Below are 57671 nucleotides of genomic sequence, written 5' to 3'. Positions count from 1 at the left end.
CTCGTAGCCCAGGCCCCGGCGGGGCACGGCGCGCAGCCGCTCCTTGACCCGCTTGAGGGTGGCGGCCCAGTCCGTCCCTTCCGGCAGGTCCAGGGTGACGGGGTACTGGGTGGTGAACCAGCCGACGGTGCGGGAGAGGTCGAGGCCGTCGAAGAGGTCCTCGCGGCCGTGGCCCTCCAGGGCGACGGCGACCCGCCCGGTGCCGGTCCAGTCGGCGAGGGCCCGGCCCAGCGCGCTGAGCAGCACGTCGTTGACCTGGGTCCGGTAGGCCTCGGGGACCTTCCGCAGCAGCGCCTCGGTGGTGGCCCGGTCGAGCCGGTGGCGCAGGGTGCGCACCGAGCCGGCGGTGGGGGTGCCGGGCAGGTCGACGGGCAGCGGCCCGGCGGGGGCGGCGGTCTCGGCGGTCCAGTACGGCAGGTCCGCGTCCAGGCCGCCGGTCCGGACGAGTTCGGCGAGCCGGTGGGCCCAGTCGGTGAAGGCGGTGGGCTCGGGCGCCGGGTCGGGGGTGCGGCCCTCGGCGGCCTGCCGGTAGGCCTGTGCCAGGTCGGCGAGCAGGACCCGCCAGGACACGCTGTCGACGGCCAGGTGGTGGGCGGTCAGGAGGAGTTGGGGCCGGGCGCCGTCGGCGGGCCGGAACAGCACGGCGCGCAGCAGCGCCCCGGTGGCCGGGTCCAGCTCGGCGCGGGCGGCCTCGGCGGCCGCCTCCCGCTCCGCCTCCCGCTCGTCGGCGGGGTCGGTGGCCGGGTCGAGGGCGGTCAGCAGCGCTCCGGCGTCCGCAACCGGCTCCTGGCACCAGCCGTCCCCGGTGCGGGTGAAGCGGGTGCGCAGCGCCGGGTGGGCGGCCACCAGCGCGCCCAGCGCCCGGTCCAGCGCGGCTTCGTCCAGCCCGTACGGCAGGTCGAGCAGCATCGACATGGTGAAGTGCCGCAGCGGGCCGTGGGCGGCGAAGAACCACTCCTGGACGGGGGTCAGCGGGGCGGGCCCGTCCTGGTGGTGGTGCGGCGCGGGGGCGGCCGGCGGCTCGGCGGTGCGGGCCGCGGCGGCCAGGTCGGCGACGGTCTGGTGGCGGAAGACGTCCTGGGAGCCGATCCGCAGGCCCGCCGCACGGGCCCGGGAGACGGCCTGGATGCTCAGGATCGAGTCGCCGCCGAGTTCGAAGAAGTTGTCGGTGACGCCGACCCTGGGCACGCCCAGCACCTCGGCCCAGATGGCGGCGAGGGTCTCCTCCTCGGGGGTGCGCGGGGCGGTGAACTCCCCTTCCCGGGCGTCGGTTTCGGGGGCGGGCAGGGCGCGGCGGTCGAGCTTGCCGCTGGTGCCGAGCGGCAGGGCGTCGAGCACGGTGAAGGAGGACGGCACCAGGTGGTCGGGCAGCACCCGGCGCAGGGCGGCGCGCAGGTCGGCGGCGGGGCGGGCGGCGCCGTCGGCGAAGACCAGGTAGGCGGCCAGCCGGTGGTGTCCGTGGGCGTCGGGGACGGCGGCCACGGCGGCGGCGCGGACCTCGGGCAGCTCCAGCAGGGCCGCCTCGATCTCGCCGGGTTCGATCCGGTGACCGCGCACCTTGACCTGGTCGTCGGCGCGGCCGAGGTACTCCAGGCGCCCGTCGGCCGTCCAGCGGGCCAGGTCGCCGGTGCGGTACATCCGGGTGCCGGGCGGGCCGTACGGGTCGGCGGTGAAGCGGGCGGCGGTCAGGCCGGGGCGGCCGTCGTAGCCGCGGGCGACCTGCTCGCCGGCCAGGTGGAGCTCGCCGCTGACCCCGGGCGGCACGGGCTGGAGCCGGCCGTCCAGGACGTAGGCGCGGATGTTGGGCAGCGGGCGGCCGATCAGCGGCCGGTCCCCGCCGTCGATCCGGCAGGCGATGGCGTCGACGGTGCACTCGGTGGGGCCGTAGTAGTTGTAGGCGGCCGTCTCCGGGCGGGCGGCGAGTTCGCGCCAGAGCCGGGGGGCGACCGCCTCGCCGCCGAGCATCAGCACCCGGGGGCGGTGGCGGGGGTCGTCGAGCAGCCCGGCGGGCAGCAGTTGGCGCAGGTAGGAGGGGGTGAGGTCGAGGAAGTCGATCCGGTGGCGGACGACGTACTCGACCAGGGCGGCCGGGTCCATCCGGGTGGTCTCGTCGACGAGGTGCAGCGGGTGGCCGTCCGCGAGCAGCAGCAGGCCCTCCAGCGAGGTGTCGAAGGAGAAGGAGGCGGTCAGGGCGACGTTCAGCGGGCCGCCGCCCGCGTCGGCGACGAAGCCGGCCCGGTGGGCGGCGAGCAGGTGGGCCAGGGCGCGGTGCGGGACGCTGACGCCCTTGGGGCGGCCGGTGGAGCCGGAGGTGTAGAGCACGTACGCGGGGGTCGCGAGGTCCGGCGTGGGAAGGACGACGTCGACCGGGTCGTCGTTGCCCAACAGGTCGCGCAGGGTGTCCTCGTCCAGGAACAGGGCCGGCCCGGCGTCCTCGAGCACGTAGACGACCCGCTCCCAGGGCAGCGCCGGGTCGAGCGGCAGGTAGCCGGCGCCGACCTTCCAGACCGCGAGGACGGCCACCACCAGGTCGGCGGTGCGCGGCAGTCGCAGCGCGACCAGCCGTTCGGGGCCGGCGCCGGTGGTGGCCAGTCGGCGGGCGAGCCGTTCGGCGCGGGCGTCCAGTTCGGCGTAGTCGAGCCGCTCCTCCCCCGCGACCAGGGCCAGGGCGTGCGGGGTCCGTTCGGCCCGGCGCCGGAGCAGCTCCGGCAGGCTGACGGCCTCGACGGGCAGCTCGGTGGCGTTCCAGCCCCGGGTGACCTGCTCGGTCTCCCGCGCGGAGAGCAGCGGCAGGGTGGCGAGCGGGCGGTCCGGTTCGGCGGCGGCGCCCTCCAGCAGGCGCAGCAGCTGCTCGGCCATCCGGCCCGCGGTGGGGGCGTCGAAGAGGTCGGCGCGGTACTCCAGGACGCCGGTGAGCGCCTCGCCGTCGGGGACGAACTCCACGCTGAGGTCGAAGGTGGCGGCCTGCCGGGGCACGGTGACCGGGGCGGTGGCGAGTCCGGGCCGGTCCCCGGCGGTGGGCGGGGCGGGGTGCAGCAGCACCAGGACGTCGAACAGCGGGTTGCGGCCGGCCTCGCGGGGCGCGCCGACCGCCTCGACGATCCGTTCGAAGGGCGTGTCGCCGTGTGCGAGGGCGTCGTTGCCGGTCTCGGTGGCGGCGGCGAGCAGTTCGCGGAAGGAGGCGTCGGGCGCCACCCGGGTGCGCAGCACCACCGTGTTGACGAAGCAGCCGACGGCCCGTTCCAGTTCGGTGCGGGTGCGCCCGGCCATCAGCGAGCCGACGGTGACGTCCTGCTGGCCGGACCAGCGGGCGAGCAGCGCCTGGGTGCCGGCCACCAGCGCGGTGTTGAGGGTGCCCTGCTGCTCGGTCGCGAGGGCGCGCAGCCGGGCGGTGAGCGGCGCGGGGACGGTGAACGTGTGCAGGCCGCCCGGGCCGGCCTCCTCGCCGCGCCGCGGGTGGTCCAGCGGCAGGTCGGACGGCACGGCGCCGGCCAGCTTCTCCCGCCAGTGGGCGAGCTGCCGCTCCAGCCGGTCGCCGGCGAGCTGCTCACGCTGCCAGGCCGCGAAGTCCGGGTACTGGGCGGCGACTTCGGGCAGTGCGGGGTCGGCGCCGCGGGCCAGGGCCTCGTAGGCGGTGCACAGCTCGTCCAGGACGACGCCCATCGACCAGCCGTCGGTGACGATGTGGTGGGCGGTCAGCTGCAGGACGTGGGCGTGCGGCGACTCGGCGACCAGCAGGGCGCGCAGCAGCGGCCCCCGTTCGAGGTCGAAGGGCCGGGAGTACTCCCGGAGCAGGACGGCGTCCAGGCTCTCGCCCTCGGCCGGTTCGCGGACCGGCAGCTCCACCGGCCCGGGCTCCCGGACGGTCGGCACCGGCCGGCCGTCGCTCTCCGCGAAGGTGGTGCGCAGCGCCTCGTGGCGCGCCACCACGGCGGTCAGCGCCGCGGCGAGCGCGGCGCGGTCCAGCTCGCCGGTGAAGCGCAGGGCGACGGCGCTGTTGTAGCGCGGGTCCCCGGGGCGCAGCCGGTCGAGGAACCAGAGCCGCTGCTGGACGAAGGACGGCGGCAGCGGACGGCCGCGGTCGCCGCGCGGGATGGCCCGCTCGGCGGCGGCCCCGTCGCCGCCGGACCGGCCGGCCAGCCGCCGGCGCAGGGCTTCGCGCAGGTCGGCGGGCAGGGCCGCGGCGCGGTCCCGCTTCGAGGGCGTCGGAGGCGTCGAAGGCGTCATGGTCGTCGGGTCCTCACCGTTCGTCATCGTCGGGGCTGCCGGGGGCGGCGGGTTCGTCGGGGCCGTCCAGCGCGGCGGCTTCGAGTTCGCTGAGCACCAGGTCCTCCACCAGGTCGGCCAGGGCGGCCACGGTGCGGGAGACCAGCACGTCGCGGGGGGTGAGCGTGACGCCGAAGGCGTCGTTGGCCCGGGAGGCGATCAGCAGGGCGCGCATGGAGTCGCCGCCCAGCTGGAAGAAGTCGTCGGTGGCGCCGACGGCGGTGCGCAGGGCCTCGGCCCAGATCTCCGCCACCGCCTCCTCGGTGGGGGTGCGCGGGGCCACCCGTCCGGCCGGCTCGGCCTCGGCCGGGTCGGGGGCGGGCAGGGCCGCGCGGTCGGTCTTGCCGCTCGCGGTGAGCGGGAAGCGCTCCAGTACCGCGAAGGCCGTGGGGACCATCGGGCCGGGCAGGGCGCGGGCGGCCAGGGCGCGCAGTTCGGCGGCGGTCGGCGGTTCGGCGCCGGGGGCGGCCAGCAGGTGGGCGACCAGCCTGGGCAGTCCGGGCTCGTCCTCCCGGATGCTCACCACCGCGTCCAGGACGGCCGGGTGGCGCGCCAGCACGGCCTCCACCTCGCCCGCCTCGATCCGGTGGCCGCGCAGCTTGAGCTGGTGGTCGGTGCGGCCCAGGTAGTGCAGTTCGCCGTGGCGGTCGCGGCGCACCAGGTCGCCGGTGCGGTACATCCGGCCGCCGGGCGGCCCGTACGGGTCGGCGGTGAAGCGGGCGGCGGTCAGCCCGGGGCGGCCGAGGTAGCCGCGGGCCAGGGCAGGGCCGCTCAGCCACAGTTCGCCGGGGACGCCGTCGGGCACCGGCCGCAGCCGGGCGTCCAGGACGTACGCGCCGGTGCCGGGCAGCGGGCGGCCGATCGGCGGGGCGGCGCCGTCGGCGGTGAGCGGCGCGGACCAGGTGGCGACGACGGTGGCCTCGGTGGGGCCGTAGGAGTTGACCATCCGGTGGTGCGGGGCCCAGCGGGCGACCAGGTCGGGGCCGCAGGCCTCCGCGCCGACGATCAGGGTCTTCAGCGCGGGCAGGCTGCCGGGAGTGTCGGCCGGCAGGGTGGCGAGGGCGGCGGGCGGCAGCAGGGTGTGGGTGATCCGCTCCGCCCGGAGCAGTTCGGCCAGGTGGGCGCCGAGCAGCGGTCCGGGCTCGGGCACCACCAGCCGGGCGCCGTGCGGCAGGGCCAGGCACAGTTCGAGCACGGAGGCGTCGAAACTGGGGGTGGCGAAGGCCAGCACCCGGTCCCCCGGGGCCACCTGGTAGTGGGCGGCCTCGGCGGCGGCGAAGGCGGCGAGGCCCCGGTGGGTGACCACGACGCCCTTCGGGGTGCCGGTGGAGCCGGAGGTGAAGATGACGTAGGCGGGGTCGTCCGGGTCGAGCGGGCGGGTGCGGTCGGCGTCGGTGGGGCGGTGGCCGCGGGCGCCGTCGGGGTCGGCGGCGAGCAGCTCGGCGACCTCCTTGGCGTCCAGGGTCAGCGCGGGCGCCGCGTCGCGCAGCATCGCCCCGATCCGCTCCTCGGGGTAGTGCGGGTCGACGGGCAGGAAGGCGGCGCCGGTCTTCGCCACCGCCAGTTCGGCGAGCACGGTGTCCGCCGAGCGGGGCAGCAGCAGGGCGACGATCTCCCCGGGGCCGGCGCCGCGCGCGATCAACCGGTGGGCGAGGCGGTTCGCGTGCGCCTCGGCCTCGGCGTAGGTCAGCTCCAGGCCGTCCGCGCTCAGCGCGACGGCCTCCGGCCACCGGTCCGCGGCGGCCTCGACCAGGGCGGGCAGGGTCGCCGGGGGCACCGGGGCGAGCGCCGGGCGGGCGGGGCCGTGCAGCAGCCGCTCCCGTTCGCCGGGCGGCAGCAGGTCGAGCCCGTCCAGCGGGGTGGCGCCGTCCGAGGCGGCCAGCGCGTTCAGGGTGTGCAGCAGCTGGTCGGCGAGCCGCCCGGCGGTCCGCCGGTCGAGGAAGCGCGGGTCGTGGCCGAGTTCCACGGCGAGCCGCTCGCCGGGCGAGACGACCACGGTGAGCGGGTAGTTGGTGGCCTCCCGGGCGTCCAGGTCGCGCACCAGCAGGCCGTACGCGCCGGCCGTGGCGTCGCCGACCGGGTAGTTCTCGAAGACCACCAGGCTGTCGAACAGCTCGGTGCCCGGCGGGACCTGACTCAGCCCGTGCATCCGGGCCAGCGGCAGGTGGTCGAAGCGGCGGTCCTCGGCCTGCTCCTCCTGGAGGGTGCGCAGCCAGTCGGCGCAGGGCTGCCGGCCGTCGACGGCGACCCGGGCGGGCAGGGTGGTGATGAACAGGCCGACGATGCCGTCGGAGCCGGCCAGGTCGGCGGGCCGGCCGGAGACGGTGGTGCCGAAGCAGACCCGCCGCTCCCCGCTCCAGCGCGACAGCAGCAGCGCCCAGGCGCCCTGCACCACGGTGTTGAGGGTGAGGCGGTGGCGGCGGGCGAACTCCTGGAGCCGCGCGGTCGCGGCCTCGTCCAGCCGGTGCGAGAGCCAGTCGCCGGAGCGGGCGGTGTCGCCCTGGGCGGGCCGGCGGTCGTAGGGCAGCGGGGTGGGGGCGGCGAGGTCGCCCAGCACGCCGCGCCAGTGCTCGACGGCGGCACCGGTGTCGCGGGCGGCGAGCCAGCGGACGTACTCGGCGAAGGGGCGGCGCTCGGGCAGCTCGGGGCGCTCGCCCCGGGCCAGGGCGGCGTGCGCGGCCAGCACGTCGGCGAGGACGTGGAAGACGCTCCAGCCGTCCAGCAGCACGTGGTGGAAGGCCCAGACCACCCGGACCTGGTCCGGCCCGAGCCGGACCAGGTCCAGCCGCAGCAGCGGGGGCCGGTCCAGCACCAGCGGGCGGGCCCGCTGCTCGGCGAGCAGTTCCTCCAGCCGGGCGGCGCGCTCGGCCTCGCCCAGCTCGCTCCAGTCGTGCTCGGCGACCGGCAGCACAGCCTGCCGGTGGACCACCTGGAGCGGCACCGGCACGTCGCGCAGCACCACCGAGGTGCGCAGCACCGGGGTGCGGTCGACGACGTGCTGCCAGGCGGCGGCCAGCAGGCCCGGGTCGCGGGCGCCGTCCAGGACGAAGGTGATCTGCTCGACGTAGAGGCCGTGTTCGGCCTCGTCCAGGCCGTGCACCACCATGCCGGTCTGGGTGGGGGTGAGCGGCTGGATCTCCGTCACCTCCCGTCCGGTGCCGGCCAGCCGGTCGACGCCGGCCTGGTCGAGGCCGGCCAGCGGGAAGTCGGAGGGGGTGCGGCCGCCGGCGCCGGGTTCGGCGCAGTGGCGGACGAGCTCCCGCAGCTCGTCCAGCAGTTCGGCGGCCAGCCGGGCGACCGTCCCGCTGTGGTGCACCGCGCGGGAGTAGGACCAGGTGAAGGAGAGCCGGCCCTCGGCGACCAGGCCGAGCACGTCCAGCAGGTGGGGGCGGCGGGCGGTGCGGTCCATGCCGCCGGTGAGCGGGCCGGCCGGGGCGTGCAGCAGGCCGCCGGGGGTGGCGGTCCAGTCCTGCCGGCCCAGGTAGTTGAAGCCGATCCGCGGCAGCGCCAGGCCCGGCACCGGCTTGAGGTGGCGCAGGGCGCCGTGGCCGAGGCCGCCGCCGGGGACGGCGCGCAGGCTCTCCTTGACGGCCTTCAGGGCGGTGCCGGGGTCGGCGTCCGGGGGCACGTCCAGGGCGACGGGGTACATCGTGGTGAACCAGCCGACGGTGCGGGAGAGGTCGACGCCGTCGAAGGGCTCCTCGCGGCCGTGGCCCTCCAGGGCGACCAGCACCCGGCCGCGTCCGGTCCAGCGGGCCAGCACCCGGCCGAGGGCGCAGAGCAGGACGTCGTTGACCCGGGTGCGGTAGGCCTCCGGGACGTCCTGGAGCAGCCGGCGGGTGGACTCGGCGTCCAGGGCGAAGGTCAGCGACTCCTCGCTCTCCGCCGTATTGGCGCCGTCCAGGTCCACCGGCAGGTCGTCGTCCACCAGGCCCTGCCAGTACGGGAGTTCCGCGTCGAAGCCGCCGGCCGCGGTGTGCGCGGCGAGCCGTTCGGCCCAGGCCCGGAAGGAGGTGCTCTTGGCGCCGAGGTCGGGCCGCTCGCCCGCGCTCAGCGCGTTGTGGGCGCGCTCCAGGTCCTCCAGCAGGATCCGCCAGGACACCGCGTCCACCACCAGGTGGTGCGCGGCCAGCAGCAGCACCGGGCGGGGGTCTTCGGCGAAGCGGCAGAGCGCGGCCCGCAGCAGCGGTCCGGCGGCCAGGTCGAAGCCCTCGGCCAGCCGCTCGCCGAGGTCCCGCAGGACGGTCGCGCGCTGCTCACCCTCGGCGGCGGGCAGCTCGTGCGGACGCAGTTCGGGGGCCTGGCCGGGGGCGGTGCCGTGCTGGCGCCACCGGCCGTCGGCGAACGGTTCGTAGCGCAGCCGCAGCGCGTCGTGGTGGTCCAGGACGGCGGCCAGCGCGGCCCGCAGGGTTTCCTCGTCGGTGTCCGGGGCGAGGGTGAAGGAGACGGACTGGGTGAGCCGGGCCGGGTCGCCGTCCAGGGTGTCCAGCAGCCAGTGCTGGACGGGGGTGAGCGGGGCCTCGCCGACCACCGCGCCCTGGTCGGCGGCGGGCTCGGGGCGCGGTGAGCCCTCGGCGGCGCGGGCGAGCTCGGCCAGGGTCTGGTGGGCGAACAGGTACCGGGGGGTCAGCGCCAGGCCGTCCCGGCGGGCCGCCGAGACGATCTGGATGCCGAGGATGGAGTCCCCGCCGAGGGCGAAGTAGTTGTCGTCCGCGCTCACGTCGGGCACCCCGAGCACCTCGCGCCAGATGGCGGCGAGGGCGCGCTCGGTGTCGGTGCGCGGGGGCCGGCCGGCCTCCGTCGCGGGCGCGGCCCACACCGGCTCGGGCAGGGCGCGCCGGTCCAGCTTGCCGGTGGCGCCGAGCGGCAGCCGCTCCAGCGGCACCACCAGGGCGGGCACCAGGTGGCCGGGGAGGGTGTCGCCGAGGAAGGCCCGCCACTCGGCCTGGTCGGGCAGGGCGCCGTCGCGCGGCACCGCGTAGCCCACCAGCCGCTTGTGGCCGTCCTGGTCGACCACCCGGGCGGCGGCCGCCGTCACCCGGGGGTGGCGGGCCAGGGCGGCCTCGACCTCGCCGAGTTCGATCCGGAAGCCGCGCACCTTGACCTGGTCGTCGGCACGGCCGAGGTAGTCGAGGCCGCCGTCGGCGCTCCAGCGCACCCGGTCGCCGGTGCGGTACATCCGGGCGCCGGGCGGGCCGTACGGGTCGGGCAGGAAGCGGGCGGCGGTCAGGCCGGGGCGGTGCAGGTAGCCGCGGGCCACGCCGGTGCCGGCGAGGTACAGCTCCCCGGGCGCGCCGACGGGCACCGGGCGCAGCCGCTCGTCCAGGACGTAGGCCCGGGCGCCGCCGACCGGGCGGCCGATCGGCGGGTCGCGGTCCGGGTCGGCGGGGTCGCAGGTGTGGGCGGTGGCGTAGACGGTGGCCTCGGTGGGGCCGTAGACGTTCAGCACCCGGCAGCCGGGGACGGCCTCGCGGACCTGGCGCACGGTGCGGGCGGGCAGTGCCTCGCCGGCCAGCACCACGGTGTCCGCCGCGAGGTGCACGGCGCCGTCAGCGAGCAGTCCGCCGAGGGCCGAGGGCACCGCGCTGAGCAGGCCGGCCCGCCAGGGGCCGGGGCGCTCGGCCAGCGCCAGCAGGTCGCGCAGGAGTTCCACGCGGCCGCCGGAGAGCAGCGGCGCGAAGATCTCGAACACCGACACGTCGAAGTTGAGCGAGGTGGCGGCGAGCACGTGGGCCAGGCCGCCGTCGGCGAACTCGGCGGCGGCCCAGTCGGTCAGGGCGAGCACCGAGCTGTGGGCGACCACGACGCCCTTGGGGCGGCCGGTCGAGCCGGAGGTGTGGATGACGTACGCGGGGTGCTCCGGCCGCAGGGCGCCGTGCCGCTCCTCGTCGCGGACAGCGTCGGCGCGGGCGGCGGCCAGGCGCTCGCGGCAGGCGGGGTCGTCCAGCACGATCCGGGTGGACGGGCCGTCGGGCAGCCGGTCGGCGGTCGCCGTGCCGGTGACGACGGCGTCGGGCCGGACGTCCTCGAAGAGGTAGGCGATCCGCTCGGCCGGGTAGCCGGGGTCGACGGGCAGGTAGGCTGCGCCGCTCTTGAGCACCGCGAGCAGTGCCACGGCGAGTTCGACGGTGCGGGGCAGCGCGAGCGCGACGAAGCGCTCGGGGCCGGCCCCGGCCGCGATCAGCAGCCGGGCCAGCCGGTTGGAGCGCTCGTCGAGCTCCCGGTAGGTCAGCTGCTCGTCGCCGGAGCGGACCGCCGGGGCGTCGGGGGTGCGGGCTGCCTGTCGGGCGAAGGCCTCGGGCAGGGTGCCGTCCGGTGCCTCGGTGACCGCCCCGCCGAGGCGTGCCACCAGTGCGCGCCCCTCGGCCGGCTCCAGCAGCGGCAGTTCGCCCACCGGCCGGTCGAGGCCGGCCGCCATCCCGGCGAGCAGGGTGCGCAGGCCCGCGCCGAGCCCCTCGACGGTGGCGGTGTCGAAGAGGGCCGGGTCGTGGTCCAGGCCGACCTCGATGGACTCGCCGGGGGCGACCACCACGCTGAGCGGGTAGCTGGTCGGCTCCAGCACCTGCTCGGTCTCCACGCCGAGGCCGTGCCGGGTCAGCGACTGGGCGTCGAAGGGGTAGTTCTCGAAGACCACCAGGCTGTCGAACAGGGCGGTGCCGCCGGGCAGTTCGCTCCAGCCCTGGAGCTGGGCCAGCGAGACGGCGTCGTGCCGGCGGGCCTCGGACTGGTGGTCCTGGACCTCCCGCAGCAGCTCCCGCAGCGGGCGCCGGGGGTCGATCCGCACCCGGGTGGGCAGGGCGTTGATGAACAGCCCCACCATCGAGGTGACGCCGGGGAGTTCGGCGGGCCGGCCGGAGACGATGGTGCCGAACACCACGTCGTCCCCGCCGCCGTAGCGGGAGAGCAGCAGCGCCCAGGCGCCCTGGAGCACGGTGTTGACGGTCAGCCCGGCCTGCCGGGCGGTGTCGCGCAGCCGCTCGGACAGCTCGGCGCCGAGGGCGACCCGCACCGAGGCCGAGGAGGAGGCGCGGTGGGCGCCGGCCGGGCGGCGGTCCCGGGGCAGTTCGGTGGGGGCGGGGAAGCCGGCCAGGGTGTCGCGCCAGTACCGCTCGGCCTCCGCCCCGTCCTGGCCGGCCAGCCAGCGCAGGTAGTCGGCGTAGGGCGCCCGTTCGGCCGGAGCGGGGGCGCGTCCGGCGGTCAGGGCGGCGTAGCGCTCGCACACCTCGTCGAAGACCTGGGCGGCGCTCCAGCCGTCGAGCAGCACGTGGTGGAAGGTCCACACCACCCGGACCCGGGTCGGTGTCAGCCGGATCAGGGCGAGGCGCAGCAGCGGCGCGCCGCCGAGGTCGATGCCGGCCGCCCGGTCCTCGGCGAGCAGCCGGGCGGTGTCCCGCTCGACCTGCTCGGCGGGGCGGCCGGTCCAGTCGTGGTGGGCGACCGGGACGGCGGCCCGGTGCTGGACGACCTGGAGCGGTTCGGCGCCGTCCTGCCAGCTGAGCCGGGTGCGCAGGATCGCGTTGGCGTCGGCGGTCCGCTGCCAGGCCTCGGCCAGCGCGTGCGGGTCGGTGACCCCGTCCAGCACCAGCTGGACCTGGTTGACGTAGGTGTCGCCGTCCGGGTCGAGCAGGCTGTGGAAGAGCATCCCGGCCTGCATCGGGGTCAGCGGGTAGACGTCGGCGACCGCTCGGCCGTCCCCGGCGATCCGGTCCACGGCCGCCTGGTCGAGCCGGGCGAGCGGGAAGTCGGCGGGGGTGCGGCCGCCCGCGCCGGGCTCGGCGCAGTGGGCGACGATCTCCTCCAGGGCGCCCAGCATTGCGTGGGCGAGCCCGGTGACGGTGTCGGCGCGGTGCCGGCCGGCGCTGTAGTACCAGCCGATCTCCAGCTCGCCGTCCTCGACCCGGGCGACCACGTCCAGCAGGTGGGGGCGCTCGGTGCCGGGCGCCTCCGCGCCGCCGAGGCCGCCGGGGACGGCGCGGACCAGGGCGGCGCCGTCGGCGGACCAGTCGAAGCGGCCCAGGTAGTTGAAGGCGACGCCGGGGGCGGGCGCGTCGGCGAGCGCCGCGTCCCCGGCGAGGTGGCGCAGCGCACCGTACCCGAGGCCGCGGTCGGGCACCGCCCGCAGCTGCTCCTTGACGGCCTTCAGGGCGGTGCCCCAGTCCCCCGCCGGGACGTCGAGGGCGACGGGGAAGAGCGAGGTGAACCAGCCGACCGTGCGGGACAGGTCGAGGCCGTCGAACAGCCGGTCCTCGCGGCCGTGGCCCTCCAGGCCGACGGCGACGGTGCCGCGCCCGGTCCAGTCGGCGAGCACCCGGCCGAGCGCGGTGAGCAGCACGTCGTCGATCCGGGTGCGGTAGACCGCGGGGACCTGCCGCAGCAGGGCGTCGGTGCGGTCGCGGTCCAGCCGGACGGTCACCTCGCGCAGGTCGGCGGCGGTGTTGGTACCGTCGCCGTCCACCGGCAGCGGGGTGGCGCAGGCCCGGGCGGCGGCCGCCCAGTGGTCGCGCTGCCCGTCGAAACCGCCGGCCGCGGTGTGCGCGGCCAGGCGGCGGGCCCACTCCCGGACGGAGCTGGTGCGGGCGGGCAGCCGCAGCGGGCGGCCCTCGACGGCCTGCCGGTAGGCGGTCTCCAGGTCCTCCAGCAGCACCCGCCAGGAGACGCCGTCGACCACCAGGTGGTGGACGGCCAGCAGCAGCCGGTCGGGCCGGGCGCCGTCGCCCTGGAACAGCCGGACGGTGAGCAGCGGGCCGTCGGCCGGCCGGAAGGAGGCGTGGGCGGCCGCGGTCACCGCCTCCTCGGCGCCGTGGCCGTGGACCTCCAGCAGTTCGGGCGCGGCCTCCTCGGCGGGGGCGCAGTGCTGCCGCCAGGTGCCGTCCTCGGCGCGGGTGAAGCGGGAGCGCAGCGCGTCGTGGTGGGCCCAGAGGGCGGCCAGGGCGCGGCGCAGGGCCCGGGGGTCGACGGCGCCGGGGGCCTCCACCACCAGGGACTGGTCGAAGTGGTGGGCGTACGGCGGGTTCGGGTCGAGGAACCAGTGCTGGATCGGTGTCAGGCCGACCTCGCCGCCGACCGGTTCGGTGCCCGCGACGGTGACGGCGCTGCCGGCGGCCGCGGTCAGGGCGGCGACGGTGGGGTGCCGGAACAGGTCGCGCGGGGAGAGCGCGAGACCGGCGGCGCGGGCCCGGGAGACCACCTGGATGCTCAGGATGGAGTCGCCGCCGAGCAGGAAGAAGTCGTCGTCCAGCCCCACCCGTTCGACCCCGAGCAGCTCGGCCCAGATCGCGGCGAGCAGGCGCTCGCGGTCGGTGCCGGGGGCGCGGTGGGGGCGGTCGCCGCCCGTCGACCAGTCGGGGGCGGGCAGCCGGCGGCGGTCCACCTTGCCGTTGGCGGTGAGCGGGAGTTCGGGCAGCGTGACGAAGGCCGCGGGCAGCATGTAGTCGGGCAGGTCGGCGGCCAGGTGGGCGCGCAGTTCGGCGGCGCCGGGCGGCTCGGCGCCCTCGGCCGGCACCAGGTGGGCGGCGAGGCGCTTGCGTCCGGCGTCCTGGTGGAGCGAGACCACGGCCTCGGCGACGGCCGGGTGGGCGGTGAGCCGGGCCTCGATCTCGGCGGGTTCGATCCGGAAGCCGCGGATCTTGATCTGGTCGTCGGCGCGGCCGACGAAGTGCAGTTCGCCGTCCGCGCTCCACCGGACGGTGTCGCCGGTGCGGTACATCCGGGCGCCGGGCGGGCCGAAGGGGTCGGCGAGGTAGCGGGCGGCGGTCTCGCCGGGGCGGCCCGCGTAGCCGCGTGCGAGCCCGGCCCCGGCGATGTACAGCTCACCGGTGATGCCCGGCGGTTGGGGCTGGAGCGCAGCGTCCAGGACGTACGCCCGGGTGTTGTCCAGCGGGCGGCCGATCGGCAGCGTGGCGGGCAGCTCGTCGCCCTCGCGGAAGGCCCGGCGGGTGGCGAAGGTGGTGGTCTCGGTCGGCCCGTAGCCGTCGACCACGGTGAGGCCGGGGCAGGCCGCCAGGACCTTGCGGACGGCGGCGCCGGGCACCGCCTCGCCGCCGGTCCACACCTCGCGGGCGCCGCTCAGGCAGCCCGGGTCCTCCTGGGCGAGCAGCCGGAACAGCCCGGCCGTCAGCCACAGGCAGGTCACCCCCTGCTCGGTGACGGCGTGCCGGACGGCGGCGGCGTCCAGGTCCTCCGGCGGGGCGAGGACGGCGGTGCCGCCGCGCAGCAGCGGCACCCAGAGCTCGTAGGTGGCGGCGTCGAAGGCGTGCGGGGAGTGCACCAGCACCCGGTCGTGGCCGGTGAAGGCGCGGTCCAGGGCGAGCGCGGCGACGTCCCGGCGGCGCACCGCGACGCCCTTGGGGGTGCCGGTGGAGCCCGAGGTGAACATCAGGTACTGGACGTTGTCGGGGTGGACGGCCGCCGGCGGCGCGGCCGGCGCGCCGGTGCGGTCCGGCCGGTCGACGCGCAGCACCCGCTCGGCGGGGCGCAGCTCGGCGGCGGTGTCCGCCCAGCGGGCGTCGGTGAGCAGCAGCTCGGCGCCCGCCTCGGCCAGCATCCGGTGCAGCCGCTCGCGCGGCGCCCGGCCGTCCAGCGGCACGAAGACCCCGCCGGTGCGGACCAGCGCCAGCTGGGCGACGACCAGCTCGACGGAGCGCTCCATCAGCACCCCGACCGGCTGCTCCACCCGGACCGCCTGCGCGGCCAGGTGCCCGGCCAACTCGGCGGCCCGGGCGTCCAGTTCGCGGTAGGTGAGGCGCTGCTCGCCAGCCTCCAGGGCGACCGCCCCGGGGGTTCGGAGCACCTGCTCGGCGAACAGCTCGGCGATGTCGGCCGCGGGCTGCTCGGCGGCGGTGGCGTTCCAGTCGACCAGGACGCGGTGCCGCTCCTCGGCGGTCAGCAGCGGCAGCCGCGCGGGCGGGCGGTGGGCGCCGGCGGGCAGGCCGGTCAGCGCGGCGGTGAGCTGACCGGCCAGCCGCCGCACGGTGGACTCGTCGAACAGCCGCGGGTCGTAGCAGAGCCGCAGGGACAGCTCCGGGCCGGGGTAGGCGAGCAGGGCGAGCGGGTAGTTGGTGGTCTCGATGCCGTCCAGGTCGCGCAGCCGCAGGCCGTGGGCGTCGGCCGCGTCCTCGTCGACCGGGTAGTTCTCGAAGACCACCAGGCTGTCGAACAGGCCGGTCTGCTCGGGCAGTCCGGTGCCGGCCCGCATCCGGGTGAGCGGGACGAAGCCGTACCGCCGGTCCTCGCTCTGCTCCCGCTGGAGGGCCTGGAGCCAGTCCAGCAGGGTGCCGTCGGCGGGCACCGTGGTACGGGTCGGCAGGGTGGTGATGAACAGGCCGGTCATCGACTCGACGCCGGGCAGCTCGGGCGGGCGCCCGGAGGAGGTGGTGCCGTACACCACCTCGGCCCGCCCGGCCTGGCGGCCCAGCAGCACCGCCCAGGCGCCCTGGACCAGGGTGTTGAGGGTCAGCCCGGAGCCGCGCGCCAGGTCCTCCAGCGCCCTGGTCGCGGCGGCGGGCAGGGTGAACGGCACCGCCCGGGTGGACTCCGCGCGGTGGCTCTGCACCGGCTCGCGGTCGTACGGCAGCGGCGTCGCCTCCACCAGCCCGGCGAGGCGGGTGCGCCAGTGCCGTTCGGCCTCGGCGTGGTCGCGCCCGCCCAGCCAGGCCAGGTAGTCGCGGTAGGGCCGGCGCTCCGGCACGGTGCCGTACGGGACCTCAGGCCCCGAGGCCAGGGCGGCGTGCACCGCGAAGACGTCCGAGAGCACCTGGAACAGGCTCCAGCCGTCCAGCACCAGGTGGTGGAACGACCAGAGCACCCGCACCCGGCTCTCCGAGAGGCGGATCAGCAGCAGCCGCTGGAGCGGGGCCCGCGCGAGGTCGAGGCCGCGGGCCCGGTCGCGGTCCAGCAGTTCGGCCAGCCGGGTGCGGCGCTCCTCCTCGGGCAGCGCGCGCCAGTCCAGGTGGCCGACCGGCACGGCCACCCGGCGGTGCACCACCAGCAGCGGCTCGGGCACCTCCTGCCAGCGGACGTGGGCGCGCAGCACCGCGGTGCGGTCGGTGACCCACTGCCAGGCCTCGGCGAGGCGGGCCGGGTCGGGCACCCCGTCGAGGACGAAGTCCAGCTGCTGGAAGTAGGCGCCGCTGTCCTCCTCGGCGAGGCCGTGGAAGAGCATGCCGGACTGGGTCGGGGTGAGCGGCAGGACGTCCTCCACCGCGCCCGGGTCGGCGCCGGTGATCAGGTCCACCGCCGGCTGGTCGAGCCGGGCGAGCGGGAAGTCGGACGGGGTGCGCCCGGCGGCGCCGGGGGTGGTCGCGTGGCGGGCGAGGTCGGCCAGCTCCTCGGCGAAGCGCCGGGCCAGCGCCTCGACGGTGGCGGAGCCGTGGACGGCGGCGGAGTGGAACCAGGTGAACTCCAGCGCGTCACCGTCCAGCCGGCCGACCACCTCCAGCGGGTGGGGGCGCTCGACCGCCGGGTCGGCGTCCAGCTCCAGCGGCCGGAAGGTGCCGCGGAACAGCCCGTCCGGGTCGTCCGGCAGGGCGATGCGGCCCAGGTAGTTGAAGCTGATCCGGGCGGCCGGAACCTCGGGCGCGGTGCCGGGGCGGCCGAGGTGGCGCAGCGCCTCGAAGCCGAGGCCGCGCCGGGGGACGGCGCGCAGCTGCTCCTTGACCTGCTTGAGGACGGTGTCCCAGCCGGCCCCGGCGGGGACGGCCAGGGCGACGGGGTGGCGGGTGGTGAACCAGCCGACCGTACGGCCGAGGTCGAGGTCGGCGAACAGCTCCTCGCGCCCGTGGCCCTCGACGTCCACCACGACCCGCTCCAGCCCGCTCGCCCCGCACAGCGCCCGGCCCAGCGCGCTCAGCAGCACGTCGTTGGCCTGGGTGCGGTAGGTGTCGGGCAGGGTGCGCAGCAGGGCGGCGGTGTCGGCGGGGCTCAGCCGGACGGTGACGGAGCGTTCGGTGGCGTAGCTGTCGGGGCCGTCCAGCTCGGCGGGGAAGGGCTCGGCGGGGAAGGGCTCGTCGGCGGACGGCCCGGGCACGGCCCCGGCCCAGTACGCGGACTCGTCCTCGAAGCCGCCCGCGGCGGCGAAGGCGCTCAGCCGCTCGGCCCACTGCCGCAGCGGCGAGGACTTCGCCGGGAGGGCGGCCGCGCCGTCCCGGCCCTCGCGGCGGGCCCGGTACGCGGTGTCGAGGTCCTCCAGCAGGACCCGCCAGGAGACCCCGTCGACCACCAGGTGGTGGACGGCCAGGTGGAGGACCGGGGGCCGGCCGTCGGCGCGCTCGTGCAGGACGGCGCGCAGCAGCGGGGCGCCGCCGGCCAGGTCGTACGGCCCGAAGTGCGGGGTGTCCTGGTCGGGGCCGGTGTGCCGGGCCAGGGTGGTGCGGGCCGTCGGCTCCTGGATCCGCCAGCGCACCGCGCCGGCGCCGTCCGGGGCCGTGAAGGCGGAGCGCAGCGCGTCGTGGTGGGCGACCAGGTCGTTCAGGGCCTCTTCCAGGGCCGCCCGGTCGAGGTCGCCGGGCAGCAGCAGGGAGACGGCCTGGGCGAAGTGGCCGGCCCGACCGGCGGCCCGCTCGAACCACCAGCGCTGGATCGGGGTCAACGCGGCCTCCCCGGTGGCGGCCACCGGCGCGGGCGCGGCGGGCGCCTCGGCGTCCTCCGCGGCCAGGGCGAGCGCGGCGACCGTCTGGTGGCGGTAGAGGTCCCGGGAGGTCACCGCCAGCCCGGCCTGCCGGGAGCGGGCCACCACCTGGATGCCGAGGATGGAGTCGCCGCCGAGGTCGAAGAAGTTGTCGTCGGCGCCGACCCGCTCCAGCCGCAGCACCTCGGCCCAGATGCCGGCCAGCGCGCGTTCGGCGGGGGTCCGGGGGGCGACGTGGCGGGGGGCGGCCGCGGCGGGGGCGGGGGCCGGGTCGGTCTCCCCGCCGCGGGGCTTCGCCCGCTCCTCGACCCGGCCGAGGTGCTCCAGTCCGCCGTCGGCGGTCCACCGCACCAGCTCCCCGGTGCCGTACATCGCCTCCCCCGGCGCGCCGTACGGGTCGGGGACGAGCCGCTCGTCCGGCTGGTCCGGGAGGTAGCCCGCGAGGTACAACTCGCCGGGCACCCCGACGGGTTGGGGGCGCCGCGCGCGGTCGAGCACGTGGACCCGGCTCCATCCGGACGGCCGGGCCGGGTCGGTGCCCGGGAGCTCCCGCGGCGGCTTCCGGGAGGCGAGCAGCGCGCGCTGCTCCTCCTCGGGGATCATCGGCAGTTCGGCGAGGGTGCGCCGCGGCCCGTCCGCCATCCCGGCCAGCAGCCGGTGCAGGTGGGCGGCCAGCGCGGTCACCGTCCGCCGGTCGAACAGGTCGGTGTCGTACTCGACCGTCAGCGTGCAGCCGCCGTCGGCCTCGTCGGGGGTGAACTCCAGCACCAGGTCGAAGCGGGCTGCCGGGCGGGGCAGCGGGTGGTCGGTGAAGCGCAGCCCGCCGGCGGGCGCCGGGGCGGCGGGGGTCTGCTGGACGACGGCGACCTGGACCAGCGGGGTGCGGCTGGGGTCGCGGGGCGGGGCCAGTTCCTCGACCACCCGGTCGAAGGGCACCTCGGCGTGGGCGAAGGCGTCCAGCAGGGTGGTGCGCATGGACTCCACGAAGCGGTCGACGGTGGCCTCCTCGTCCACGTCGCCGCGCAGCACCACGGTGTTGACGAAGAAGCCGGTCACCTCCTCCAGCTCGCGCCGCTCCCGCCCGTTGACGACGGTGCCGAAGGCCACGTCCCGCTGGCCGGAGTGGCGCGAGAGCAGCAGCGCGGACGCCCCGGCGAACAGGGTGAACACGGTGGTGCCGCGGCCCGCGGCGAGGTGGCGCAGCCGGTCGACCAGCTCGGCCGGGAGGTGGTGGCGGTGCGCCGCGCCGCGGCCGGCGCGCTCGGCGGGCCGGGGGCGGTCGGTGGGCAGCCGCAGGGTGGGCAGGCCGGCCAGGGCGCGCTTCCAGTAGGCGAGGTCGGACGCGTGGTCGGCCGGGCGGTGCTGCTCCCAGTGGGCGTAGTCGGGGTACTGGAGGGCGGGGGCGGGCAGGCCGTCGGGTTCGCCGGTGGCCTCCGCCCGCAGGAGGGCGGCCAGTTCGCGGGTGAGGACGCCGACCGACCAGCCGTCGGTGACGATGTGGTGCTGCGCCAGCAGCAGCAGGTGCTCGTCGGCGGCGAGCCGGACCAGCAGCGCCCGGCTGAGCGGGCCCCGCGCCAGGTCGTAGGGCCGCTCCAGCTCCTCGGCGAGCAGGCGGTCGGCCGCTTCGGCGCGCTCGCCGGCCGGCAGGGCGCCGAGGTCCTCGGTGCGCAGCGGCAGGTCGGCCCGCTCGGCGACGTGCTGCTCGAGCCGCCCGTCGACGGCGGTGACGGTGGTGCGCAGCGCGTCGTGCCGGGCGGTGAGCCGCCGCAGGGCCCGGCCGAGGGCCTCCCGGTCGAGGTCGCCGTGCAGCCGCAGGGCGACGCCGGTGTGGTTGCCGGTGCCGCCGGTGGCGAGGTCCTCCAGGAACCAGAGCCGGCGCTGGGCGCTGGAGAGCGGCAGCGGCTCCCCGCGCGGCGCGGGCGGGACGGGCCCGGTGGGCGCGGCGGCCGGCCGGTCGAGCAGCGGGGCGAGGGCGGCGACGGTGCGGGCGGTGAAGACGTCGCGCAGGGTGAGCCGGACGCCGAGGCGCTCGGTGATCCGGGCCAGGGTGCGGGCGGCGAGGACGGAGTCGCCGCCGAGGTCGAAGAAGTCGTCCTCGGCCCCCACCGCGTCGAGGCCGAGGACCTCGGCCCAGACGGCGGCCAGGGCGCGCTCCCGTTCGGTGCGCGGGGCGAGCCCGCCGGCGGCGCTCTGCCGGGCGGGCGCGGGCAGCGCCCGCTGGTCGATCTTGAGCTGCGGGGTGAGCGGGAGGGCGGGCAGCACGACGACGGCGGCGGGCACCAGGTGGGCGGGCAGCGCGGCGGCCAGGGCGGTGCGCAGCGCGGCCGGGTCCGGGGGCAGTTCCGGGTCGGCGGGCGTGGCGTAGCCGACCAGCCGGGTGTGGCCCGGTTCGTCCTCGCGGACCACGACGACGGCCTGGTCGACGGCGGAGTGGGCGCGCAGCGCGGCCTCGATCTCGCCCGGCTCGATCCGGAAGCCGCGGACCTTGACCTGCCGGTCGAGCCGGCCGAGGAACTCCAGCTCCCCGTCGGCGGTGAACCGGGCCCGGTCGCCGGTGCGGTAGAGCCGGGCGCCGGGCAGGCCGAAGGGGTCGGCGACGAAGCGGGCGGCGGTCAGGCCGGGGCGGCCGAGGTAGCCGCGGGCGACGCCCTCGCCGCCGAGGTACAGCTCGCCGTCGGTGCCGGGCGGTTGGGGCCGCATGGCCTCGTCGAGCACGTACACCCGGGCGTGCGGCAGGGCGCCGCCGATGGTGGGCGCGCCGGTGCCGGCGGTGAGCGGGCCGGTCCAGGTGGCGACGATGGTGGCCTCGGTGGGGCCGTAGGAGTTGACCATGCGCCGGCCGGGCGCCCAGCGGTCGACCAGCTCGGCGGAGCAGGCCTCGGCCCCGACGATCAGGGTGCGCAGGTGGCGGCCCGCGCCGGCCGGGACAGTGGCCAGGGCCGCGGGCGGGATCAGGGTGTGGGTGATGCGCTGCCCGTCCAGGACGGCGGCGAGCTCCTCGCCGAGCCAGGGGCCGTCCGGGGGGATCACCAGGGTGGCGCCGGTGAGGACGGAGACGAACAGTTCCAGGACGGAGGCGTCGAAGCTGGGCGAGGAGAACTGGAGCACCCGGTCGCCCGGCCCGACCGCGTAGTTGTCGATCGCCGCCGCCGTGAAGCCCGCGATCCCCCGGTGGGTGACGACCACGCCCTTGGGCGTCCCGGTGGAGCCCGAGGTGTAGATCACGTACGCCGGGTGGTCGGTGCCGTCGGCGGCCGGGAGGTCCGTGTGGTCCCGGTCCTCGGGGCGCTCCGTCTCCAGGGCCGCGCGGACGGCGGCCGGGTCGTCCAGGACGAGCGCGGGGGCGGCGTCGGCGAGCATCAGCGCCCGCCGCTCGGCGGGGTAGCCCGGGTCGACGGGCAGGAAGGCGGCGCCCGCCCGGACGACGGCCAGCTCGGCGGCGACCAGCTCCATGGAGCGCGGCAGGACCAGGGCCACCGTCCGCTCCGGCCCGGCGCCGCGCCGGCCCAGATCGCGGGCCAGCCGCTCGACGCGGTCGGCCAGGTCGCGGTACGTCCAGCTGCGCTGCCCGTCGGTCAGCGCGGGCGCGTGCGGCGTGCGGGCCGCCTGGGCGGCGAACAGGGCGTCCAGGGTCCGGGGCGCCGCCGACGGTGCGGTGGTGCCACCGGCCGGCGCCTGCGGCGGGGCGGTCGGGCGCACGGGCTGGGCAGGCCGGTCGGCCATGGCGGAAGGTCCTTCCGAGGGGGGCGACGACGAGGGCGGCGGGGCAGGCGGTGGCCGGCCCTCGGACCCGGGGAACGGTGCGGGGTGTCGGTGCGGGGTGTCGGTGCAGGGGTGGGCGTACGGCGGCCGGGCCGGTCGGCTCAGTCGGCGGCGGCCCGGCGGGCGGTGCGCCCGGAGACCTGCACCCGGTCGATCCGGCCGGTGGTCGGGTCCCGGTGGAAGCGCCCGCCGGGTTCGGGGCGCCCGGTGTCGGGGGCGATCAGGTCGTAGGAGAGGTCGGCGTAGCAGCGCAGCGGGATCGGGAGGTCGCCGTCGACCGAGAGGGTGGCCGGTCCGGCGCCGGCCGGCTCGACCCGGTAGCGGATGGCGCCGTTGCGGTAGTCGCCCGCGCACTCGGCCAGGGTCGCCGGGGCGGCGAGCAGCACGGGTCCGCCCGCGCCGACCGGTTCGATCCCCGCGGGCACCCGTACTCCGGCCAACTCCTCCAGGTCGGCCGCGAGTTCGCGCCAGAGGGCGGTGGCGGCGCCGGCGTTGCCGGTGAAGGCGACCACGAGGCCGCTGTCCGGGTCGGCCCGCAGATGGCAGGAGGTGCCCATGGCGTTGCCGTCGTGGCCGCACCACAGCCGCCCGTCCTGCCGGTAGAGCGCCGCGCCGGCGCCCCAGCCGTCGGCGAGCGCTCCCGGCCGGGCACCGGGCTCCGGGCGGCGCATCAGCTCGGCGGTGTCCGGGGGCAGCACCTTGGCGCGGCCGACCAGGGCGGCGCCGAGCGCGGCGAGGTCCGCGGCGCTGGCCAGCAGGGCGCCGGCCGGGGCCTCCAGCGGGGCCAGGTTCTGCCGGACGGCCCGGGGCAGGCCGGTCGCGGCGTTGAGCGCGTGCCCGGCGGCGACCGGTCGCCCGGGGGCGGCGGTGTCGACGAACACCGGCCCGGTGCCGAAGGGTTCGAGCAGCAGGGCGCGCACCGCCTCGTGCCAGGGCATCCCGGTCACCGTCTCGACCAGGCGCCCGGCGGCGACGTAGCCGGCGTTGGAGTAGGAGAAGTCCGTCCCGGGCGGGAACAGCGCGTCCGGGGCGGTGCAGACGGCGGACAGGTAGCGGGTCGCGGTGGTGCGGGCGGCGGCGTCGGAGTCCGGTCCGGTGGGCAGTCCGCCGGTGTGGCTCAGCAGGTGACGAATCGTTACTTCAGGCAGCTGCCGGAACTCCGGAAGGTGCTCGGCGACCGGCTCGTCGAGGTCGAGGTCGCCGTCGTCGGCGAGCAGCATCACCAGGGCGGCCGTGTAGGGCTTGGTGAGCGATCCGACCGGAACGGCGGTGTCCTCGGTGAACGGTGCCCCGGTGCCGGTGTCGGCCACCCCGGTGTGCAGGACGACGGCCTCCGGGCCGGTGTCCAGCACCAGTTGGGCGCCGGGCACCCGGTGGGCGCGCGCGAGCGTGTCGAGCCGGTGCTGCAGCTCGCCGCGCAGGAGGAGCGGCGACCGCTCGCGGGCGGGCGCCGGACTGGCGTACGGCATGGCGGAACTCCCGTTGACTGGTTCTCGGGTGCGGGCGCGCCGGGCGCCCGCGGTGGAATCGCGGATTGGGAGGCGGCACAGCGGGAATTCCCGGCCGTCGTCGCCTGCTTCAGGACGCGCGGGAACGGGGGGAATCGGCGTCGGCCCGGCCGGCGGAGGCCGTCCGGCCCCGGGAACGGGAATCCCCGGACGCCCGCGGCCGGGCACCGCACCCGCCCTCGCGGAGCCGTTCCGCGGTCGCGTCGGCGCGCCCGGACCGGGCGGTGCGAATACGATCCGGATTTCCCTCCGCGCGATGAACGGCGGACCGGATCGCGGTGAACCGCGAGCCTCCGAATACTCTTACCCCGCCGGCACGTTCGAACAGAAAACCGTCCCCCGGCGGCCGGCCGCTCTCCCGGCCCCCACCTGCGCAACGGCCGTACCCGGCATGCCCATTCCCCCTTTTGGCGATCCACCCCCGCAACCGCCGCGCGGAACGCGCCGACACGGTCGGGGAGTCGCACAATCCCTGTCGTCCCGAACGTCCGGACGACGAACGCGCAACAGTCTTCACGGCGGGTCAGCCGCTCGCAACCCCTTCCGATTGAACGGAGAGCGACCGCCGTCGGTAATCGGAACGCCAAAATCCCAGGTGCGACTCCCGGCCGCGCCCGGAACGCCCGAGAACGGGCGCGAATTCTTTGGCCGAAAATATAAGGTTCAGATCCCACCAGCCACTCGAACAGTCATTCGTCGAAATAGCCGAGTGATTTACCGGGCGCCTGTGACGAATGTGGCGACTGTGATGCCTGGGATTGCTGTGCCGGAATGCGACGGAATTCACCGGGCGGGCCGCGAGTGGCACTGCCCGGGGCCCGAGCGCCCGGGCTCCGGCCGACCGGCCCCCCACCGGCCGGTCACCCGGGCACCGGCGCGGCTACCACCAGTGCGGCGGCGGCCCCTGCGAGCCCGCCGGGTACTCGTCCAGCGGGACCAGCCCCCGCTCCCAGGCGGACAGCACCGGTTCGAGCACCCGCCAGGCCTCCTCGGCCTCGTCGCCGCGGATGGACAGCGCCGGATCGCCGTTCAGGACGTCCAGCAGCAGCCGCCCGTACGCGGGCAGGTCCTGCGGCTCCATCCGCGCGGTCAGCGAGAGCGGGACGAGCTCGTGGGCGTGGGCGCCGATGCCGGTCAGGTCCAGGGCCAGCCCCTCCGGCTCCAGCTCGAACCGCAGCACGTTGGGCCGGGCCTCCCCGCCGTGGCCCTCCCCGCCGGAGCCCTTCCCGCCGTGGCTCTTCCCGCCGTGGCTCTTCCCGCCGGGGCCGAACGGCAGGTGGGGCACCGGGCGGAAGTGCACCGCGACCTCCTTGCGGTCCGCGCCCAGGGCCTTGCCGCTGCGCAGCCGGAACCGCGTCCCGGCCCACCGCCAGCTGTCCAGCTCCAGTTCCACCTCGGCGAAGGTCTCGGTGCCGCGCGCCGGGTCCACGCCCTCCTCCTCGGCGTACGCGGGGACGTCGCGGTCCCCGATCCGGCCCGGCAGGTAGCGGGCCCGCCGGGTGCGGTGCACCACGTCGTGCTCGGTCAGCGGCCGTACGGAGCGCAGCACGTCCACCTTCCGGTCGCGCAGGTCCCGTTCGCCGAGCGTGAGCGGCGGTTCCATGGCCACCAGGCAGAGCAGTTGCAGCAGGTGGTTCTGGACCATGTCCTTGAGCGCCCCGACCCGGTCGTAGTACCCGGCCCGGCCCTCCAGCGCCAGCGTCTCGTCCCAGGTGATGTCCACCTCGGCGATGTGGGTGCTGTTCCAGAGGGGTTCGAGCACCCGGTTGGCCAGCCGGCTGCCGAGGACGTTCTGGACGGTCGTCATGGCCAGGAAGTGGTCGACCCGGAACACCGCCCGCTCCGGCAGGAGTTCGGCGAGCAGCCGGTTCAGCTCCCGCGCGCCGGCCAGGTCCTCGCCGAACGGCTTCTCCAGGACGATCCGGCTGCCCTCCGGCAGGCCCGCCGCGTGCAGGGCGGTGACCGCGGCGGGGAAGAGCGCCGGTGGGAGGGCCAGGTAGACGGCCACCGGCCCCTCCCCGGCGACGACCGCGGCCACGTCGGCCGGGTCGGTGACGTCGGCCCGCCGGTAGTCGAGGGCGGAGACCACCGCCTCCCCGGCCCCGGCCGGGAGGGCGCCGCCGTGCCGGTCGAGCCGCTCCGCGGCCCACGCCCGGTACCGCCCGGTGTCCCATTCCTCCCGGCTCGCCCCGGTCACCCGGAGCGCGTCGCCGGTGTGCCCCGCCGCCCGCAGCGCGGCCAGCGCCGGCAGCAGGAAGCGGGCGCTGAGGTCCCCGGTCGCGCCGAGGATCGCGAGCCGGTCGATCATGCCCGTCCCCCCGCCCTCGCCCGGGCCAGGTTCACGCCGCTGGAGATGATCCCGATGTGGCTGAACGCCTGGGGGAAGTTGCCCATGAACTCTCCTGTGGAGGGGTCGATCTGCTCGGACACCAGCCCCAGCGGGCTCGCCCGGGAGCACAGCGAGGCGTACAGCTCCCCGGCCTCGTCGGTCCGGCCCTGGCCGACCAGGTTGTCGACCAGCCAGAAGCTGCACAGCACGAAGGCGCCCTCGTCGCCCGGCAGCCCGTCCGGGGACTCCTCGTGCAGGTAGCGGTAGAGCAGCCCGCCGCCCGCCGACAGGCGCTCGGCGACAGCCGCGGCGGTCGCCACCATCCGCGGGTGGTCGGCCGGCACCACCCGGCGCAGCGGGAGCGCGAGCAGGCTCGCGTCCAGCGTGCCGCCGCCGTCCAGGTGGGCGCTGAGGGTCTTGGCGTCCTCGTCCCAGGACTGCTCCAGGACGAGCCGGCGCAGCTCCTCGGCCGAGGCGCGCCAGCGGTCCGGCCCGTCGGACCGGCCGAGCCGCTCGCCGATCCGGGCGGCCCGGTCCAGGGCCACCTGGCACAGGCCCGCCGAGTACGTGAACACCCGGCCCTCGCTGCGCACTTCCCAGATGCCCTGGTCCGGCTCCCGCCAGGCCTGCCGGGCGGCGTCGGCCAGCTCGGCCAGGCCGGCCCAGAGCGCGGGCTGGATCTCGCCGCCGGAGCGCAGCCACTGGTGGGCGCAGTCCAGGATCTCGCCGTAGACGTCGTGCTGGCGCTGGTCGGTCGCGCCGTTGCCCCAGCGCACCGGGGCCGAGCCCTGGTAGCCCTCCAGTTCGCCGTCCACGACCTCGTCCGGCACCGGGCCGCCGCGCAGGTCGTACATGATCCGGGGCCGCCGGCTGGTCTCGAAGGCGTCCAGGACCCAGCCGAGGAAGGCGTCGGCCTCGCCACCGAAGCCGATCCGGCGCAGGGCGAACACGGCGAACGCCGCGTCGCGGATCCAGCTGTAGCGGTAGTCCCAGTTGCGGATCCCGCCGATCGGCGCGGGCAGCGAGGAGGTGGGGGCGGCGACCAGCGAGCCGTTGGCCCAGTCGTCGCAGAGCTTCAGCGTGATCGCGGCCCGCCGGACCAGGGGCTCCTGGGGGCCGTCGTACGCGAAGTGCCCCATCCAGCGGCGCCAGGCCTCGGCGGTGGCCTTCAGCGTCGCGTCGGTGTCGAAGCGGTGGTGGCGGTGGAAGCGGCCCCAGGACAGCACGAGGTCCAGGCGTTCGCCCTGCCGCAGCTCGTGGGTGCCGCACAGGCCGGTCAGCGGGCGGTTGGAGCGCAGGTGCAGCCGCAGGTCCGGGCGCCGGTGCGGGCGCACCTCCAGTCCGCTGAACAGGGCGCGGGCCTGCGCGCCGCCGCGCGGCTCCAGCTCCGCCCGCAGCCGGACCGTCCCGTCCAGCACCACGGCCGAGCGCACGAGTTCGCCCCGGTCGGCCGGCGCGTCGTCGGTGAGGTCGGCGCCGGAGCGCAGGGTCAGCGCGTCGGTGACGCGCACCAGGCCGGTGGGGCCGCGCAGTTCGGTGACCAGCACGCCGGTGTCCGGTTCGTAGCGCTGCCTGGCCTCCACCAGGCCCTCCGGGGCGAGGGTGAAGTGCCCGCCCCGGGCGTGGTCCAGCAGGCCGCAGAACAGCGGCTCGGAGTCGAACCGGGGCAGGCACAGCCACGGGACGGCGCCGTCCAGGCCGACCAGCGCGGCCGTCGCGCCGTTGCCGATCAGGCCGAGGTCCTCCAGCGGCGGGTAGCCGTTCCGGCGGCGGACCGGCCGGAACGGTGGGTCGGGGTCGTACATGCCGCCTCGCTTCCGCAGCGCCAAGGGGGGTGGTCGAAGGGGCGTCGTCCCGGTGCGGACCGCCGGGCCGACGGCGACCCGGCCGCGCGGCCAACGGCTCCCACGTTCCCGGGGATCGGGCCGGTCCGCGATCCGGCCGCTCCGGCAGCGGTGCTTTCCAGTGAAAAAGCGCTCTCCGGCGAAAGAGCCCGGACCCCGCACCTGCTAGCGTTCGAGCCCGGACGGCGGATGGTGGACCACGGAGGTTTGCGGTGGCGGACAGCGGCGCGGAGCGGGCCTTCATCGGGTCGTTCACCTCGGAGGGCGGGCGCGGGATCGTCCTGGCATCGCTGGATCCGGACTCGGGGGCGCTGACCGCCACCGGTGTCGTCGAGGCCGTCGACCCGTCCTACCTCGCCCTCGGGCTCGCCGCCGGCGGACCGGTGCTCTACGCCGTCTCCGAGACGGAGCCGGGCGCCGTCACCGCCCACGACCTCGCCGGTCCGGCGCCCCGCCCGCTCGGCGCCCCCGTCCCGGTGGACGGGGACCACCCCACCCACCTGAGCCTCAGCCGGGGCCACCTGCTGACGGCCAACTACGGCTCCGGCAGCGTCAGCGTGCTGCCGCTCGCCGACGACGGCACCCCGCGGCCCCCGGCCACCGTGCTGCGCCACCGGGGCAGCGGGCCGCACCCGGACCGCCAACGGGCCCCGCACGCCCACCAGGTGCTCCCCGACCCGTCGGGGCGCTGGGTGCTCGCCGTCGACCTCGGCACCGACGCGGTGCGGGTCCTCGCCCTGGACCCGGCGACGGGGGCGCTCACCGTGCACGCGGAGACCGCGCTGCCGCCCGGCACCGGGCCGCGGCACCTCGCCTTCCACCCCTCCGGCCGGCACGCGTACGTGCTCGGCGAGCTGCGCCCCGTCGTGACGGTCTGCCGCTGGGACGCGGCGGCCGGGGCGCTCGAACCGGTCGCGGAGGTCCCGCTGTTCCCGGACGGCGTCGAGGGCCCGGTCTCGCCGTCGGCCCCGGTGGTCTCCCCCGACGGCCGGTTCCTGTGGGCGGCCGAGCGCGGCACCGACACCATCGTGGTGCTCGCCCTCGACGCGACGGGCGAGCGGGCGCACGTGGTCACCTCGGTGCCCTGCGGGGGCCGCTGGCCGCGCGACCTGGTGCTGGGCCCCACCGGCACCCGGCTGTACGCGGCGAACCAGCACTCCGGCGACGTCACCTGGTTCGACCTGGACGCCGCCACGGGCGTCCCCCGCCGGGCGGGCTCGCTGGCCGTCCCGGCGGCGTCCACCGTCCTGTTCGCCTGACGCGCGGGCCCCGGGCCGGGGAAGCGGCCCGGGGCCCGGTGCGGGCGCGGCGGGATCAGCCGTCGCTCTCCGGCGAGGGCAGGTAGGCGCCGGGCACGTCGTCCGGCGCGAGGATCGTGCTCTCCCCCGGGTACGGCGCGGTCCAGTTGTGCGTCTGGTACCAGACCAGGTGCTCCATCTGCGCCGGGTTGGCGTGGTCGGCCACGGCGTTCGGGCCGGTCAGCCGCTGGTGCGACTTCCAGGCCTCCCACCGGTCCACGACCGGCTGCTGCGCGGCCGGCGGCGCGGTCGTGACCGGCGCCGCCGCCCGGAGGTCCTGCTCCCCGGGGACGTCGAGGCCGCAGGAGGGCGGCGTCTTCAGGCCGTCGGTCAGCGAGGTCCGGTTCGGCACCGCGGTGAACGGCGTGTAGTCCGGCCGGTCGGTGAAGGCCCCGGTCATCGGGCTGGCCGCGCTGTCCTTCTGGTTCATCGGGTGGATGCCGAGGATCTGCTCGATGGTGCGGACCATCGTGATCTGCGAGTAGTAGCGGCTGTCCACGGCCCCGTGCTGCGCCCAGGGGCTGATGATCTGGATCGGGGCGCGGTGGCCGTCCACGTGGTCGAGGCCCGCCTGGGAGTCGTCCTCGACGACGAAGATCGCCGAGTCCTTCCAGTACGGGCTGTGGGTGATCTCGTCGACGATCCGCCCGGTCGCCAGGTCGTTGTCGGCGACCTGCGCGGCCGGGCTGGCCGGGCCGCCGGTGTGGTCGCTGGACAGCCAGAGCATGTTGAGGTTCGCCGGGCCGTTCCGCTCGAAGTCCTGCTTCCAGACCTGGTAGCGGTACAGGTCCGGCACGTCGGTGTCGAACCTCGGGAAGCCGGGCACCGAGACGCTGTTGAGCGAGGGGATCGGCGAGGAGGACTTGAGGGCGTAGGCGCTGCCCTGCCCGGTCGCGTCCATGGTCCTGGCGTCGCAGTACAGGTTCTGCCAGGTGGCGTCGGCGGGCTTGTCCAGGAACTGGTGGAACTCGCCGAAGTCGCGCACGGTCTTCCCCGCCGCCTGCGCGCCCGTCCACAGGAAGCCGGAGCGCTGGTGGCCCAGGGCGTCGTCCTCGGTGTCGTAGCTGCGCTCGTACTCGCCGGCCGAGGACTCGGTGTACTCCGGGTTGTCCGCCTGCATCAGCCAGTTGTGGCCCTCGGCGGAGTTGGTGCCGATGTCGTAGGTGTTGTCGTAGAGCCCGAACTGCTCGGCCAGGGCGTGCTGGTTGGGCGTCACGGCGGCGCCGAACTGGGCCAGCTTCGGGTCGCCGTCACCCTCGGCGACGTCGCCGAAGACCTGGTCGTAGGTCCGGTTCTCCTTGACGATCAGGAAGACGTGCTTGATCGGCGACGGGTCGCCGATCCGCTTCGGCACCACCTCCTCCTTCGCCTTGTGGCCGTTCGCGAGCTTGACCGCGTTGTTCGTCCAGCCGTTCTGCTGGAACACCTTGGCGGTCTGCGCGCGGATCACCTTGTCGCTCGGCAGCGTGAACCGGGTGAGGCTGGAGGTGGTGTCGTGGGTCTTGTGGGCGCCGGTGCTGTTGGGCCGCCGGGCGTCGATGCCACGGGTGTTGGAGACGATCACCTCCGAGCCGACGGTGGCGACCTCCGCCGGGAAGTAGTCCGTGGGTAGCAGGCCGACGTAGCTCACCGGCTCCTGCGCGCCGGCGAAGCGGTAGACGGCCACCGCGTTGGCCCGGCCGAGGGTGACCAGCAGCCGGCCGTCCTCGGTGAGGGTCACCGCGGTGGGCTCGTAGCCGACGGAGGCCTCCGGCCAGGGCTTGGTGGAGACGGTCTGGACGACCTTGTCGTGCGCGGTGTCGATCACCGACACCTCGTCGCTCGCGGTGTCGGCGACGAACAGCACCCCGTTCTTCGCGTACAGCGCGGTCGGGTGCAGGCCGACGGCGATGGAGCCGACGGCGGCGGCCGGGTCGGCGAGGTCGATCACGCTGACCGTGCCGGTGGTGGTGGCGGCGGTCGCCGGGTCGGCCGGGACCTGGGTGCCGTAGGAGTTGATCGTGGTGTCCCCGGCGGTGGCCGTGCGCCCGCCCTCGTTCGAGACGTACAGCTTCCCGCCGACCCGGACGACGCCGCGCGGCGCGTTGCCGACCGTCCAGCTCCGCTGGACCGCGCCGGTCGCCGCGTCGATCGCGACCACCCGGTTCTGCCCGTTGACGGCGGCGTACACCGTCGAGCCGTCGGCGGAGAACACCGCCCCGGAGGCCAGCGCGTGCTTCTCCCCGTCCGCCGGGATCTTCACCGCCACCGGGGCGGCGAGGGTGCCGTCGGGCTGCACGGTGAACCGGGTGTAGCCGTCCAGCTGGCCCAGCCACAGCTGCTTGCCGTCCGGCGAGTAGACCGGGGACTCCTGGCCGACCGAGCCGTTGGGGATGCGCAGTTCATCCGCCTTGTTGGTGCCGACGCGCTGCTTCACCTTGCCGGTCTTGAGGTCCACCACGACCAGCGCCGCGTCGCCGTCGGTGACGGCGGCGGCCAGGTGGGCGCCGTCCGGGCTGACCGTGGAGCCCATGATCTTGCCGTTGTCCAGGACCTGACGGCTGCCGTACGGGGCGAGGTACTGGTCGCTGGAGATCACCAGCCCGTTCTCGGTGGTCTGGCCGACCTGGTCCTCGTCGAACTGGTGGGTGCTCGCGAAGGCCGTGCCGGTGGCCACGGCCACCGCCGTGACACAGGCGGTGGCGAGTGCGGCCCTGCGGCCCACCCGGCGGCCGAGGAGGACCACGTGGGCGTTCCGGCTGCGTCGACGACGCGTTACCTGCATGGCGTCAGCCCTTCGTTGAGTTCGTCGTGCTGGTGGGGGAAGCGAGCAGTGCGACCTGGCCGTCGAACTGCCAGAGCGGGTTCGGCGCGTCCCCGGTCGGGGTGCGCACCAGGAAGTAGCCGTTCACTTCCTTCGGGCCGTCGCCGTCGGCCGTCAGCCGTCCGTCCGAGGCCACGTCGAGCTGGTAGACCGCCGTCCCGGGCGCGTCCGTGCCGGGCAGGTGCCAGGTGACCACGCAGCGCCAGTCGTTGCCCGGGCCCTCCGGCTCGACCTGGCCGTCGCCCCGCCGGCAGTCCGCGGTGGCCCGCAGGTCGGCCTCGGTCACGGCGGGGCGGTGCAGCTGCTCGGTCTGCAGCCGGTACAGGTGCGCGAACACGGTGGCGACCTCCTGCTGCACCTTCGCCTGCGTGATCCCCGAGCCGCTGGAGGGGGTGGCCACCGCGAGCGCGCCGGTGGTCAGCGCGAGCAGCCCGGCCAGCGGCAGCACCCCGGCGAGGAGCGTGCGGCGCCCCACCCCGTCCTCGCTGCCGGTGGTGAAGTCCCGCCGGACGAAGAGCAGGTAGGCCGCCGCGGTGGCGGCCGCCGCCCAGAGCAGGGCGACCGCGACGGCGATCAGCGGCTCGTCGAGCCGGCCCGGGTCGGCGAACAGCCCGTTCCAGGCGACGAAGGCGTACCCGGGCAGGGCGAGGCGCAGCGCCACCGGCAGCGGCAGCAGCTGGGCGAGCTGCATCGCGACCGCCGCCAGCGCGGGGACCAGCAGCCCCATCGGCGAGCGGCCCAGCAGGACGGAGCCGAGCAGTCCGAGCGCCGCCAGGGCCAGGGTCGGCGCCAGCGCGCACGCCCAGGCCAGCAGGACGCTCACGGCCGCGTCCGACGGCGCCAGCAGGTGTCCGTCCACGCCGACCAGCGGCTCGTCGCCGACCGCCGCCAGCCCGCCGACGGTGCTCGACGCCGCCAGGCCGGCCGTCAGCAGCACGATCACGGTGGCGCCGGCCAGCGCCTTCGCCGCGAAGATCCGCCGCGGCGAGCGGACCGTCACCAGCAGGTGCCGCCAGGTCCCGAGCCGGTCCTCGGCGGCGAACACGTCGCCCGCGACCACCGAGGTCAGCAGGGGCAGCGCCCACGAGCCGGCGAAACCGAGGACCACCAGCGGCCCGGCCCAGCCCGTGGCGTGCATCCAGCGGCCGAACAGGGTGTCGGAGGGCAGCGTCCCCTGCTGGGCGACGGCGGCCGTGAACAGGCCCGGCGCGCTCCAGCAGGCCAGCACCAGCAGCCTGATCCGCCACTGGGAGAGCAGCTTGACCAGCTCGAAGCGGTACACCCGGCCCACCGGCACCGGGCGCTCCCCGGGGGCGACGCCGGCGGCGGCCGCCGCGCGTCCGGCCGTGACCGTGCTCGTCCGCCCGCCCCGCTCGATGACTCCCTCGCCGCGCTCGCTCATCGTCCGTCCTCCTGTTGCTCGGTCAGGGCGAGGAACGCCGCCTCCAGGGGCGGGACCACCGGGGCGACCTCGCGCACCCGGACGTCCGCCCGCACCAGCGCCGCCACCAGCTCCTCGACGGCCGGGCCCGGCGCGCGCACCACCAGCGCCCCGGCCGCGCGTCCCGTCCCGGCCTCCGCCGCGACCCGCACCCCGGCGACCCGGGCGGCCACCCGCCGGGCGGCGGCCGGATCGGAGGTGAGCAGCCGGTGGTCGAGCGCGCGGTCGTCCGCGGCCAGCTCGCCGAGCGGGCCGGAGAAGCGGACCCGTCCGGTCGCCAGGATGGTGACCTCGTCGCAGAGCGCCTCCAGGTCGTCCATCCGGTGGCTGGAGAGCACCACGGTCACGCCGTCGGCGGCGAGCCGGCGCAGCGCCCCGTGCACGTGCTGCTTGCCCGCCGGGTCCAGGCCGTTGGACGGCTCGTCGAGCACCAGCAGCCGGGGTTCGGTGAGCAGCGCCGCGGCCAGTCCGAGGCGCTGCCGCATGCCGAGCGAGAAGCCCCGCACCCGGTCGTCGGCGACGTCGCTGAGCCCGACCTCGGCCAGCACCTCGTCGATCCGGCGGGCCCGGCCGTCCTGCCCGCGCAGCGTCGCCAGCGCGGCCAGGTTCCGCCGTGCGGTCAGCGACGGGTAGAGCCCGGGCCCGTCCACGAAGCCGGCCACCCCGGGCGGCGCGGGCCGGGCCCGGCCGACCGGTCTGCCCAGCACCTCCAGGTCGCCCTCGTCGGCGGCGGCCAGTCCGAGCAGCAGCCCGAGCAGCGTGGTCTTCCCGGCGCCGTTGGGCCCGGCCAGTCCATGGATCCGCCCGGGCGCGAGCTCCAGTCCGACGGCGTCGAGCGCGACGACGTCGCCGAAACACTTCGTCAGTGCCCGTGCGCGTACGGCAGGTTGGTTTTCCGTCATGGCTCCTTCTCGCGGTTCCCCAGGGAACCTAGGGGGTTGACCGGGCGCCGTCAGGTGCGCCCGGTTGAACTCCGGCGGAACAGCAGCGGCCCGCGCCGTGGCGGTCCTGCGAGCATCCTGCGGGCGCACCGGGTAGAAACCTTCACATGAAAACGGATATCGTTTCGCTGGCCGGGCACGATCCGCCGGGCCCGCGCCGGACCGGTTGCGGAGCCTGGTGAACATGACAAACATGGGCGGAAGGCGAAGCCTCGAATGCGCACGGACACGGCGGGAGTCGGGATGCGAGTGGACGCCGCTCTGGCCGGGACCTGGGTGGACCGCTGGGAGCGCCAGCAGGAGCGGTACGCGGTGGAGCGCGAGGAGCGGTTCACCGTCATCGCCGACGTACTGGAACAGACCGTCGGCCACCGCGCACGGCCGCTCGTCGCGGACCTCGGCAGCGGCCCCGGCTCGCTGTCGGCACGGGTCGCGGCCCGCCTGCCGCACGCCGAGATCATCGCGGTCGACATCGACCCGCTGCTGCTCGCCCTCGGCCGCGCCCGGCACCCCCGGGTCGCGCGCTGGGTCGAGACCCTGATCGGCCGCCCCGGCTGGATCGGGGACCTCGCCCTCGACCACCCGCTGGACGCCGTGGTGTCCACCACCGCGCTGCACTACCCGCCGCCGGACGCCCTGCTCGGAATCTACCGCGACCTCGCCGGCGCGCTGCGGCCCGGCGGCGTCCTGGTCAACGGCGACCACCTCATCCCCGAGGAGCCGCCGCTCGCCGAACTCGCCCTCGCGATCGGCCGCCGCCGCGCCCAGCGCAAGGGCACCGGCGCCGCCGAGGACTGGTCCCAGTGGTGGGCCGCGGCCGGGCGGGTCCCCGAGTTCGCCGACCTGCTGACGGCCCGAGAGCGGCAGCTGCCCCCGACCGACGGCCCCGGCAACGGCCTGTCGGCCGCCCGGCACGGCGAGCTGCTGCGGGAGGCCGGCTTCCGCCAGGCCGGACCGGTGTGGCAGTACGGCACCAGCTCCGTCCTGGTGGCCCTGCGCTGACCCCGCCCCAAGTGCCCATGCAGGAAGCCGGGTTCCGCATGGGCACAGTCTTTGCGAGGGCGTGACAGAAAGCGCCCTGTTGATCACCCAGGGAAACAGTTACCGTTTCCCTCGGTCGCCGACGTCCCTGCCGCGCACGCCTCACGCCGACTTCTCACGGAGAGCTGGTTTCGCATGCGGTCCTCACCGCTGTATCTCGAACCACGGTTGGAGCCCCCGCTCCGGTCCCTCCTGGCGGAACGCGACCTCCTGCACACCCTGACCGACGCGCTGGGCTCCCCCCTCAACCTGCTCCTGCCCGAGCAGATCGCGGACAACCTGGCACGCTTCCGGGCCGTCTACCGCAAGCACCGCCTCACCGGCCGGATCCACTTCGCCCACAAGGCGAACCGCTCCAGCGCCCTGGTCCGCCGGCTCGCCGCCACCGACGCCGGACTGGACGTCGCCTCGCTCGCCGAACTCCAGCACGTGCTCGGGGCCGGCTGCCCGCCCGAGCGGATCATGGCGACCGGCCCGAAGAACCGCGAGTACCTCTGGCTGGCGGCCCGCACCGGCGCCACCGTCCACCTGGACTCCCGCGCCGAACTCGACGCCCTGGCCGGCCTCGTACGCGCGCACGCCCTGCCCCCGGTGCCCGTCATGCCGCGGCTGTCGGGCTTCCGGGCGCCGGGCACCACGGTGCTCACCCGGCCGAGCCGGTTCGGCACCGACGTCGCCGAACTCGACGGCCTGCTCGACGCGTTGGAGCGCCACCGGGACGCCGTCGAGACCACCGGCGTCGCCTACCACCTGGACACCACCGGCGTGCCGGAGAAGGCCGTCGCCCTGGAGACCTGCGTCACGGTGCTGAACGAGTGCCGGCGCCGGGGCCTGAACCCCCGCACCATCGACATCGGCGGCGGGTTCGGCGTCAGCTACCTGGCGGACGCCGCCCAGTGGGAGCGGTACACCAGCGAGCTGACCGACGCCGTCCTCGGCCGGCGCCCCGCCCTCACCTGGCAGGGCCACGGCTACGGGCTGCGCGCCGAGTCCGGCCGGCTGCGCGGCGCCCTCGGCCTCTACCCGGCGCACCGCCCGGTGGCCGCCGAGGCCTACCTGGACGAGCTGCTCTCGACCCCGGCGCCCACGCTCGGCCGGCCGCTCGGCACGCTGCTGCTGGAGAACCTCTACGACCTGGCGGTGGAGCCCGGCCGGGCGCTGGCCGACCAGTGCGGGGCGACGCTCGCCCGCGTCCTGGAGGTCCGGCAGACCCCGACCGGCGAGCGCCTGGTACGGCTGGAGATGAACGCGCGGGACGTGGGCCTGGAGGAGCACGGGGTGCTGATGGACCCGTTGCTGGTCCCCCGCCCCGGCGCCCCGGCCGCGCCGGACGGCTCGGAGGGCCCGGACTCGCCGGACGGCCCGGTCGGGGTGTACCTGATCGGCAACCTCTGTCTGGAGACCGACCTGATCACCCGCCGGACGGTCTTCCTGCCCCGCCTCCCCGCCCCCGGCGACCTGCTCGCCTTCGCCAACACCGCGGGCTACCTGATGGACTTCAGCGCCGGCTCGGCGCTGCGCCAGCCCGTCGCGCGCAAGGTCGCCGCGTACCGGCAGGACGGCGCCTGGCGGTGGAGCCTGGACGAGCAGTACTGGCCCGTCGACGTGACGGCGGGCGCGGAACACCGGGGGGACGGACACGCATGAGGTACGACAGCATCACCGACGCCATAGGCAACACCCCGCTGGTCCGGATCGACCCGGCGGTCACCGGCCTGCGGCACATCGACCTGTACGCCAAGCTGGAACTGCTCAACCCCTTCGGCTCGGTCAAGGACCGCGCCGCCTGGAACATGACCCGCGAGGCGATCCCCGGCGCCGTCGAGCGCGGCGACACCGTCGTGGAACTGTCCAGCGGCAACACCGCCAAGGCGCTCGCGCTCATCGCCGGCCTGCACGGACTGCCGTTCAAGAGCGTCACCAACCGGATGCGGGTCCCCGAGATCAAGGACCTGCTCCTGCTGCTCGGCGCCGAGATCGAGGAGCTGCCCGGCCGCACCGAGTGCCTCGACCCGACCGACACCGACGACCCGCTCACCCGCATCCACCGGATGCTCTCCGAGGCGGAGTCCGGCTACCTGCACACCGACCAGTACTACAGCCGGCTCAACCTCGACGCCCACCTCACCGGCACCGGCCCCGAGATCGTCCGGGACCTCGACGGCCGCGCCCCGGACCACTTCATCGCCTGCGTCGGCACCGCCGGCTCCTCCACCGGCGTGGCGGCCGTGCTGCGCGCCCACGACCCGGCCGTCGACGTGCTCGGACTGGTCGCCCACAAGTCCGACTTCATCCCGGGCATCCGCACCATCGACGAGGTGCACGAGGTCGGGCTGTTCGACCCCGCCACCTACGACACCATCGCGACGGTGACCGCCGACCAGGCCATCGACGGCATGCTCACCCTGGTGCGCCGCTGCGGCCTGCCGGCCGGCCCGACCGGCGGCGGCGCCTTCTTCGGCGCGCTGCGCCACCTCCGCTCCGTGGACGAGGAGTTGACACAGCGGGGCTCGGGCGAGCGGCGCACCGCCGTGTTCATCGTCTGCGACCGGGTGGAGAGCTACCTGAGCTACATCCGCAAACGGCGGCCCGAGCTGTTCAACCAGCCCGCCCGGCCGAACACGGTGGCCACCGTGACGCCGGCCGAACTGGCCGCCGCCCGGGTCGTCGAGGTCGACGCCGCCCGGAAGTGGATCGCCGAGGAGCGGCCGCTGGTGGTCGACCTGCGCGGACCGGCCGCGTACGCGGCGCTGCACATCGAGGGCTCGGTCAACATCGTCGACGAGCTGTTCGACGAACTCCTGCACGGCGGGCTGCCGTTCGGCACCCGGCAGCCGGTGCTGCTGGCCTGCCCGGTCGGCGAGAAGTCGGCGGTCTACGCGGCGCTGCTCACCCGGATGGGACACCTGGACGCGCGCAGCCTGGCCGGCGGCGTCATCGCCTGGCGCGACGCGGGCGCGCCGCTGGTCCGGGACTGAGCGGGGCCGGCCATGACCACCCCCGACGAAACCCTCGGCGAACTCCACGACTGGCACCGCGCGTTGCGGGACCAGTTCCCCATCGTCACCGGCCACCCCGACCAGGCGTACCTGGACAGCGCGGCCACCTCGCAGAAGCCCCGGGCGGTGCTCGACACCGTCCAGCGCTACCTGACCACCGCCAACGCCAACGCCGGCCGCGGCACCTACACCTGGGCCAACGCCACCACCGCGCTGGTCGACCGCACCCGCACCCGGGTCGCCCGCTTCCTCGGCGACCCGGCCCCCCGGCAGCGCTCCGGCGTCCACTTCGTCAGCGGCGCGACCGAAGGGCTGCGCGCGGTGGCCCGGGACTGGCTCCCCCACCACCTGCGGGACGGCGACGAGATCATCGTGCCCTTCGCCGACCACGAGGCCAACGCGCTGCCCTGGCTGGAGGCCCGGCAGCTGCTGGCCGACCGGGGCGTGCGCGTCACCGTGCGCGAACTGCCGTACGACCCCGCCTCGCAGGACTACGACCACCGGGTGCTGGCCCGGCTCGTCACCGAACGCACGGCGTTCGTCGCCGCCACCCACGTCCACCACGTGTACGGCGCCGACATGAACGTCCACCGCATCCGGGCCGCGGTCGGGCCCGAGGTGCCGATCTGCCTGGACGCCGCGCAGAGCGTCGGCCACCTGCCGGTGGACGTCGGCACCCTGGACGTCGACTTCGTGGTCTTCTCCGGGCACAAGGCGCTGGCCCTGCCCGGCACCGGCGCGGTGTGGGCCCGCAACACCCGGGGCCCGGCCTTCACCCCCGGCGGCTGGGCCGGCACGCCCAACACCGCCGGGATCGCCAGCCTGGAGGCCGCCCTGGACTGGCTCGACGCCGCCGGGCCGGACCGCATCCGGCGGTGGAACAGCGCGCTGGCCGCCCGGCTCACCGACGGGCTGCGGACCCTGGCCCCGTACGAGGTCCTCGGCTGCCAGCGGAGCCTGGCCGCCGACTCCGAGGTCCAGCGGCGCGAGGGCATCGTCACCTTCCGGCACCGCGGCATCGGCTCCAACGACCTGGGCTTCATCCTCGCCAGCCACGGCCTGATGGTGCGCGCCGACGGCCACTGCCAGGCGCGGGCCGGCGAGAGCGAGAGCTCGGTGCGGGTCAGCCTGCACGTCTACAACTCCCCGGAGGAGGTCGACCTGCTGCTCTCCGTGCTGCGCGGGCTGTAGCGGCCTCGGTGCCCCCGAGTGGCTTCGGTGGCTCCGTATCGTGCCGGCGGCGGGGCCGATCCGCCCCGCCGCCGGCACACCGCTGCCCCGGGCTCAGCGCAGGCCGGCGAAGAGGTCGTTCTCCGGGAGGGCCGCGCCGGTGGTGTCCCTGACCCGGACGAAGGTCTCCACGCCCATCAGCTCGGTGAACCGCTCCTTGCCCATCCGCAGGAAGAAGATGTTGTCCCCCTGGCTGGCGTGCGCGGCCAGGGCGTCGAACTTCCGGCCGCCGAAGGCGGTGGTGTCCACCCAGGTGCTGATCTCCTCGTCCGGCAGGCCGATCTCGGGCAGCTCGGCAGCCTCCACCGGCTCCACCGGCTCCACCGGCTCCGACTGCTCCCCGTCGGGGCCGGACTCCCGCATGACCTCCCCGAACCGCCGCACCGCCGAGTGCGGCACCGTCGTCCAGTAGACCTTCGGCGACAGGTCGACCAGTTCCAGCGCCGCCACCGTGATGCGGTGGGCCTGGATGTGGTCGGGGTGGCCGTAGAACCCGTTCTCGTCGTAGGTGACGACCACGTCGGGCTGGTAGTGCCGCATCAGTTCGGCGAGCCGGGCGGCACCGTCCGCCACCGGCGTGTTCCAGAACGAGCCGGGCGCGTCGTTGCTCTCCCAGCCCATCATCCCGGAGTCGGCGTACTCCAGCAGCTCCAGGTGCCCGACCTCCAACACCTCGCAGCTGGCCTCCAGTTCCTTCCTCCGCATCGCGGCGACGGCCGCCGGGTCGTGCCCATCCTCGCCGGGCTTGACCCCTCCCGGGCCGTCGCCGCACCTGCCGTCCGTACACGTCACGAGCACCGTACGGATGCCCTCCGCCGCGTACCGGGCCAGCACACCCCCGGTCCCGCTCGCCTCGTCGTCGGGGTGGGCGTGCACTGCCATCAGCGTCAAAGGCCGGTCAGCCATGAAAATCCATCCTCAGATCCGAACAGTTCTCGCCCCAGTCTGCGTCACACGGACGGGTGACCGCTGCCAATATCCGGTGCGGCGGCGGCCGCCCGGCGGCCGGGGTGACGGGCCGGGACGGGGCGGTCCTCCTACGATCGAGGCGACAGCGGACCCCAGGGACGGGCAGGTTCCCATGACCGACGACAGCACCAGCGGGATCGACCGGTCGAAGCCGAGCATCGCCCGGGTCTACGACTACCTGCTCGGCGGCACGGACAACTTCGCCGTCGACCGCGAGGTCGGCGACTTCTTCCTCCGGGAGCTGCCCGGCTCGGTGGCCTTGCCGTTCGCCAACCGGCAGGCGCTGATCCGCGCTGTGGGCGCGATGGCCGGCGACGGCGTCCGCCAGTTCGTCGACCTGGGCAGCGGCCTGCCCACCTCCGACAACGTGCACCAGGCCGCCCGGCGGCACGACGCCGGCGCCCGCGTCGTCTACGTCGACAACGATCCGACCGTGCTCGCCCACGGCCGTGCCCTGCTGGCCGCCGACCCCCGCACCACGCTGGTCCGGGCGGACCTGCGCGAGCCGGAGGAGATCCGCCGCCATCCCGAGGTGCGGCGGCTGATCGACTTCGACGAGCCGGTGGGGGTCGTCTTCAGCGCCGTCCTGCACCACCTCGACGACGCCGAGCGGCCCGCCGACCTGGTGCGCTGGTGGGTGGACCGGGTGCCCTCGGGCAGCCTGGTCTACGTCTCGCACTTCCGCTCCGTCGGGAACTCCGGCGGGAGCTCCGGCGGGACCGAGGAGGGCCGCCGCGCGGAACAGAAACTGCGGGAGAGCTTCGGCCGCGGCCGCTGGCGCACCGACGAGGAGATCCTCGGGCTGCTCGACGGCCTCGATCTGCTCGAACCGGGGCTGGTGCCCTGCCCGCTGTGGCGTCCGGAGCCCGCCGGCACCGGCGGGGTGCCGGCGGACGAGGGCGACCTGTCGGTGTGGGAGCGACTGATCTCCTGCGCGCTGGCCCGCAAGCCCTGAGCGGCGGCGGGTCAGGACAGGTAGTCCTCCAGTCCGCCGTCGCGCCGGGTGTCCAGGGTGACGCAGTGGAAGCCGCCGCCGAGCACCCGGGAGTGCCGCAGCCGGTGCGGCAGGACGGTGATCCCGGCGTGCTCCAGCAGCTTGATCAGGCCCTCCTGCTCGGACTCGACGATCGCCGTGTCCGGGGAGACCATCAGCAGGTTCATGCTGATCCAGCTCTCGCTGAGCGCGTGCTCGGGCGCGTCGCCGGTGGGCTCGGCCGGCGGGCACCACAGGACGTCCCAGCCCTTCAGCGGCTCCGGGACGGTCTCCGGGCTGATCCGCTCGGGGTTGAGCAGCACCAGGCCCGGGCGCAGCAGCGCGATGGTGCTGTCGATGTGGGTGTAGCCGTAGATGTCGCGCAGCGGGTGCAGCCGCAGGCCGCCGTCGCCGAGCAGGCCGAGGGTGGACTCCAGCCACCGCAGGCCGAGTTCGTTGCCGCTGCGGGAGACCTGGTAGAACACGTCCCGGCCGAGCCGCAGCACGTTCGCGGCGTCGAAGACCGGCTCGGCCTCGCCCAGCAGCGGGAGGCCCGCCTCGTCGAACTCGAAGAGTTCGTCGCCCAGTTGCGGCCGGGGGGCGGCCAGCCAGCGCGCGCCGCGGCGCAGGTAGTCCTGGAAGAGTCCGCGCAGGCCGAAGGCCTCGAAGTAGCGCTGCCGCATCGGGCTCGCCACCTCGATCAGCGTCTCGCCGACGACCAGGGTCAGGTCCCGCGGACAGTAGGAGTGGAAGCCGCCGTCGGCGTTCCAGAGCGGGGAGGCGAACTCGGCCGCGTGGTCGACCGGATCGGGCCGGTGGACGGTGACGCCGAGGCCGCGCAGGGTGGCCACCAGGTCGTCCAGGTCCTCCTCGGTCTCCTCCACGACCTGCCGCGAGTAGGGGCCGGCCTCGATCGAGGCGAGGTCGGCGGCGTTGGTCTTCGGGAAGCAGGACAGCCAGGAGGACGGCTCGGTCTGCTCGGGCAGCCGGGCGCCGACGGCGGTCCCGACCACGATCTCCCGCAGTGTGGTGAACTCGTCCCAGCTCTGGACCGGACGGGCCGAATCGGACATGACTCTCCCTTGACACGGGTTTGGGGGAAACACGGAGACGACGGCGGAGGCGACGGCCTGGAACCGTGCGGACGGATACGCCGGACCGGCTCCGGCCGGCCACGACGTACGGGAAATCACCGGCGGGGCAACCGAGTTCGCCGCTACGAAGGGCCGGGATCGATCGTCAAGCTACCCGGACGACCGACGGCGACGCAAGGACCGTGATCGGCACCGGGAACACCCCGCCGACCGGCCGCCCGTTGTTCGACCCCCTCCCTCCGACGCTGATCAACACCGGTGGGAGGCCCCGCGCCCCGGACCGGCGCTCACCACCGCCAGGCCCGGCGGATCCGGCTCCCGCCCGCCAGGGCCAGCAGCGCCCCGCCCGCCGCGGCGACCCCGGCCACCGCCAGGTTCTGGCGCTGCGCCCGGCGCCGGTCGGCGACGGCCGCCCGGGACGAGGCCGCCAGGAAGGCCCGCTCGACCCCGGCCGCGGCCAGCTCGCCGGCCGCCACCCGCCGCACCAGCTCCTCCAGCCGGACGCCCCGGTAGAGCAGTTCCGGGTCCTGGTCGGCGGCGGCCCAGCCCCGCGCGGCCGCGGTGAGCCGGCACTGCTCCCCCAGCGCCTCCCGGCCCTCCGCCAGCCAGTCCCGCAGCCGGGGCCAGGCCTGCGGCAGCGCCTGGTGGGACAGTTCGACGGTGTCCCGGTCGACCACCACGAGCCGGGCCCGGACCAGCCGCTCCATCACCTCGGGCACGCCGGGATCGTCGAACTCGGCCCGCCGGGCCGGCTTGCGGGTGCCCTCGTCGCCGCCCGGCACCAGTTCACCGCCGGGCAGCGGCCCGCCACCCGGCGCCAGCCCGTCGCCCAGGGCCGCCGGACCGCCGGCGGCGTCCTCTCCGGCCCCGAGCAGCTCCCCGCCGAGCCGCAGGAACACCGCCCGCGCCCGCGCCTGGTCGGGCGCGTCCAGCCCGTTGTAGAGCGCCTCCGCCGTCCGGGCCAGCGCGCCCTCGAACCCTCCGGTGGCCTGGAACCCGGCCAGGGTGAGCGCGTTGCCGCTGCGCCGCCGCCAGGTCTCCAGCAGGGCCGCGGACAGCAGCGGGAGCGCGCCCGGCTGCTGCGCGGCGGTCGAGATGAGGACGGCCAGCAGGGCGCCCTCGACGGTACAGCCGGACCGTAACGCCGGTTCGGTGATCGCCCGGCGCAGCTCGTCCGGCGCCGGACGCCCCACCGGCAGCACCCCGTGGCGGCCGGCCTCGGCCAGCCCCGGGTGCTCGGCGAGCAGCGGGCCGCACTGGTCGGAGCGGACCACCAGCACCACCCGGCACCGGGCCGGCGCCGCCACCGGCAGCCCGTCCGACGCCCCGTCCGGATCGCCCGCGGCGGTCGCCACCAGCGCGTCCAGGAAGCGCGCCCGCTCGGCGGCGTCCCGGCAGCGGGTGCGCAGCTGCTCGGCCTGGTCGACCACCAGGACCGGGTCCCCGGCCGTCGGTCCGGACCCGCCGCGCCTCGTCTCCCCGGCCCGCTGCCCGAGCCGGGCGAGCGCGAGCGCGTACGCCTCCATGGGTCGTTCACCGGGGGTCAGCAGCGCCACCGGGACACCGCCGTCGGCCGGGGGCCGGCCCGCTCCGCCCCCGGCCCCGGGTCTCCCGGTGGTGGCGCCGGCGACGGCACCGGTGGCGGCGGGCGCACCGAGCCGGGCCAGCAGACCGGCTCTGACCAGCGAGGACTTGCCCGCCCCGGACGGCCCGGAGACGATCACCAGCCGCCGTTCGGCCAGCAGGGCGACCAGCCGGTCCAGCAGCGCCTCGCGGCCGAAGAACCGCTCGGCGTCGGCCGCCTCGAACGCGGCCGCGCCCGGGTAGGGGGCCCGTCCGACGTCCTGGGCGCGCCGCCGGGCGCACTGTTCGGCGGCCAGTTCGGCGGCGAGCAGCTGCCAGCGGTGCCGCCACTCCCGCACGTCCCCGCCGCAGGCCTGCACGTAGGCGAGGGTGACGGCGAGGCTGGGCAGCCGCCGCCCTCCCGCGGCCACCGACAGGCTGGCCGCCGAGCAGTGCGCCCGCAGGGCGAGTTGACGGTACGGCGGACGTCCGGCGCGCTCCCGCAGGGCCCGCAGATCGCCCGCGAAGCGCAGCAGCGGCCCGTCCCCGGGGTCCAGTGGACTTTCCCGACGCGGCACGACGGCCCCCCTTCTCCGTTGAAGCGGTGTCCTGAAACCTTGAGTGCCCACGCGCCACACGCGCCGCGTGCGCCTCGTGTCCATCCCCCCGTTGATTCATCATGCACAGGACCGTTGGCGTCAAACAATGGTGCGTACGGGTCGGTTGTTCCGAGTTGATGTTCAATGTCCAGCCGTACGGCGCCGAACAAAGCCGGTGGGATAGAACCGGAACCCGCAGCCCTCGCTGACTTCGGAGACATCCATGAGGTTCACGCGGTACTGCCGTTCCCTCCTGTCCACACCCGCGATGGCGGTGGAGCGGTACACCAAGAGCCACCAGTCCGGGGCCGACATCGCCATGGTCGATCTGGAGGATTCGGTCCCACCCACCCGGAAGGAGGAGGCCCGCCGGCTCGCCGAGGAGTTCTTCGCCCTCCCGTCCACCAAGCTCGCGCGCAGCGCGGTGCGCATCAACACCCTGTCCGGGCCCGACGGTCTGCGCGACCTGATCGCCATCGCCCGGTACCGGGTCAAACCGGACCTGGTCCTGATCCCGATGACGGAGTCCCCCCGGGACATCGAGATCGCCGCCGGCGCGCTCGGCGCGGACTGCCCGGAGACGGAGTTCCTGGCCGTCGTGGAGACCCCGCTGGGCATCGAGAACGCGCCCGCCGTCGCGGCCGCCGGGCACCGGCTGCGCGGGCTGGTCTTCGGCTCGGCCGACTACGCCTTCGCGGTCGGCGCCCGGCTCTCCTGGGAGGCCCTGGCCCACGCCCGCGCCCGGGTGGTCAACAGCGCCCGCGCCGCGGGGGTGGAGGCGATGGACGCGCCGTTCTTCGAGGTCACCGACCTCGACGGGCTGCGCCGGGAGGCCGGGCTCGCCCGGGACTTCGGGTTCAGCGGCAAGATCGCCGTCCATCCGCGCCAACTCGAGCTGATCAACGCGACGTTCAGCCCCGACGAGGAGCTGCTGGCGCGCGCCCGCCGGGTGGTCGCGGCGGGCCTGGAGAACGGCCGCTCGGTCACCGTGGTGGACGGCGTGATGGTCGGCATGCCGTTCTTCGAGGCCTCGCAGCGCCTGATCGAGCAGTTCGACCCGCCCCGGCCCGGCGGACCGCACGACCCGCAGCACCACGCGCCCACCGACACCCCGAACCACACGACGGAGAAGTGACGATGACCGAAGAATCCATCCTCGGCCCGCGCCGGTACCGCAACGCCGAGGCCATGCTGGCGAGCGCCGACCCGGTCTGGCAGGCGGCCGCCGCCAACGGCCTGATCGGCGTCACGGTGGACTCGGAGTCCAACAACCGGCTGACGGTCCGCGAGACCGGCCACGAGTTCGCCAACATGGTCTCCTGCTCGTACCTCGGCCTGAACAACCACCCCGCGGTCCTGGCCGGCGCGGTGGACGCGCTGACCGAGGCCCGCGGCACCTCGCTGGTCCTCTCCACCACCAGGATCCGGCACAACCTGCTGGTGCGGCTGGAGGAGGAGCTCGGCGAGCTGTTCGGCGCGAACATCCTGCCGGGGGCGTCCTGTACCACGCTCACCGCCGGCATCCTGCCGCTGATCGCCTCCGGCCACCTGGACGGCACCTGCCAGGGCGGCGGCGGCCCCAGGGTGATGGTCTTCGACCGCTTCTGCCACTTCTGCATGGCGTACATGAAGCCGATCTGCGCGGACGAGTCGCTGGTGCTGACCTGCCCGCACAACGACCTGAACTACCTGGAGGACATCTGCCGCAAGTACCCGCGGGTCGCCTACGTCGCCGACGGCGCCTACTCGATGGGCGGCACCGCGGCCCTCGACGGGCTGCTCGAACTCCAGGACCGCTACGGGCTGTTCCTCTACATCGACGACTCCCACTCGCTGTCCATCGCGGGCGAGCGCGGCGAGGGCTACGTCCGCTCCCGGCTGGAGATGAACCCGCTGACGGTGATCACCGCCAGCCTCGGCAAGGCCTTCGGCACCAGCGGCGGCGTCGCGATGCTCGGCAACCGGGAGCAGTTCGAGTTCCTGCACCGGCACGCCGGCCCGATCGGCTGGTCGCAGAACATCCCGCTGCCGATGGTCGGCGCCTCGCTGGCCAGCGCCGCCATCCACCGCTCCCCCGAACTGGCCGAGCTCCAGGGCGCGCTGGCCCGCAACATCGAGCTCTTCGACGAGCTGCTGCCGACCACCTTCGCGGGCAACGGCCTGCCGGTGCGCCGGGTCGACGTCGGGGAGGCCGAGCGGGCGGTCAAACTGTCCGCCCAGCTCTTCGAGCGCGGCTTCTACAGCTCCGCGGTGTTCTTCCCGATCGTGCCCAAGGGCGAGGCCGGACTGCGGCTGATGCTGCGCGCCGACATGGACGAGCGGCTGATCCGCGAGTTCGCCGGCCACGTCAAGGAACTCACCGCCGACCTCTAGGACCCGGGAGCGACCGCCATGGAAGGAACCGAACCCGCCGGCTACCGGCGGATCGGCGAGCGCCGCTACCGCGAGGTGGTCGGGCGCTACTACGAGGAGTTCGAGGTCGGCGAGGTGGTCGAGCACCGCCCCGGACGGACCGTCACCGAGCTCGACAACGTACTGATGAGCATGCTGAGCATGAACGACGCCCCGCTGCACATCGACGCCGCCTACAGCGCCCACACCCCCTGGGGGAAGCCGATCGTCTCCAGCCTGGTGACGCTCAGCATCGTCGGCGGGATGACCGCCCGCTCGACGAGCGGGCGCACCATAGCCAACCTGGGCTGGGAGAACATCCGGATGACCCACCCGGTGTTCACCGGCGACACCCTCTACGCGGAGACCGAGACCCTCGCCAAGCGGCTCTCCAAGAGCCGCGACGGGCAGGGCATCGTGAGCTGCCGCACCACCGGGACGAAGTCCACCGGCGAGCCCGTGGTGGTGTTCGACCGCAGCTTCCTCGTCCCGCTGCGCGGCCACGGCCTGGACGAGGTCGCCGGGTACTGACGCCGTGCCCCGTCGTGGCGCGGCACCAGGCCCGGCGGCTGAAGCCGTCGGGCCCGGTGTCCCCGGACGCCCGGTCCGGATCGGGTGCGGAGCTACCGGCGGGCGCCCTCAGCGGCCCGGCGTCAGCCGGTAGGGGTCCGGGGCGGAGCCCATGTCCGGCTCCGGCTCGTACGCCTGCTCCTGCGGGTGGCGGCGGGCCGCCGCGCGCCCCGGGCGGACCGGCCACCAGATGCCGCGGCCGAACAGCGCGGCCAGCGCGGGCACCAGCACCACCGACAGCAGGAAGGCGGAGAGCAGGATGCCGAGCGCCAGCGCGAAGCCGACCTGACGGCTCGCCGGGGTGGCGGCGAGGGTGGCGAAGGAGCCCGCCAGCACCAGGCCCGCCGTCGCGATGGCCGGGGCGGTGTGCCGCACCGCCCGGGCCACGGCCGCGCGGGCCGGCCCCGGCTGCTCCATCTCCTCCCGGATCCGGTCGCTGATCAGGATGTTGTAGTCGGTGCCGAGCGCGACGACGAACAGGAAGAGCACCAGCGGGAGCGTGAAGTTGACGCCCGGCTTGTCCAGGCCGTGCTGGAAGAGCAGCGCCGAGGCGCCGAGCGTGGCCGCGAAGCAGAGGCCGACGGAGACCATCAGGACCACCGGCGCCAGCAGGCTGCGCAGCAGCATCAGCAGGATCAGCGCGATCAGCGCGGCCGCGACCGGGAAGACGAGCCGCAGGTCGTGGTCGACGGCCTTCGAGATGTCGGCGAAGACCGCCGGGGTGCCTCCGACGTGGGCCGTCGTCCCGGCGGGCGTGTGCGCGGCGACGGCGGCCCGCAGCGGCCCCGAGACCACGTCACGGGCCTGCTGGGACTGCGGGTCCGCGGTCAGGTAGAGGTCGATCCGGGCGGCCCGCCGGTCGTCGGCGAGGACGGTCCCCGCCACCTGCCCCACGCCCGCGACCTGTCCGAGCGCGCGGGACAGGCCGTCGAACCGGTCCGCGCCGAGCGTGCCGCCGTCCTTGGCGGTGAGGTAGACGGTGGTCGGGTCCGACACACCGGCCGGCAGCGCGCGGGAGATCTCGGCCGCGGTGGCGGCGGCGGCGGTGCGCGGGCCTTCGGCACCCTGGCCGTAGTCCATCCTGATCCCGACCGTCCCGAGGGCCAGCGCGCCCAGTGCGGCGACGGAGGCCACCGCCAGGGCCAGCGGCCGGCGCGCCACCAGGCCGCCAAGCCGGGCCGACACGCCCTCGCGCGGCCGGCTCTGGAGCGCACGGGAGGGCCAGAACATCCCGCGTCCGCAGGCCGCCAGCAGGGCGGGCATCAGCGTCAGGCTGCCCAGCAGCATGACCAGGACCGAGACGGCGATGGCCGGGCCGAGCACCCGGAACTGCCCGAAGCTCGCCACCCCGAGCGTGGCGAAGGCCGCCACGATGGTCAGCGCCGCCGAGGTGATCGCCGTGCCCACCCGCCCCGAGACCTCCGCGGCCACGACCCGGACGGGCGTTTCGGGTCGCGCCCGCAGCTGCTCACGGAAGCGGAACAGCAGGAACAGCAGGTAGTCGATCCCGATGCCGATCAGGACCACCTGGATCAGCGACGGGGTGCTCGGGTCGATCCTGATCCCGGTGAGCATCGCGGCGCCGACCACCGCGCCCAGTGCCACGCCACCGATCAGGGCGACCGCGAGCAGCGGCAGCAGGGCCGCCAGCACGCTGCGGAACACCAGCACGTTGAGCAGCACGATCAGCCCCATGGTGAGGGCTCCCATGACCTTCGCCATGGTCTTCCCGTCGTCCTTGGTGTCCACCGTGCCGGCCAGGCCGCCGGTGAAACCGGTGCGCAGCCCCGCGTCGTCGAACTGGGCCCGCGCCGAGTCCCGGAAGGCCCGGAAGAGGTCCTGCATCCCCGGCTCCTCGGGGTTGCCGACCAGCCCGACGGAGAGCAGCTCGAAGCTCTTGTCCGGTGCCACCATCGCCGGGGAGACCGCGGGGGTCTGCGAGTGGTCCCGCGCCAGGAAGGACGGCCCGTCCTCCTCCTTGGGCTTCGGCATGGTGACCCGCTGCCGGCCCAGCTTCTCGGCCAGGGTGCCGATCCGCTGGTGGTCCGCGGCGCTGAGCGGGCCGCCGTCCGAGCGGGCGACCAGCACGGTCACCGTGTCGGCGTCGGGCTTCACCCCGAACCTGTCCTCGGCGATCTTCAGCGCGGCGGCCGAGTCGTAGCTCGCGGGCAGGAAGTCGCCGACCCGGGTCTGCGTGACGCGGAAGATCAGCGCCCCGCTCAGGGCGGTCAGCGCGACACCCAGCACCGTCCAGAGGGCGATGACCTTCCATGGGTTTCTCGTCGAGAATCCGGTCAGGGCGCGGATCAAAGTGTTCTCCTGCGTGTCGACTTGCGGGTGGACTCGGCACCGGGTTCCCGGCCGGTCTCCAGACGATCACGCGGCACCCCCCGGATTCGTCCGGGCACAGGATGAACGGAAGCGGGGCCCCAGGGTCCGGCAGCCGTCCGGGACCAGGACCGTGGTCCCGGTCCCGGACCCGCCTCAGGGGCCCCGTCGCGGCCGGTCGGTCGGTGCCAGAATGGGTCGATCACCACAGCCCGGCCGCGCCGCACCGGTCCGGCGGGCCACGAGCAGGGAGACGCACAGATGCGCCGGCGCCGACACCCCGAGCAGCCGATCTCCGGCGGGCCGCCGGCCTCCGACAGGCTGCCGGGCGCCGACAGGCCGAAGGGCGGCGACGCGGTGCCGTGGACGCGTGACGACGCGCTGGTCGCCGTCGCCGCGGCCGCCCTGGACCTGGTCGGCTACTCGCTCGGCAGCGTGAGTGGCGACGGTGGGCCCGGAGGCGGCGGTGCCACGGCGCTCGGCGTCGTCCTCATCGTGCTGCCGGCCCTGCCGCTGCTCTTCCGGCGCAGCCACCCGGTGTCGGCGCTCGCGGCCGTACTGGCCCTGGGCGCGGCGGAGAACCTCTCCGCACCGCCGTCGACCCACTTCGGCTTCGCCCTCTCGGTGGCCCTGTACTCGGTGGCCAGGGTCCGCACCGCCCCGGTGACGGCGCTGATGTCCGGCGCGACGGCGGTGGTGACGCTGCTGAACCAGAGCCACGGGCGGCTCCCCACGGGGGCGAACGTCCTCTCCGCCGTCCTCGCGGTCGCGGTCGTGGTCGGCACGGCCGTCGTGGTCAACCGCTGGCAGCAGCAGGTGGCGGCCCACCGCAGGCTGCTCGCCGACCGTGCGGTGGCCGAGGAACGACGCCGCATCGCACGGGAGTTGCACGACATCGTGGCCCACCACATCACCACCATGCAGCTGATGGCCGGCGGCGCCCGGGCCAACCTCGGGGGCGACACCGAGGTGGTCCGCGACGCCCTGGTGACCCTCGAGTCCTCCGGGCGGATGGCCCTGCGCGAGATGCGCCAACTCCTCGACGTCCTGCGGGCCGACGAGGAGCCCGAGGCCGTGCCGAGCCCGCCCCAGCCCGGCGCCGACGACCTCGACCGCATCGTCGACGAGTCCCGGCTGGCCGGCCTGCCGACCGAGTTCGAGGTCAGCGGCCGCCCGCGACCGCTGCCCCCGACGGTGGGCCTGACCGTCTTCCGGATCGTCCAGGAGTCCCTCACCAACACCCGCAAGCACGCCGGCCCGGCCAGTGCCCACGTCCGGCTGACGTACCGTCCGGACCGGGTCACCGTCGAGGTGCGCGACGACGGCGCGGGCACCGGGACGGGCCCGGCCGGGGCCGCGGGCGGAGCCACCGCCGGGGCGGCGGCCCGGACCGGGCACGGCCTGATCGGCATGCGCGAACGCGTCACCCTGCACGGCGGCACGCTGGAGACCGGCGGGCTCGCCACCGGCGGCTACCGGGTGGCCGCCAGCCTGCCGCTGGCCCCGGGCGAGGCGGAGGAGGCGCTCCGCTGATCCCGGCCCTCACTCCTCGCGGTGGACGTCCACCAGCACCTTGCCGATGGTCTCCCGCGCGGCCATCGCCCGGTGCGCCCCGGCCACCCCGGACAGCGGGACGGTCCGGTCGATCCGCGCCACCACCCGCTTCTCGGCGGCGAGCCGGAACAGGTGGTCGGCGACGCCCTCGAACAGCGCCCGGTCCGTCAGCACGTGCTTGAGCCAGAAGCCCTGGGCGCCCGCCGAGCGCTCGGTCAGCTCGCCCATCGTGAAGGCGTCCTCCACCCCGCCGCGCGCCCCGACCGACACCAGCCGCCCGAAGGGCGCCAGTCCGGCCAGCCCGGCGCGCAGCACCGGGCCGCCGACCGAGTCGAGGAACAGGTCCAGCCCGCCCGACTCCGCGAGCCGCCCGGCCAGGTCGGGGTCGGCCGGGTCGAGCACGGTGTCGGCGCCCAGCGAGAGCAGGTACTCCCGCTTCTCCGGGGTGGAGGACAGGGCGACCACCCGGCTCGCGCCCAGCTCCCTGGCCAGCTGCACCGCCAGGTGCCCGACCCCGCCGGCGGCCGCGCTCACCCCGACGGCGTCGCCCGGCCGCAGCCGCCCGGCCAGGGTCAGCGCGCCGTAGGCCGTCGCCCCCTGCTCCAGCAGCCCCAGCGCCTGCTCGTCGTCCACGCCGTCCGGCACCTCCACCGTGTGCGCCGCCTCGGGCGCGGCCACGTGGGCGTACCCGCCGCCGGTGCGCAGCAGCGCGACGACCCTCCGGCCGTCCTCCCGGCGCCGCCCGACCACGTCGACGCCGAGCACCGCCGGCAGCGGGAACCTGAGGTACTCGCCGGTGCGGCACTCCAGGTCGGCGTAGTTGAGCCCGGCCAGGGTGACGTCGACCAGCACCCGGCCCGGGCCGGCCTCCGGTTCCGGCACCGTCTCGACGCTCAGCTCCTCCGGGCCGCCGTAGCGGTGGATCAGCGCGGCGCGCATCATTCCGTTCTCCTCCAGGTCGGGACTCATCCGGCGAACAGCGCGAGCAGGGCGCCCTCCAGGGCGCGGGCGGCCTCCGGGCCCTCGGCGACCGCGCAGTACATCACCGAGCCGTCGGCGGGCCCGAAGTCGGAGCTGAACAGCACGCCGGTGCCGCTCTCCCGGTCGAAGGCCAGCCCGGCCGCGCCGATCGCCGCCACGGCCTCGGCGAAGGACGGCACCTTGAGGCCGGCCAGCTCCAGGAGGTGGCGCGAGCCGCGGTGCTCGGGGCGCAGCAGGCGGCCGGCGTAGGCGTGGTGCAGGTGGCTGGAGCCGGTGAGCCGGGCGTTGGTCTCGTGGAAGTAGATCTCGCCCTCGGGGGTCAGCACGGCGTCCGCGCTGACCGTGCCCCGGTAGCCGATCACCCGCAGCGCCTCGCACAGCCGGGCGGCCTCGCGGACGAGTCCGTCCCGGGTGCCGGCGTCCGGGGTGACCGGCGGGGTGATCTCCCCGACCACCACCGGCCGCATGACCATCTCGCCGCAGCCGGAGAGCACGGCGCCCGTGTCCCCGATGACGAACTCGGCGTACAGCGGCGCCGAGTCGGCGAAGTACCGCTCCACCACGACCCGCTGGCCGCGTCCGCCGGTCAGCCAGGTCCACCGCTCGGCCACGTACGCGGCCACCGCCGCCCGGTCCGGCAGCGGCACCACCCGCTCGGCGCCGACCGGCTCCACCTTCTCGTCCCGGGCGAGGATCTCGTTGCCGAGGCCGCCCGCCTGGTACTCGACCTTCACCATCACGCTGTGCCCCCGCGCCAGCAGGTCCTCGATCGCGGCCTCGACCTCCGCGGGCGAGCCGGCCACCCGCCCGGGCGGGATCGGCACCCCGGCGCCGGCGGCCAGCGCCCGGAACCCCGCCTTGCTGTTGACCAGGGCGTTGCCGCCCTGCGCGGCGAAGGGCCGGCCGGGCATGGCGTGCCCGATCCCGAGCGCTTCCGCCAGCTCGGCCACCGCGCCGTTCGGCGAGACGGCCAGCACCTCGTCGACGGCGCGCCCGTCCAGCGCGCGGCGCAGCTCGGCGCGGAAGCCCGGGTCGGCCAGCCGGTCGGCGGTGAGCACCTGGTCGCCGTGGGCGCCGGGCGGCGGCACCACGAAGGCCAGGCTGTCGGCCCGTACGCCGGTCAGCCCGGTGACGTACCCCAGGTACTCCGGGTCGGGGCCCCAGGGCAGCACCAGGACGTCCCCGTCCTCGGCCCACCAGAGCATCCGCTGCGCCCCGCACCCGGCGAACAGCAGCTCCGCCGGGGGTGTCCCGGCGAGGTCGCCGACCATCTCCTCGGTGCGGTTGTTCGCGATGCGGAGCGTCGTCATCTGGTTGAACCCTTCCGGCGTTCGGCGCTGTTGCGGCCCTGGTCCCACGTGCGGCACGGGTGTGGCGTGCGCTACCGGTGTAGCGCACCGGGGTTGTTCTGGTTCGGCGCTCGGTCATTGAACAAAAGGCCGAACAACCGGCGGCCCTCCGGCCCGCGCCGGTCGCCCCCGGAGCGGGCACCGCCCCAGCAGGGCGCACCGGCCCCAGGAGTACCGTGGGTGTGCTGTTCGACCGTCCCGGTCCGTCCGACCCGACCGGCCCGGCTCCATCCGCAGAGAGGGTACGAACTCCCATGACCACCACCGTCGCCGCCTACGCCGTACCGGCCCCCAAGGCCCCGCTGGAACGTACGACCATCGAGCGCCGCGCGGTCGGCGAGCACGACGTGCTGATCGACATCGCCTTCGCCGGCATCTGCCACTCCGACATCCACCAGGCCCACGAGGGCTGGGGCCGGGCGGTCTTCCCCATGGTGCCCGGGCACGAGATCGCGGGCGTCGTCGCCGAGGTCGGCCCCGGCGTCACCGGCTTCGCGGTCGGCGACCGGGTCGGCGTCGGCTGCATGGTCGACTCCTGCCGCACCTGCGACAACTGCCGGGCCGGCCTGGAGCAGTACTGCGACGAGGGCCCGGTGTGGACGTACAACGCCGTCGGCAAGGACGGCCGGCCCACGTACGGCGGCTACGCCAAGACCGTGGTCGTCGACGAGAACTACGTGGTCCGCGTCCCCGAGGCGCTGCCGCTGGACAAGGCCGCGCCGCTGCTGTGCGCGGGCATCACCACCTACTCCCCGCTGCGGCACTGGAACGCGGGCCCCGGGAAGCGGGTCGCCGTGGTGGGCCTCGGCGGGCTCGGCCACATGGGCGTGCAGATAGCCCACGCGCTCGGCGCCGAGGTCACCGTGCTGTCCCAGTCGCTGCGCAAGAAGGACGACGGCCTGCGGCTGGGCGCCGACCACTACTTCGCCACCAGCGACCCGGCGACCTTCCAGAGCCTCGCGGGCACCTTCGACCTCATCCTCAACACCGTCTCCGCGCCGATCGACTTCGCCGCCTACTTCTCCCTGCTGCGCACCGACGGGGCGATGGTCAACGTCGGCCTCCCGGAGGAGCCGCTGGAGGTCGACATCCGGGCGCTGGGCGGCCGGCGCCGCAGCATGAGCTCCTCGGGCATCGGCGGCATCGCCGAGACCCAGGAGATGCTGGACTTCTGCGCCGAGCACGGCGTGGCGGCCGAGATCGAGCTGATCGGCGCCGAGAGGATCAACGAGGCGTACGAGCGGGTCCTCTCCAGCGACGTCCGCTACCGCTTCGTCATCGACACCGCCACCATCTGACGACCGGCCGGGCCGGTCCGGACCCCTTCGGAGGGGCCGTGCGACCGATCCTGGCCACCGCGGCCGCCGGCCGCGTCGTCCGGCGGCACGCCGACCGCTTCACCGGCTGACGACGGCCTCCCGCGGCCCGGACCGCGGGAGGCCGTCGTCAGCTCAGCCGGGGATCAACGCCCCTGGAGGCGCTTGACGTTGTCGCCGAAGCTCCAGCCCTTCGAGCCGTCCCAGTTGATCGACCAGGTCATCAGCCCCTTCAGCGCCCCGCTGAAGGCGTTCCAGGACTGGCCGACCGACCCCGGGTCCATGTAGCCGCCGCCCGCACCGGGCTGGGCCGGCAGGCCGGGCACCTGCTTGTCGTACGGCACCCTGATGGTGGTGCCCTGGATGGTCAGGCCGTTGTTCAGGCAGGTGGTCTGCGCGGTGAAGCCCTGCACGGTGCCGGCCTGGTAGGAGTCGCCGGAGCAGCCGTACATGCTGCCGTTGTAGTACTGCATGTTCAGCCACCACAGCTGCCCGTTGTCGGCGTACTTCTTGACGATCGGCAGGTAGGCGCCCCAGATCGACCCGTAGTTGACGCTGCCGCCGGTGACGTACGCGGTCTCGGGGGCCATCGTCAGGCCGAAGCCCGCGGGCATCTGGGCCAGCACGCCGTCGATGATGCGGATCAGGTTGGCCTGGGAGGCGGACAGCGTGTTGATGTTGCCGCTGCCGGACAGGCCGGTCTCGATGTCGATGTCGATCCCGTCGAAGTTGTACTTCTTGAGGATCGGGACGACGGTCGCCACGAACTTGTCGGCCACCGTGCTGGAGCTCAGGTCGATGCCCGCGGCGGCGCCGCCGATCGACATCAGGATCGTCGCCCCGGCCGCCTTGGCCTGGCACATCTCGGCGGGGGTCGAGACCTTGACGTTGCTGTCCATGCCGTCCTGCCACAGCACGGTGCCGTCCGAGAGGATCACCGGGAAGGCGGCGTTGATGACGTTGTAGCCGTGCGCGGCCATCCGGCTGTCCGTGATGGGGACCCAGCCCATGCCGGGGTGGACGCCGTTCAGGGCGCCGTCCCAGTTCTCCCAGTACCCCTGGAGGACCTTGCCCGACGGCTTGGGCTTCGTGGGGCAGGTGTCGCTCGGCGGCGTCGTGGTGGGCGGCGTCGTCGTCGGAGGCGTGCTGGTGGGCGGGGTGCTGGTCGGCGGCGCCGTCGTCGGCGGCGTGCTGGTCGGCGGCGCGGTGGTCGGGGTGGGGCTGGGGCTGCTGCCGCCGGGGCCGGTGAGCACCACGTCGTCCGCGTAGAACGCGGGCTGCCCGTACCAGCCGTGCAGGAAGACGGTCACCGAGGTGGTGTTCGCCCCGGTGGTGAAGCCGACGCTGAGCTGGCTGTACGAGGGGCTGCTCGCCGTCCAGGTGGAGGCGTTGGTGACGCCGGTGCCGGTGGCGCCCAGGTAGACGTAGCTGCCCTGGACGTAGGCGCTCAGCGTGTACTGGGAGTTGGGCTGCACGCTGATGGTCTGGGTGCACTGGGCGGTGTCCTGGCCGGTCGGCGTGGCCTGGAGCGCGGAGGCGCCGGAGTGGACCGGGCTGCCGACGGCCGCGCCGGAGCCGCCGGAACAGGTCCAGCCGGAGAGCCCGTCCTCGAACCCGGGGTTGGCCACCAGGTTGGGGGTGGCGGCGCCGGCCGTGACGGTGCCCGCCACGGCGATGCCGGCGCCGATCACGGCGGCGGCGCTCACCCCGGCGAGGGAGCGCGTCAGGACGCTCGACCCGTGCCGGGCGCGGCCGGTGCGGGGGGCCTGCGACGCGCGTTCCACGGGCGCCTGCTGCGGGCGTGGACGACTCGGCCTTCGACGGAACATGTGGTGCTCCCTTCCCGCCGAGCGCCATGGACATGACCGACGCGTGGGGGCGCGACGCCCGGCTTGGGTGAGGTGGGGGGACATGTGGGGCTGTGCCGGTCCGGATCGTAGGAGGGGCGGCAGGGCCCGTCAATAGGTCTGGACCATTTAAGGTCTGGACCAATCCCAGAACAGGCCCGCCACCCGGAAGATCGCCGGCCCCTAGACTGACGCCGATCGCCTCGGGAGTCACCCACTCAGGACGTCAACCAGTGGGTCTCCGTGCTCGGCCCAACGGATAAGTCGATAGCGGTCGACCAGGTGTACCCGCGACCGCTCCGCGTTGTCCTGCGCCGCTCGGGTGAAGCCCCCGTTGGTAACGACCACAGCGACGTCAGCACGGTGAATTCTGAACGCCGCACCTGCCACCTCGCGCACGATCTCGGGACCGACGTTCCGCCCGACCTTGGTGTGCTTCGCCTGGACCACGAACTTCTGCTTCATCGGACCGGTCGCAATGCCGTCCGCGGCATTGTCACCGGAGCGACCCGTGGCCTGATGCACGGCGAATCCGTCCCGCTCCAGCAAGGCGGACACCAAGCGCTCGAAAGCGTCCGAAGAAAGGTAGTCGACAGCCACGGCCGGAATCCTTCCCCCCGGCTCGAACAGGGTGGCAGGCTGCTTCTCAAGCAGTGTGATCATCCGCAGTGCCACCCCGGTGATCACCGAGTCCATTTTCGCCAGCACGTCCGAGTGCTCGACCGGAGAGACCCTCCGTCCGACGGGTTCCGTTGGTCGATCGGTCGCCCGACGCCACTCGAAGCACGAGTCCCAGTACACACGCTCGAGTTCGACCAACGGAGGACGCATCGCCAGAAGCTCCTGCTCCTCCCGGCTCAACCAGTAGCGAACCTCGGTCCGCTGGACTCGCAGGTAGCTCTCGCAGGCGGCCATGACGGGCGTGGCGTCCTTGGCCACGAGACTCAGGTGATGCTGGACGTCCGCAGCTATGTTCAGGAGGGTGTCGGTCAGGGCTGCAGTGTCGATGAGCCTCGCCCGATACTCCCCCGTCGAGCGCGTCCAGCCAACC

General features: G+C 75.4%; 27 protein-coding genes (2 of these 27 running past the window's edge). 11 read left to right on the top strand and 16 right to left on the bottom strand.

Annotated features, from left to right (window positions below; translation table 11 throughout):
• From ACFVXH_RS19035 to ACFVXH_RS19015, 5 genes are all read right to left on the bottom strand, one after another.
• Positions 1–4227: the 5' portion of a non-ribosomal peptide synthase/polyketide synthase gene (locus tag ACFVXH_RS19035; protein WP_387825186.1), read on the bottom strand. Its footprint begins 15660 nt before the window's first position; 4227 of the gene's 19887 nt are visible here — the first part of the coding sequence; the start codon lies at positions 4225–4227; its stop codon lies beyond the left edge, outside the window.
• 13 nt (positions 4228–4240) lie between these two features.
• Positions 4241–21613, bottom strand: a complete 17373-nt coding sequence (locus tag ACFVXH_RS19030) for a non-ribosomal peptide synthase/polyketide synthase (protein ID WP_387825183.1) — start codon at positions 21611–21613, stop codon at positions 4241–4243.
• 140 nt (positions 21614–21753) lie between these two features.
• The gene (locus tag ACFVXH_RS19025; RefSeq protein ID WP_387825180.1) at positions 21754–23121 is read right to left on the bottom strand and encodes a serine hydrolase domain-containing protein; all 1368 of its coding nucleotides are present in this window, start codon (positions 23119–23121) and stop codon (positions 21754–21756) included.
• 919 nt (positions 23122–24040) lie between these two features.
• The gene (locus ACFVXH_RS19020; protein ID WP_387825177.1) at positions 24041–25468 is read right to left on the bottom strand and encodes a glucose-6-phosphate dehydrogenase; all 1428 of its coding nucleotides are present in this window, start codon (positions 25466–25468) and stop codon (positions 24041–24043) included.
• Positions 25465–27294, bottom strand: coding sequence for a glycoside hydrolase family 15 protein (locus ACFVXH_RS19015; protein ID WP_387825174.1), 1830 nt, complete (start codon positions 27292–27294; stop codon positions 25465–25467). Before ACFVXH_RS19015 ends, ACFVXH_RS19020 begins: the two co-directional genes overlap by 4 nt.
• 251 nt (positions 27295–27545) lie before the next feature.
• Here ACFVXH_RS19015 and ACFVXH_RS19010 point away from each other — a divergent pair, with 251 nt between their 5' ends.
• A complete protein-coding gene (locus tag ACFVXH_RS19010; RefSeq protein ID WP_387825171.1) occupies positions 27546–28592 on the top strand; it encodes a lactonase family protein in 1047 nt (348 codons plus the stop codon).
• A gap of 55 nt (positions 28593–28647) precedes the next feature.
• Here ACFVXH_RS19010 and ACFVXH_RS19005 read toward each other — a convergent pair whose 3' ends face one another.
• Genes ACFVXH_RS19005 through ACFVXH_RS18995 form a run of 3 tightly spaced genes read right to left on the bottom strand, consistent with a single transcriptional unit; the run spans position 28648 to position 33777 of the window.
• A complete protein-coding gene (locus ACFVXH_RS19005) occupies positions 28648–31395 on the bottom strand; it encodes an alkaline phosphatase family protein (protein ID WP_387825168.1) in 2748 nt (915 codons plus the stop codon).
• Between the two features lie 4 nt (positions 31396–31399).
• A complete protein-coding gene (locus ACFVXH_RS19000; RefSeq protein WP_380779837.1) occupies positions 31400–32836 on the bottom strand; it encodes an ABC transporter permease in 1437 nt (478 codons plus the stop codon).
• Positions 32833–33777 carry an ABC transporter ATP-binding protein gene (locus ACFVXH_RS18995; RefSeq protein WP_387825165.1) on the bottom strand — a complete coding sequence of 315 codons (945 nt, stop codon included), beginning with the start codon at positions 33775–33777 and terminating at the stop codon, positions 32833–32835. Before ACFVXH_RS18995 ends, ACFVXH_RS19000 begins: the two co-directional genes overlap by 4 nt.
• Before the next feature lie 282 nt (positions 33778–34059).
• Between ACFVXH_RS18995 and ACFVXH_RS18990 the strand changes: the two genes are divergently transcribed.
• From ACFVXH_RS18990 to ACFVXH_RS18975, 4 genes are all read left to right on the top strand, one after another.
• Positions 34060–34818 carry a class I SAM-dependent methyltransferase gene (locus tag ACFVXH_RS18990; RefSeq protein ID WP_387825162.1) on the top strand — a complete coding sequence of 253 codons (759 nt, stop codon included), beginning with the start codon at positions 34060–34062 and terminating at the stop codon, positions 34816–34818.
• Between the two features lie 174 nt (positions 34819–34992).
• Entirely contained in the window at positions 34993–36504 is a 1512-nt protein-coding gene (locus ACFVXH_RS18985; protein ID WP_387825159.1) for a Y4yA family PLP-dependent enzyme, read from the top strand.
• Positions 36501–37835: a pyridoxal-phosphate dependent enzyme gene (locus ACFVXH_RS18980; RefSeq protein ID WP_380738265.1), complete on the top strand. Its 1335-nt coding sequence runs from the start codon at positions 36501–36503 to the stop codon at positions 37833–37835. Before ACFVXH_RS18985 ends, ACFVXH_RS18980 begins: the two co-directional genes overlap by 4 nt.
• A gap of 12 nt (positions 37836–37847) precedes the next feature.
• Positions 37848–39047, top strand: coding sequence for an aminotransferase class V-fold PLP-dependent enzyme (locus ACFVXH_RS18975; RefSeq protein WP_387825156.1), 1200 nt, complete (start codon positions 37848–37850; stop codon positions 39045–39047).
• Positions 39048–39140: 93 nt separating this feature from the next.
• Here ACFVXH_RS18975 and ACFVXH_RS18970 read toward each other — a convergent pair whose 3' ends face one another.
• Complete coding sequence (locus tag ACFVXH_RS18970) at positions 39141–39992, bottom strand: PIG-L family deacetylase (protein ID WP_387825153.1); 852 nt, start codon at positions 39990–39992, stop codon at positions 39141–39143.
• 175 nt (positions 39993–40167) lie between these two features.
• Between ACFVXH_RS18970 and ACFVXH_RS18965 the strand changes: the two genes are divergently transcribed.
• Positions 40168–41010 (top strand): SAM-dependent methyltransferase, encoded by an 843-nt coding sequence (locus ACFVXH_RS18965; RefSeq protein WP_387825150.1) that lies wholly within the window; start codon positions 40168–40170, stop codon positions 41008–41010.
• 11 nt (positions 41011–41021) lie between these two features.
• On the opposite strand, the gene ACFVXH_RS18960 is transcribed toward ACFVXH_RS18965, so the two are convergent.
• Positions 41022–42101 (bottom strand): scyllo-inosamine-4-phosphate amidinotransferase, encoded by a 1080-nt coding sequence (locus ACFVXH_RS18960; RefSeq protein WP_049656002.1) that lies wholly within the window; start codon positions 42099–42101, stop codon positions 41022–41024.
• Positions 42102–42409: 308 nt separating this feature from the next.
• Positions 42410–44263, bottom strand: a complete 1854-nt coding sequence (locus ACFVXH_RS18955) for an ATP-binding protein (protein WP_387825147.1) — start codon at positions 44261–44263, stop codon at positions 42410–42412.
• Between the two features lie 244 nt (positions 44264–44507).
• Between ACFVXH_RS18955 and ACFVXH_RS18950 the strand changes: the two genes are divergently transcribed.
• Genes ACFVXH_RS18950 through ACFVXH_RS18940 form a run of 3 tightly spaced genes read left to right on the top strand, consistent with a single transcriptional unit; the run spans position 44508 to position 47206 of the window.
• On the top strand, positions 44508–45419 hold the full coding sequence (locus ACFVXH_RS18950) for a CoA ester lyase (RefSeq protein WP_117486016.1): 912 nt from the start codon (positions 44508–44510) through the stop codon (positions 45417–45419).
• 2 nt (positions 45420–45421) lie between these two features.
• Complete coding sequence (locus ACFVXH_RS18945) at positions 45422–46657, top strand: aminotransferase class I/II-fold pyridoxal phosphate-dependent enzyme (RefSeq protein WP_199823146.1); 1236 nt, start codon at positions 45422–45424, stop codon at positions 46655–46657.
• An 18-nt stretch (positions 46658–46675) separates the two neighbouring features.
• Positions 46676–47206 (top strand): MaoC family dehydratase, encoded by a 531-nt coding sequence (locus tag ACFVXH_RS18940; RefSeq protein WP_049655810.1) that lies wholly within the window; start codon positions 46676–46678, stop codon positions 47204–47206.
• A gap of 108 nt (positions 47207–47314) precedes the next feature.
• Here the strand turns inward: ACFVXH_RS18940 and ACFVXH_RS18935 are convergent, their stop codons facing one another.
• Positions 47315–49555 (bottom strand): MMPL family transporter, encoded by a 2241-nt coding sequence (locus ACFVXH_RS18935; protein ID WP_387825142.1) that lies wholly within the window; start codon positions 49553–49555, stop codon positions 47315–47317.
• A 279-nt stretch (positions 49556–49834) separates the two neighbouring features.
• On the opposite strand from ACFVXH_RS18935, the gene ACFVXH_RS18930 reads away from it, so the two are divergent.
• Positions 49835–51106, top strand: a complete 1272-nt coding sequence (locus tag ACFVXH_RS18930; RefSeq protein WP_387825139.1) for a sensor histidine kinase — start codon at positions 49835–49837, stop codon at positions 51104–51106.
• Between the two features lie 9 nt (positions 51107–51115).
• On the opposite strand, the gene ACFVXH_RS18925 is transcribed toward ACFVXH_RS18930, so the two are convergent.
• Both ACFVXH_RS18925 and ACFVXH_RS18920 read right to left on the bottom strand, forming a co-directional pair.
• On the bottom strand, positions 51116–52096 hold the full coding sequence (locus tag ACFVXH_RS18925; protein ID WP_259316347.1) for a zinc-binding dehydrogenase: 981 nt from the start codon (positions 52094–52096) through the stop codon (positions 51116–51118).
• Positions 52093–53418: a peptide ligase PGM1-related protein gene (locus ACFVXH_RS18920; protein WP_387825136.1), complete on the bottom strand. Its 1326-nt coding sequence runs from the start codon at positions 53416–53418 to the stop codon at positions 52093–52095. The genes ACFVXH_RS18925 and ACFVXH_RS18920 overlap by 4 nt, the downstream gene beginning before the upstream one ends.
• Positions 53419–53711: 293 nt before the next feature.
• Here ACFVXH_RS18920 and ACFVXH_RS18915 point away from each other — a divergent pair, with 293 nt between their 5' ends.
• Entirely contained in the window at positions 53712–54755 is a 1044-nt protein-coding gene (locus ACFVXH_RS18915; RefSeq protein ID WP_049651744.1) for an NAD(P)-dependent alcohol dehydrogenase, read from the top strand.
• Positions 54756–54919: 164 nt separating this feature from the next.
• On the opposite strand, the gene ACFVXH_RS18910 is transcribed toward ACFVXH_RS18915, so the two are convergent.
• Positions 54920–56557 carry a carbohydrate binding domain-containing protein gene (locus ACFVXH_RS18910; protein ID WP_387825133.1) on the bottom strand — a complete coding sequence of 546 codons (1638 nt, stop codon included), beginning with the start codon at positions 56555–56557 and terminating at the stop codon, positions 54920–54922.
• A gap of 273 nt (positions 56558–56830) precedes the next feature.
• Positions 56831–57671, bottom strand: the 3' portion of a protein-coding gene (locus ACFVXH_RS18905) for a restriction endonuclease (protein ID WP_387825130.1). It continues 152 nt past the right edge of the window; only the last 841 of its 993 coding nucleotides appear in the window; its start codon lies beyond the right edge, outside the window; its stop codon occupies positions 56831–56833.

The organism is Kitasatospora sp. NPDC058184 (assembly GCF_042883725.1).
In the GTDB taxonomy this organism is placed as follows: Bacteria; Actinomycetota; Actinomycetes; order Streptomycetales; family Streptomycetaceae; genus Kitasatospora.
The sequence above is the reverse complement of the archived record's forward strand: the minus strand, read 5'-3'. Positions and strand labels throughout refer to the sequence as shown.

Bases quoted from the DNA above. Each gene is read 5' to 3' on its own strand.
- ACFVXH_RS19015 (WP_387825174.1), bottom strand. From the start codon at position 27,294: ATGTACGACCCCGACCCACCGTTCCGGCCGGTCCGCCGCCGGAACGGC.
- ACFVXH_RS18940 (WP_049655810.1), top strand. From the start codon at position 46,676: ATGGAAGGAACCGAACCCGCCGGCTACCGGCGGATCGGCGAGCGCCGC.
- ACFVXH_RS18930 (WP_387825139.1), top strand. From the start codon at position 49,835: ATGCGCCGGCGCCGACACCCCGAGCAGCCGATCTCCGGCGGGCCGCCG.
- ACFVXH_RS18960 (WP_049656002.1), bottom strand. From the start codon at position 42,101: ATGTCCGATTCGGCCCGTCCGGTCCAGAGCTGGGACGAGTTCACCACA.
- ACFVXH_RS18995 (WP_387825165.1), bottom strand. From the start codon at position 33,777: ATGACGGAAAACCAACCTGCCGTACGCGCACGGGCACTGACGAAGTGT.
- ACFVXH_RS18915 (WP_049651744.1), top strand. From the start codon at position 53,712: ATGACCACCACCGTCGCCGCCTACGCCGTACCGGCCCCCAAGGCCCCG.
- ACFVXH_RS18945 (WP_199823146.1), top strand. From the start codon at position 45,422: ATGACCGAAGAATCCATCCTCGGCCCGCGCCGGTACCGCAACGCCGAG.
- ACFVXH_RS18975 (WP_387825156.1), top strand. From the start codon at position 37,848: ATGACCACCCCCGACGAAACCCTCGGCGAACTCCACGACTGGCACCGC.
- ACFVXH_RS18965 (WP_387825150.1), top strand. From the start codon at position 40,168: ATGACCGACGACAGCACCAGCGGGATCGACCGGTCGAAGCCGAGCATC.
- ACFVXH_RS18990 (WP_387825162.1), top strand. From the start codon at position 34,060: ATGCGAGTGGACGCCGCTCTGGCCGGGACCTGGGTGGACCGCTGGGAG.
- ACFVXH_RS18925 (WP_259316347.1), bottom strand. From the start codon at position 52,096: ATGAGTCCCGACCTGGAGGAGAACGGAATGATGCGCGCCGCGCTGATC.
- ACFVXH_RS18920 (WP_387825136.1), bottom strand. From the start codon at position 53,418: ATGACGACGCTCCGCATCGCGAACAACCGCACCGAGGAGATGGTCGGC.
- ACFVXH_RS19020 (WP_387825177.1), bottom strand. From the start codon at position 25,468: ATGATCGACCGGCTCGCGATCCTCGGCGCGACCGGGGACCTCAGCGCC.
- ACFVXH_RS18980 (WP_380738265.1), top strand. From the start codon at position 36,501: ATGAGGTACGACAGCATCACCGACGCCATAGGCAACACCCCGCTGGTC.
- ACFVXH_RS18970 (WP_387825153.1), bottom strand. From the start codon at position 39,992: ATGGCTGACCGGCCTTTGACGCTGATGGCAGTGCACGCCCACCCCGAC.
- ACFVXH_RS18950 (WP_117486016.1), top strand. From the start codon at position 44,508: ATGAGGTTCACGCGGTACTGCCGTTCCCTCCTGTCCACACCCGCGATG.
- ACFVXH_RS18985 (WP_387825159.1), top strand. From the start codon at position 34,993: ATGCGGTCCTCACCGCTGTATCTCGAACCACGGTTGGAGCCCCCGCTC.
- ACFVXH_RS19005 (WP_387825168.1), bottom strand. From the start codon at position 31,395: ATGCAGGTAACGCGTCGTCGACGCAGCCGGAACGCCCACGTGGTCCTC.
- ACFVXH_RS19000 (WP_380779837.1), bottom strand. From the start codon at position 32,836: ATGAGCGAGCGCGGCGAGGGAGTCATCGAGCGGGGCGGGCGGACGAGC.
- ACFVXH_RS19025 (WP_387825180.1), bottom strand. From the start codon at position 23,121: ATGCCGTACGCCAGTCCGGCGCCCGCCCGCGAGCGGTCGCCGCTCCTC.
- ACFVXH_RS19030 (WP_387825183.1), bottom strand. From the start codon at position 21,613: ATGGCCGACCGGCCTGCCCAGCCCGTGCGCCCGACCGCCCCGCCGCAG.